Origin of the sequence: Pseudorhodoferax sp. Leaf274 (assembly GCF_001422445.1) — a bacterium.
In the GTDB taxonomy this organism is placed as follows: domain Bacteria; phylum Pseudomonadota; class Gammaproteobacteria; order Burkholderiales; family Burkholderiaceae_C; genus Pseudorhodoferax.
The window spans coordinates 1-51,721 of the sequence record NZ_LMNA01000009.1; the positions used below are offsets into that span (position 1 = coordinate 1).

The following is a 51,721-nucleotide window of genomic DNA, read 5'->3' on the forward strand; positions in this document are numbered from 1 at the left end:
GCCCGAGGAACACTGGCTGCAGGCGCGGTTCTCCAAGCCAGGCGGCCGGCCGCCGGCCGAAAGCGCCGGCCCGGCTTCCGATGTGCAGGCACAGGTGGTGGCACAGCCTGACGGACGCCTGCACGCAGATGGCTACTTCACCTGGAACAAGGGTAAGCGGCCGGCCTACATCGCCGACCAGGGTCTGCCCTGCGACTTCTATCTGGCGCGCTGGAGCCAACATGGCTGAAGCGATCACCCTGCAACAGCGCATCGCCGAGCTGGCGGAGGATCACGGATCGCTGCGGTCCGCTGCCAGCGCGCTGGGCTGCGATGTCGGCTACCTGTCGCGCCTGGCCAGTGGGCAGAAGACCGAGCCCAGCGACATGACGCTGCACGCCCTGGGCCTTCGCCGCGTCGTCAGCTACGAGCGCGCCGAGCCAAGCCCCACGGCCGGCATGACCCTGGCCCAGCGCATCCTGCACGTCGGTGGCCGCAACAACGCCGCCGGCTACGTGGAGTTCGGCAGCACCCAGGCCGTCGCGGCACTGATCCGCCAGGTGCTGCGCGACCGAGAATTTCTACCCCCAGAGCAGCCACAGCAGAAAGGCGGTGCGTGATGCCCATCAAGCCCGAGAACCGCGGCCGCTACCCGGCCAACTGGCCCGAGGTCCGCGCGCGCATCCTGGCCAGGGCCGAGAACTGCTGCGAGCGCTGCCGCGTGCCGAACCGCACGCGCATCGCGCGCGGGACCGGCAGCGATGCCGACACCTACATGCGGGACGACGCCACCGTGTACTGCGCCGACAGCGGCACCTACCTGGGCCAGACCCACATGTCCAACTACCAAGTGCTGCGCATGGTGGACATCGTGCTGACCATCGCGCACCTGGACCACACGCCCGAGAACTGCGCCGACGACAACCTGGAGGCGCTGTGCCAGCGCTGCCACCTGCGCCTGGATGCCGGCCACCACGCCGAGACCGCCAGGGCCACGCGACACGCCCGCAAGGCCGTAGGTGACCTGTTCGCAGCTGCAACCAATGGAGACGCCCATGCCTGACCAGACCCCCAGCATGAAGACCGCGCGCCACCTCGTCCCGCATGACGATGGCCCAGGCCCTTGGAAGGCAGGGAACGAGTTCCTACCCTATCACCCCAGCGCCAGCCATGTGCGACCGGACTACCGGGATGGCTGGAACCACTGCTACGCGGCGGCCCAGGCCGTGGCAGATGAGCGGGTGCGGGCAGAGCGCCTAGCTGCCAAAGCCGACGCGCGCCGCTACCGGCAGTTCTTCGATTCGGGCCTGCCCATCACCTTCGAGGGCGTCGAGTACCGCAGCAAGGCGGATCTTGATGCCGCGATTCGACCACTTCGGCCTGCGGCTCACCATCGACCAACTGGCCGAGGTGCTTCACCTGTCGTCGCGGACGATCTACAACCAGGTGTCGGCCGGCACCTTCGCCGTGCCGACCTACGTCGACGGCGCAAAGCGCTTCGCGGACTATCGCGATGTCGCTACGTACTTGGACGCGTGCCGCGAGCGTGCACGATCTCCGGCTTGAGCTGCGTGTACCGGCGCAGGTGGCGCCAGTCACGGTGACCAGTGACCAGCGCCACCTCCTGGATGGGGAAGCCGTCTTCGAATAGCCGGCTCGTGCCCTCGTGCCGCAGGTCGTGCATGTGCAGGTCCGGGATGCCCAGCGCCACGCACGCCTGCCGGAAGTACTTGCTGAAGGTTTGAGGGTCGCGCGGGAAAATCCGCGGCTCGCCCTCCTCCCGCGGCTGGAGCTGCAGCAACTCCCAGGCTGCCGGCAGCAGCGGCACCCACTGGTCGTTGCCGACCTTTTTGCGAGGGTCCTTGCGGTCGCGCACCAGCACCATGCGCTTCTGCGGGTCTACGTCCGACCAGACGATGCGCGCAATCTCGCCACGGCGCATCGCCGTGAACACAGCGAACATCATCACATCGGCGAAGACTTGGCCGCGCTGCTCGGCAAGCCACGCGACCAGCCGCGCCAGCTCATCTTCGGTGGGCCTGCGCTCGCGCTTGCCGCCACCGCCGATCAGGCCGAGGTAGCTCAGCTTAGGGCGGGCGGCCCCGATCACATCTGGCAGCCCGCGGCCAGCGTAGCGCAGCACGGTCCCGAGCTTCGACAGATCGCAGTTGACGGTGTAGGGGCCAGCCCCCTCGTCCTTGCGCTGCTGCGCCCAGCCCAACAGATCATCGACCGACATGGCGGCGGCCACCAACCCACCGAGGTCAGCGTCCAGTTGCCGCAACGTGTAGTGCTCGCTGGACGTGTCGAGGATCGGCCTTGCCAACGAACGCAGCCGCCGATACTCGCGGATCAGGTCCGCCACGGTGTCCCGACCAGCAACCGCCGGCACCTGGCCAGCATCTATCTGCGACTCGATGCCGCGAGCCCACTCCAAGGCCTTCGCCTTGGTGTCAAATCGCTTGCTGATAGGCTTGTGACCCTTGCGCCGGATCAGCGCACGCCACTTTCCCTCTACCTTGGAGACACTGGCCATTTCCTGCGACTCACTTCCGTATCACTGCCCGACTCACTGCCGGGGGAAATCGAATGATACAGAGGGCCGCCGATGTGAATGGCGCCCAGCGAAACAGGGCTAGAATCCGCCGCCGCTCCTCGTAGTTCAATGGATAGAACGAGTGCCTCCTAAGCGCTAGATACAGGTTCGATTCCTGTCGAGGGGACCAGTAAGTCCCTGATTACAAAGGCATCAAGCCGAAACCGGGACGAGGCCGGGACATGGCGCGCGGTCAGGCGCTCTGCGGGCTGATCCAGTGCACCCACAGGCCCCGCAACCATGCGAGGCCGTAGACCGCCGACAGCGTAAAGATGCCCCACTGCTCGGCCTTCCAGCTTGCCCAGAACCAGAACGGCGTGCCGACTAGGCCGAACACCGACGCCCAGCGGGTGATGGCGCTGCTGCGCTCCTGCGAGCACCACGCCGCCAGGGCGCCGAGGATGGGGATCGCGATCTGGTCGATTGGCATGTACGGATTCTCAGTGGTGAGGCCCGTTCGTCATCTGGGATGTGAACGGCGACACAACATGAGCTTGTAACGGTCGGTTACCATTTCTGCATGGAAATGATGATTCCCTGGCAGGTGCTGGCCTTCCTGGCGCTGCTCACGACGATAAGCGCCTGGGCTTGGGCGCCTTGCCGATGGCATGCGGTCACACGGTCCACGCGCGCCGGCCGCGCGCTGCCTGCCGTCTTCATCATGCTAACTGTGGCGGTCTATGCCAGCATGCTCGCATGACCACCCCACCCCGCCTTCAGTACACCAATGTTCGAACGCGCCTAGTCAACGGCAAGGTAGTGATCGGGCTCCAACACACCATCAAAGATCCTCTGGGCGACCAGCATGAGCTTCCATGGATCGAAATGCCGCCCGAAGACCTAGTGCGGCTGATCAAGACGCTGCAGCAGGTGCTGGATGGACTAAGCGGAGCCCCGATCCCTCGCCCAGGCGATCAGCCAGCCTAGTCTGCTCCCGCTTTGGGTGCGCTGCTACGCTTCTTGCCGGTCCCGAGCCGCTTTCCGCCTTTACTCCCTGGCGTCCGCTCTGCGAGCTTCTCAGCATCCGGGTCAAGAACTACTGGGAAGCGCGGGACTCGCGTTGTAGCGGGGTAGCCCATGCTCCAAGCCATCGCGTGGCAGCGCTCCATCGCTGTCGTGGCGAGAGGGATATAAAGCTGGATCATCGCGTCCGGAGTGAGCCGACTCTCGGCATCCGGCATCGTTACTTCGCAGCCTACGGTGCATTCGCACGTGAAGGCGACTTCTTTTCCTGTCGATGCGTGGCCAGTCAACGTCATCTTGACCGCGACCTCATAAACCGTGTCCGATCCAGCCTTGCGCCTGTGAACGGGCTCTGAATCCTGAGCCAGTCGCCCCGACCGAGCGGCCTCCACAGACAAAAAGCGCTCACACCGAGCCTGCCAAGTTGCGGGGGCGCTGGTCTTGAAACTCAGTGACATACCTTGCTCTGCTGGACAACCACGCTTTCCCAGCCTGCTGCAGCAGATTGGTATGTATCGTCAATTAGGACGCTCTCTCCACGAGCAAAGACCTTCATCACAACTTCCGAGGGGGATGGCTCCTTCGCTTCCACCTTCGCGGTGCTCTGAAGCCCTCTCTCGCAAGCCTGACGGATCCAGTCGTTAAGCGACGTACCCAGCCTCATTGCCTCCAAGGCCATCTGCTGGTGAAGCTCGGGACCAACCCGCACATTGAGCGAGCCTTTGCAGGGCTGCTCAGGAGCTTCGCCAAGCTCCTCGCAAGTCGCCAAGTAGTCGTCCACAGCCTCTTCGAAAGCAGCCTTCAACGTAGGCGCATCGGTCCCGTGATAAGCCACCACGTCTCGAATAAAAAGTATCCGGCCATGGAAGATGTTGTCGTCGAAGTCAGCCTCGACTGAGCCGTGATAGCCCTTGTAGCTGAGGTGCTGTTTCAATCGATCTCTCCAGAGTTTTTCAAGCCATCCAACAGAGCTTGGACCACGTATCCCTTCAGGATGTTCCCGGGATGCGGCTTATGCAAAATCACCTTCACGCGAGTGACTGTGTGAACAAATTTCTTGCCGGAGCCGCGCGTTGCGTTCAGCTCAGAAAAGTTGTGCATGCCCATGAGGCTCACCGCTTCCTCCCACGTGAAATCCTTGGGCGCAGCTCGCAGGCGGGCTAGTAGCTTGTCTTTCCGGCTCACAGCGAGTTTGCGTCATTATGCAACCGTTTTTGGTTGCAAGTTCTCGTTGGTGTCATCAGGTGTGATTACGTACGGTTACGTCCAACGATTGAACCACACGGCATGCGCGCATGCGCAGGACCCGGCTCCAAGCGTAGGCCATTCTGGGGAAGGCGCCAAGCCGCCTCCGGGCGGCTTCGTTCATTCTGGCTACCAGGGGCTGTAGCTGAACACCGTACGCAGTTGCGTGCGGGCCGGGAGGCCATCAGGGAACACCTCAGCCATGGCCGCAGCGCGCGCGGCCGTCCAACGGCGCGACCAGTAGGTTTCCGGTCCCGCCCTGCGAGACGCCTTGTGTGCCTCATCGACCGCCTCGGGCGTCACAAGCTCGCGCAGCAGCACGCGCCCGAAGGCAACCTCCAACAGCTTGCGCTCGGCGCTTTCCAGCGCGCCCTGCCCGTTCATCCGGATATGCAACACCGTCCCGCTGCCGTGCACCCCGTCGTGACACCAGCCGGTCCAGAGGAACGCGTCGCGGATGGCATCGCCCGGTGCAGCCGGATGCGCAGCGGCGATCTCGGCGCACAGCTTGGCCAGGAAGCCTGCGAAGCGCTGCTGCACAGGCGTGCCCCAGCCCTCACACCGGAGGCCCGGCCCGCTTGGCCGTTTTCGGAATCGGTGCAGCCACTGCCACCAGCAGCTCAGCCGGGTACTGCTGCATGAATTCCATCGACCGCTCGGGCGGTGCATCGAGCCAGGCGTTGTACTGGTGCTCATGCAAGATCACGACCATGCGTTTCTCGTCGTCCGGCTTGTGGAAGTGCTTCAGTAGTGCGTGATCGTCAGCGTTCACCGTCAGCATCGTGAAGCTGCGCAGCACGACACCATCCGGGCCGCGCCATCCAGTCCACAGGCCGGCAATGCCCATGGGCTTGCCGTCGGCGCGGCTGATGCGCGTGGGCACGGCCCGGCCGCTTCGCCAATCCGGCTCGTAGATCGCTTCGGCTGGAATGATGCAGTGCTGCCCGCGGCGCCAGGCATCGCGGAAGCTGGGTTTCTCCCGCACCGTCTCGGACCTGGCGTTGTACGTGCGCCTTGCGGCCACCAGCGCCGCCTTCGCGTCACCCGCCTTGGTCCAGTGCGGCACCATGCCGAAGGCCCCGCCAGCTGCCTCTCGCTCCGGCACTGCATCGTCGCCCGATCCCCATTCCTTGGGCCTGCGGATGAAGATTGACTCATAGCCAGGCCAGACATCGAACTTGACCCCGGCCGGCATGATGACGCCGAAGTGTTCAGCCAGCCGCTTCGGATCGGAGACGCCTTCATAGTGGGAACACATGGCCGGATCGTACGACTGCAGCCTATACTGGATGGGTGAACAGTGTTGATCTTCCCTGCTACCCCGTCCCGCTGGTCGGCGCCCCTGTGGTGCTGCCGTTGGCAGGCTGTGGTGTGCAGGCCGGGTTTCCGTCGCCAGCCGACGATTTCCTGGTGCAGCGGATCGACCTCACGCGCGAGCTGATCACCCACCCGCAAGCCACGTTCCTGCTGCGCGTCTCCGGCGAGAGCATGCGCGATGCTGGGATCTTCGACGGCGACATGCTGGTGGTGAACAAGGCTGTTAAGCCCAGGCATGGGCATGTCGTGGTCGCGGTCGTGGACGGCGAATTCACGGTGAAGTTTCTGTACCAGCGTGCCGGCCGCATCAAGCTCAGGCCGGCGAACCCCACCTTTCCCGACATCACGCCGCGGGAAGGCCAGACGCTGGAAGTCTGGGGCGTGGTGACCGCCAGCATCAAGCGTTTCGCGTGAGGCTGCCATGTATGCGCTGGTGGACGGGAACAACTTCTATGTGAGTTGCGAGCGGGTGTTCCGGCCCAGCCTGCAGGGGCGGCCCGTGGTCGTGCTGTCCAACAACGACGGTTGTGCCATCGCCAGGTCTAATGAGGCCAAGGCCCTCGGCATCAAGATGGGCGCGCCCTGGTTTCAGATCCGGCACATGGAGGATTCCGAGGGGCTGGTGGCGCTGTCGGCGAACTTCACCCTATACGGTGACATGAGCGACCGCGTGATGAGCCTGGCTGCCGGCCTGGGGCCAACGCAGGAGATCTACAGCATTGACGAGAGCTTCATCGGATTGGCCGGCGTGCGCGGCGATCTGGTAGACCGAGGGCGGCGCATCCGCGCCCGCATCCTTGCTTGGACCGGTGTCCCGTGTGGCGTCGGCATCGGAAGCACCAAGACGTTGGCCAAGCTGGCCAACCACATCGCGAAAATGGCCGAGCGCAAGCCCGGCGCCTATCCGCCCGAGTTGGCCCAGGTGTGCAACCTCTCGGCCCTGCCTGCGGCCGATCTGGATAGCGTGCTGTCCGCGACGGAGGTGGGCGAGGTCTGGGGCGTGGGCCGCAGGATTGGCGCAGCCTTGCAGGAGGCCGGCGTGCGCACTGTGCTGGATCTGGTGCACAGCGATCCGGCCACCATCAGGCGGCGTTGGGGGGTTGTGCTCGAGCGCACCGTGCGCGAGCTGCAGGGCATGCCTTGCGTCGGCCTGGATGACGCCCCAGCGCCGAAGAAAGAGATTGCCTGCACGCGGTCGTTCGGTCGGCCCATCACCGACCTGCCGCCGTTGATCGAGGCCGTGAGCGAGTTTGCTGGCCGGGCCGCCGAGAAGCTGCGCAAGCAGGACGGCCATGCCGGCCAGGTGCTGGTGTTTGCCCACACCTCGCCGCATCGCCCCGGGCCGCGATTCCACCGCAGCGTGATCGTGCCGCTGCGCCGGCCGACAGCGGACACGCCGGCCCTGGTACGCGCCGCAGTTGCCGGCCTGCACCAGATCTACCAGCCTGGCTACGACCTGATCAAAGCCGGCGTCATGTTGCTGGACCTTACTCCGGCCAGTCGCGTGCAGCAGGAGCTGGCACTGGAGGACGATTCAGCAGATCCAACGCGGGCGCGTCTCATGGTTGCCATGGATGCGCTGAACGGGCGCTATGGGAAAGGCACCGTGCACGCCGCCAGTACCGGCATGCACGACAACCGCCGAGAGTGGGGAATGCGACAAGAGCGAAGGACGCCCAACTACACGACGGCATGGGACGAAGTGCCGGTGGCGCGCGCATGATGGACAGCGCGATCCCGCCCCATGCCTTCATGGCCGCCATGCTGATCGTGACGCCGGAACTGCAGCGATGGGCCAGCGAAGCAGTCGCGTCACTGGGTGCCGCGGGACATCAAGTGCCGGCCGACTTGGTGCTGCTGCGCGATGGATGCGCCGTGTCGCAGTTCCGCTGGCTGTGGCTGGTGGACGAGGTGCGTGCGCCGCGGCGGGCCTGCCCGTTTTAACCCGTACGCCTCTGCGCGGATTTCAACAGCAGGGGCGTGCGATCAGGTCGGGTTGCCTTTGGACGCATACCGTTTGTGATCATCCGACCCTGGCCTCGTCGGCGCTGTGTTGCTCGGCACATAGGTCTGTCTCATCGCGCTGTTCACATAGGTTCTTGCCACGACCGCCGTGGCTGGCGAGGGCGCCACTTCGGGGATGCTTGCGATGCGCTCATTCATGCGGGAAGCCTTGTCGATGTCTGTGCCTCAGAGTACACCAGCGCGGCGACACGTTGACGTGGGATTGGGCCTGGCGGTCTAGCGAACAAGCTGCTTTGGCCTGCTGTCCTACGAACTGGCATGTGCTCCCGCGGCGCCCTCAACGCGGCGAGCGTGCCCGTTGTCAGAGAAAAAGGCCCTGAAGCGTTTCCTCCCCAGGGTCTAGAGCTTTCAGCCGAGATCGGTCAGGAGACAACCACGGTCGATGGGGAGGGGAGCCACTGGTTGGAAACGCGCCATAAATAGCAAATGCGGAACCTGTGGCTTCCTAGTCGCTTACCTGGCCTCGGCGCTCCCCGAGTGGTGTTCGTTGAGCGCCGTGCGCTTCGCTTTTCGAAGCGCTTCCAAACTTGCCCCAAGGTCGGCTTCAGCCTGGGCCAATCGTTTTACGAGGTCAGTAGGCAAATCAACTCCTTCGTCGACCATCGCACCAATCTGCTTGCGTAGTTCGTCTGCAAGCCTCGTCGCTTCGGCCCAGTCATCGGTCGGGGTGCCCACTTCTCTTCTCCAGAAAAAAGAGGCCCGGTGCCTCCGTCGCGAACGAGTCTCAAGCGCAGAAATTGGCAGCTTTGTAAGTGCGCATCGCGTTGCCGTGTGCGCCACGATGGTCACGTCGATCAAACCTTGAGCAGAAATGGCGACGGCCCGCGGTGCTGCACACACCGCGGGCCGTCTGACCGCAGCATGCCCGTTTCTTAGGAGATGCACGCCGCAGCTGAGCCGATTGTCTGGATGGGATAAGCGATGCATATCCCATGATCACGGCATGCGCGTGATTCACGGCTGATTGGTTCACATTGCGCGGTGGCAATCGTTGCTCGCGATCGGCACGTACCTGAAGCCTGAAGTCAGAGAACGCCAGGGAGCAGCTGGCGCAACAGCTGCGCGCCGGCCTCGGGCGGGATGAGCATGGCCTTGCGGCCGCACACGTAGGCCGTGACGCCCCAGGCGGCCGCGGTCAGCAGTACCAGCAGGATCATGGGCACGACGCGGCCCAGCGCCACGCGCAGGCGGCGGACGAAGCGGCGGCGCGTCACAGGCCACCGAACCCGGTTTCGGGCGGCCGCTCGACCAGGTCGGCCACCAGCATGACGAAGTGGCCGCCGCACTCGGAAGGCTTGGCGCGCGGCAGGCGCCGGCCCTCTGCCCGGCGGGCGCGGATCTCGCGCACGCCGCGCTCGGCCAGCGCCTCCACGAACTCTCGCCACAGCTTGCGGCTGCCGGCGCCGCGCAGCGCGTGCACCCAGACGATGGTCGGCGTCTCCCATTCCAGCGTGCAGCTGATGGCGAAGTCCGCCATCGGCTGCGGGTCGTCCTCGGCGTAGCCGCGCAGGGCCGATGCTGGCCCGGTCAGGTCCTGGATGCGGATCATGGCGTCAGGGCGTCGCTGATGCGCTCGCAGGTTTCGCCGGCAACCCGGAGTTGGTCAGCGTACGCTCCGACTCGGACAAGCTCGTCGCTATGCCGCTGGAGCACCCCGACGAGCAGATCGAGGGGATCGGCAGCAGCGACACCCGGGCTTGCGGAGGCAGCGGCGGACGCTGCGCGGGTTTGACGGGCTCGGCGGGCGGCATCAGCTGCGGCGATGCGCAGCCGGTCAGCAGCGCCGCGAGAAGCGGCCAGGTCACCCTGTAGGGCGTTGATCCGGGTCTGTGCATCGACTGCCTCCTTTGCGGCCACCGCGGCCCATTGCTGTTCTCTGGTCCGCTCGCGCTGCTCGGCGGCGAGTGCCCGGCCGGCCAGCGCCACTTCAGCGTTGGCCTGCTTCACGCGGATGTCTCCTACCTCGGCGGCATGCCGCGCGTCGAAGTAGCCGTAGACCAGCGCGCCGGCCACGACTGCGACGATGCCGTGCGTGATCAGGGTCATGGCACCAGCAGGCCGGCCGAGAAATGGCCGTCCTTGCCCCACTCCGCGCACAGCTCGCGCGTCGCGTCGCGCCGCGCTTCCAGGCCGGGCAGTCTCGTGCGCTGTCCCGACACAGTGCCGTAGACCCAGCGCGGCATCTGCGCGCAGGCGCCGGCCAAGTCGCCGGCGTTGGCCAGCCGCTGGATCGTGGTGCCGTCCAGGGCTCCAGGCCCGAGGTTGAACACCATGTCGATGAACGACGCGCGCACCCACGCGTTGTAGGTGTCCCAGTACCGCAGTCGGTTCTTGGCTTGCTTCTCGGCCTCACGGTAGCGCGGCAGCTCCATGCGGTGGCAGTCCTCGCGCGTGTAGTAGCGGCCGGCCTCCACGCCGGGCCCGGTGATGCCGTTGCAGACCGTCAGCGGCTGGCCCTTCCCGAGGTGGTCAACGTACGGCGTGCCGATGTGCCGGCCGCTGCTCTCGAAGTGGCTGCCGAGTTCCATCGCGAGCACCACCTCGGCGCTGGGCTGCTGGCTGGCAACGTAGGCCGTGCCGCTGGCCAGCACGGCACTGGCAGCAATGGCCAGCAGCCGATTGCGCAGCGCGGCGTTCAATCGTCCGCCCCCAGCGGCGCCAGGTCAGTGTCGGTGCGATGCCCACCCAGGATGCGCTGCATGCGAGCGGCATGCTCTCGCTTGGCCCGCTGCCTGGCGTCCCACTTGAACCACGCATTGAGCGCGAAGCCGGCCACTGCCACCGCAAAGCCGGCCCAGCCCAAAAAGTCGCTCGACAACGCCGTACCGCCCACAAGGGACACGCCGGCGCCGGTGTACATGCCCTTCGATGCGGCGGCTGCGGCGGCGACCTCTGCCTCCGCGCTGCGCGGGGCAAGGAACGCCAGGACCGCAGCAACGGCGGCAGACAACTTCTTCTTCATGGGAGCCTTTCGGGCAAAAGAAAAGCCGCCTCGGTGGGCGGCTTGAGAGGGAGCGGGGTTGCTCAGGCGCTGAAGACTTCGTCCCAGGCTCGGCGCATTTGCGCGGCGCACACGTCGCCCGGCATGCGACCCGTGGCGGTGGCCAGGCCAGGCATCAAGATGGACTTCAGCCCGATGCGGGTTGCCAGCTGGAGGATGGCTTTCATCGCAAGATAGGCATTCTGGGTCTGCGACACGTCCCCTGGTGGCCAGTCCATCGTCGGCGCCATGATCATCAATGGCAGCCGCGAATTGCAGGTGTCGATGGCTGCGGCATCGCCGATTTCCACGCGGCCACTAGACCCGTTCAACCGCCCTAAATCGTCACGTCCGCCGTGGCTCTCGACCAGATGGTGAGCCAAGCGCGCCTGCAGCTGCCAGCCGAAGGCACGCACATAGAGACCATCGATCCCACCGTCCATCCGACCGATGCAGTTGGCTGGGCTCACGATGGCATCTGCCGGCGCGCCGTCAAAGATGTTCCCCACTTCCGCATCCCACTTAGGAAAGGCGTTTTTGACGGCCTGCACCACTCCTGGGTGCAGGTCGCGGAATTTCACATGCGGCCTCATGGGGCTCCCTCCTCGGCCGATTCTTGCACCGGCGGGGGCGGCGTGAACACAGGCAGCATGGCGATGGCCTCCTCCAAGGATGGAATCTCGGCTCCACCCGCTTGCACAAGCGCCAGGTGTTCGTAGCAGGCCGCCCACACCAGCGAGCGCCAAGCGCGAAGGGCTTGGCCCTCGGCCTGGAAGCGCGGCACGGCCGGCTCGTCGGCGTAAGTCACGGCCGTCTTGATGTCGTCGTAGCCGAGCATCTGGGCCATGTCGTCCATGTATTCCTGGATGGCATCCACCAGCGCTTGCCGGACTTGCTCGGGCGTAGGCGGCACTGGTTCTGGCTCCGGAGCAGGCGCAGGTGGTGCGGGCGGCTGCGGGATGTCGCGCAGCGCCCATGCCACTTTCTCCACGTCGGGATCACCCTCAGAGGGCTGAATCTCCGCGACGACATACTGACCAGGGCCGGCTACGGGCGGGGCGTCCACCAAACAGTTTCCTGGGATGAGCCAGCGGCCCGGCTCCAGCGGGTCCATGTCGCCGCGCTCGAAGGCAAGTTCGAAAGGCCCCACGTAGCGGCGGGTGAAGGGGTGGAAAGCAAAAACGATCTTGGGATCGATGACGGGCATGTCTTCCATGAGGGACCTCAGTACTTGATGCAGACCAGGACGGCCCGGTTCCAGGGGCGCGACTCGCCCGCGCCCTCTGCCGCAATGACGTGCGCGTGGTCGGACACACCGTTGATGCTCAGCGCGTGCTGGTGGGCGGCCGCCGCGGCGATGGACAGTGCGTGGCCGTGGTCGCCGCCGACGCCCGTGGAGATGTCCACGCCTGCGGTGTCCTCGCTCTTGAGCGCGCTGGCGGGCCCGCCGCCGCCCGCGACGCGGTTCTGCGGCACGCCGTGCGTGTGCGCTCCGGCGTTGAGCGCGGTCCCAGTGTGCGCGTGGCTGCCGGCCAGGTCCGCAGTGCCGGAGTGCGTGTGGCCCCCTGCAACCCCGGTGCTGCCACCATGGCTGTGCGACATGTTGGCAGGAGCCTGCAGCGACCCGAAGGCTCGGGCCGGGTCGTAGGTGCCGAACTCATCCCAGCCACGCGCAAACAGGCCGTTGTCGTTCGGAAGGTTGAACGTGGTGGAACCGTCGCCCGCACCGTAGAACGTGCCGATCCGCGCGAACAGACGCGCGTGTGTCGTGCGGGACACCGGGGCGCCATTGGCCTTGAGCCAGCCCGGCGGCGGCGCATTCATGTAGAACTCGCCGCGCTTACCGGGCGGCGCCGCCTCCTGCACTTCCCAGTCGCCGGCCAGTCCGCCCCAGTGCCCGCCATCCACAGACACCAGCGGGCGCACGATTCCTTCGGCTCCGGCCCCCCATCCGATGGACAGCAACTGCGTTCCCTGACCAGGCCCTGCACCGAGCAGCACCACGCCGTCGTGCGAGCCGGTCACGGAGATGTTCCAGCCGGCGTTGGTGCCGCTGCCCCGGAAGCCCCCAGGCGGCACGACGACCCCGAGCAGGCCGGTGCTGCCGTTGTAGTCGTTCACGATGCCGTACAAGCGCTTTCCGACCGGATCGGTCTGGGACGCGACGACGACCGCCTCACCGCCGATCCAGCTCTTGCCGGGCTGGGTCGCGAACCACTTCTGGCCAGCGCTGATGGCCTCGTTCGTCGCAGATGTGGCCCGCGTGGCCGGCGCGTTGATGGCCGACTGTGCTGCAGCGGCAGCCTGATCACGCGCAGCGAGTGCTACGTCACGCGCTGTCACGGCTGCCGCTGCGCTGCCCTGGGCCCCGGTCGCCCGCTCCTCTGCAGCGACAGCGTTCTGTCGCGTCGCGGCGGCAGACTGATTGGTTTGCGTGATGAACGCCGGGAAAGCGCCGACCGTTGCGAAAGCTTTGCTGTTGAAGTCCGCCTGCGTGTCCGTCAGCTGCGGCGCCGGCGGCATCGCCGCAATGGTGGGTGGAGTCACGATGTCGGTCACGTCAAGCCTTCCAGTTCGAGGTCACAGGTGGAGATGTCGTCGTAGGCGATCAGCACGTCGAACGCCTTGTAAATGCCGTAGACCGTCATGGCCTCGTACCGGTCGGAGCCGATCCATAGGCACGGCTGCGCGCGGATCTCGGCCATGAAGTCCACGAAGGCATCCACTTCGCTTGCCTTGAGAACCGGCGACCAGTTCGCGCGCCGAGCGAACGGGCGCTCGACCAGCACGGTGTCGCCGAACTCCGTGCGCTCCTTGCGCGAGTAGTCCGTGATGCCGATGCGCGCGCCCTTCCGGATACCCTCGGAGAAGGCGCGCGTCTGACCCATCAGGATCACGCCGACCGCCAGGCCCTGCGTGCCTGCGATGTCCACGGTGATCGTGGCCGCTGGCGCGCTGGGGATGTCTCCATAGATGCACTGCTTGGGCTCTGTGCGTGGCCCAAGGAACCAGTCCCACCAGGTCGAGTTCAGCAGTTGCCCCGACAGATTGACCGTCTTGTCATAGATGAGGCCCAGGCCGGGGTCGGTCACCCGCACGCGCATGGCCGTCGCCTCGGTCAAGTTCAAGGCGGCGACGCTGTGGATGGCTTGCCCAGGACGGATGGTGTACGTCAGGAAGTTCTGCGCGCGGGTCTGCGTGCTGTTGCTCTGGTCGAACGCCTTCCAGCGATTCGTGGGCCCCACTTCGGCCCATGCCAGCGGCGACGTCAGCGGCGACTGCCCGACGTTGCCCGCGACACTGCTCTGGTAAACCTTGTGCGCCGAGGTCACGATTACGCGCTGGCCCAGCGGGTAGGAAGCGCCGCCGTTCCACTCGACGTACTCGTTCTCGGGCACGTTGGTGCTCACCAGCATGGCCGGCGTGATCACCTGCGGCCGGACGATGCGCAGCGTGTTCAGCTTCATGCTCCCACTCCTTGCCGCACCGCCGGCATGCCGTCGACATCCCACTGATCCACCACGCCCGCGGTCTTCTCCGCAGCGCGCGCGCCGCGCAGTTGAAAGCCGGCGATTGCCTCGTTCGCCTGGCGCAGCTCCTGACGCAGCTGACGCAGCTCTTCGCGGATCCCCTGCGCATCGCTCAGCGCTCCGGCTGCCTGGCCGGCCGAATAGATCTGCGCCGGCGGCAGCGCGACCAGGCCAGCGCCGCCGGACGACGCCCCGCCTGCCAAGGCGCTTGCAGCGAACGACTCGACGTTGATGCCCTGCGACGCCGCGATCCCCTGGGCGGTCTCCGCCAAGCTGGCGGCGATCTGCGCTTGGAAGATCCGCAGGTCTGTCGAGCTGCTGGCCTGCGTGCGGTACAAGTCCTCCAGCGAGCGGCTGAGTTCGGGCAGAGACGATGCGGCGTCTTGGTCACCCGCACGTGCCTGCGCCGTCGCGATGGCGAACTGGCTCTGCGCGCTGGCCAGGCCTGCGGCGCTGTCGCCGGTCACCACACCCAGCAAGCGCTTGATCTCCTCTGCCAGGGTGTCGCCGACCGACTGCCATGCCGCCTTCACCTGCTCCGCGGCGTTGGCGGCGGCCTGCGCTGCTGCCTCGGCCGTCTGCTTGTCCTGCAGGTCGTAGATGGCCTGCTGGATGGCGCGGCTCTCGTCGCTCAGCAGCGCATTCAGCGAGCGCTTGCGCAGCTCGGCCGTGTTGCCCTGCAGCTGCAGCAGCTGGCTCTCCAGCGTCAGCCGCTCCTGCAGCTCGGATGCGGCAGCCTGGGCCGCCTGGGCCGTCGTGTCGATGATCGGGGTCAGATTCGCGAACGCGCCTTGCAGGCCCAGAAGGCCAGCGTACTGTTGCGCTCCCTTCTCGGAATTGATGTCGATGCTCTCGACCAGCGCACGGAACTGCGCGCGCGCAGCATCGGCCGACTGGGTGACATCCGGCATGGCCAGGCCCAGCGCCTTGAACGCCGCCGAGGTCTGGTCGATGGCAACCTTGCGTTGCTCCTCTTCGCTGAAGTAGTTCGACAGGTAGCCAGCCATGCTGGTGTTCAGCGCTTCCAGACCACCGGCCGCAGCCAGCAGGCCGTCTGCCGCGTCGAACGACAGATCGCGCAGATTTGGGAACGGCAGCAGGTCGATGGCCTTGCGCAGTTCCTTCACGAACTCGATCTGCTGGCTGATGGTGGTCAGCAACTCGGTGGCGGCCTCATCGGTCAGCTTCTCGGCGTCCACGCCCTTCAGCTGGGCGGCGATGGACTTCGGCAGGTCGGTCGCCGCCTGCAGGGCCTGGATGGTCACCTGCAGCATGTCGGTGGCAAAGTTCTTGACCGCCTCTTCCGCGTTCGGGCTGCGGCTGCTCGTGGACTCCCACGGCCGACCGCCTCCTTGACCCGATTCACCGAAAGTGATGCCACCGGTCAGCGTGCCACCCGAGAAGACACCACCGCGGCCCTTGCCCGAAGTCTCCAGGCCCGCCTGAAAGCCGGTGAGCGAGAGGCCGGACCCCAGGTCGCTCAGCAGCGTGTTGATGCCCTTGGTCGTCCCGGTCATCAGCTCAGTGACGTACTCCTTGGCGAACTCACCGCCCGACGGGCCGACCACATAGGTCACCTCACCGGCCTTGCTGTCGATGTAGCCGCCTCGGCGGTAGTCCAACACCCCGTCGCCTTCGAAGTTGATCCCGTAGTGGCCGCCGTAGCGCTTCTCTCCCTTGCCGGCAAAGGCTGCGATCGCCAGGATGACGGCGGCTGCAATCCAGCCGTAGGGGCCCATACCAGCTGCTGCGCCCGCAGCGCTGCTGCCACCGGCCGCTCCGCCTGCGGCGGCCGCCGATCCAGCCGCCGCGCCGGCAGATGCACCAGCAGCAGCACCCGCAGCGGCTTCGGCGGCGACCGCGCCCACCGAGACACCGGCCCAGCTGCCGTTCGCTGCAATCAGCGCACCCAGCGCGTCGCCGCCGAGCATGCCGACAGCGTTGGCACCGACAAGCGAGGCGGTCGATGCGCCAACCGCGTACCCGCCGTAGGCTTGCACCGCCGCACCCAGCAGGCCGGAGTTGTTCGCAAGGGTGTTGAGGGTGCCTGCGCCATTGGCAGCCGTCCGCACGCCGGTCAGCGCGCCAATGGCTTCGGACACCGGGCTGAGCGTCGCCGAGATGACCGGGCGCAGCACCAGCGTGTTGAACATGTTCTTGAGCGTGTCGCGGAAGTTCTCCGCGATGCCTTTGCCGCTCTCGAAGCCGCGCAGCAGCGCATCGGTCAGCGACTTGTTGATGTCCTCGGTGTAGCGCCGCCACTCCTCCGAAGCCTTCTTCGCGGCATCGCCAGCGGCCTTCGCGGTCTCGGCCGCCTCCTGCTTGCCGGAAGTGACGCGCTTGGCGGCGGCCAGGTCGCGCAGCGCCTTGGCCTCGTCGCGGTAGGTCTTGGCCAGCGCGCCCGACAGGTCGAGTTCGTCGGCCAGCACGGCAAGCCGGTCTTTGGAGGTGGCGGACTCCTCCAGCTTGGCGACCTCCAGCAGCGTGACCTCGCTGCGCGCCAGGCCGACAGCCGCTGCGACATCCTGCTCGCGCTGGATCTGCGTCTGGATCGTGGCGACCGAGTTCTGCCGAGCGGTGATCAGATCGGCGTAGGCCTTGGTGGCCTCGCCAGCCTCCTTCGCCTCGGCCTGCGCGGTCTTGCGGCTCTTCTCCACCGTCGACAGTTGGTCCACCAACTGCAGAGCGTTGGCGCGGCGCGCACCGGAAAGGTCCTGCTCGATCTTGACCCGCAGGCGCTGGCTCTCCGTCAGCTTCTCGCCGCTTTCGAGCTCCAGCTTCTCAAGGGCGATCTTCTCCTTGATGGAGTCGATCAAGTTCTTGTAGGCGGTCTCGGCTTTCTTGTCCACGTCCGCGGCGGGCTTGCCGCCCACCAGCGCCGCAGCGGGCAGTGTCAGGCCGAAATCGGACGCACCCAGCTGCTTGCCGTTGTCGTTCTGGTTCGCGAAGCGCTTGAGCGCATCCGCGGCTCCTTCGGCCTGGCGTCGTGCCTCGGTTAGAAGGTCGCGCGTCTTCTCCAGACGCGCAGTGTTGAACTCGACGTTGCTGCCGCGGCCGATGGCCTCCTGAAACCGCTCGGCCTGCTCGGCCAGACGCTGCACGCGCGCGGAGGCTGTCTCCGCGTTCTTGGTCATCAGGCCGAACTCGTCAACGCCGGCCAGCATGGCCTCGCGGTTTGTGGCGGTCCGAAAGGCGGCAAAGTTGCCGGCCACCTTGGCGAAGACCGTGACTGCATCGGTCGCCAGGCTGATGAAGCTCTGGAACGCGGTCCGTGTCTCTTCCGACCCGAGGACGGTGATCAGGCCCTCGACGCTCTGGCGCATGCCCTTCATGCCGCTGCTTTCGCCAGTCAGAAGGTCATCGATCGTGTTCTGCAGCGCCGTCAGTGCACCACCGAACGTGTCGCGCGCAGCGGCAGCGGCCCCGGCATAGGAAGACTCGACGGACTGCAGGATGATGGCCTGCGCCTCACCGACCTTGCCGGTCTTCTCCAACTGCTCGACCAGCTTTTTCTGCTCCTCGGTGAACCGGAAGCCTTGGCGCTGCAAAGCGGTCAGGCCTTCGCTCGGCACGTCCAGTGCGCGGCCGATCGTCTCGGCCGACTGCGTGACGCTCATCCCCATGCGCGCGGACATGTCGATGACCGTCTGCATGGCGCGCGGGAACTGGTTGCCCACGATGTTGGTGTAGCTGAGCAGCCGGGTCTGGGCCTGCGTGATCTCACCAGCCGAGAAGGTGCTGCGGCTGGCGAGCCGGTCCGCCATCTTGTTCAACTGGTCAGCGGACCAGCCGGCTGCCTCGCCGGTCGATCGCAGCGCCGCCGCGAGCTGGGCCTGCTCTTGCTCGGCCTGGATCGTTTCGGTGATGACCTTGCGGAAGGAGAACGCGCCGGCAATGACGGCGGCGGCGGCGCCAGCCGCGCGGCCCACGCCCTCCCACACCGTCGCCATGCCCTGCGCCGACGACTTGGCGTCCTCGGTCTTGGCGCGCACCGCATCCAGTTGGTCCAGCAGCGGGCGCAGGGTCTGCGAGTTCACACCGCGCTGGTTCGCGATGGCCTCCCAGTACTCGCGGCTCTCGCGCGAGCCAGCCTGCATCGAGACGATCTGGCGCTGGATCTGCTGCTCCAGGCTCCGCGTCGCGCGCTCGACCGTGCGGGCGGCGTTGTCGCCGCCACGGCCGATGCCGGACAGGCCTTCTTCGGCGCGGCGGCCGGTGCGCTCGACGGTGCTGCCGACATCCTCGACAGCCCGCTTGGCGCGCGCCATCCCGGATTCGACGCCCGCGACATCGGCGCCCATGACGATGTTGGACTGCAGGTCGTTGTTGGCCATTCGACGCCCAATGAAAAGGCCCACGGGGAAAGACGTGGGCCTGAAAGTGCTGTGCGCGCCGCAGCGTTCTTCAGCGTTTGGCTTGTGAGATCTTGCGCAGCGCAGCGCGCTCCATCTCGCGGATGCGGCGGTACAGGTCGTCCGCCTCTGCCTTCGGCAGCTCCAACCGTGCCAGGTCGGCCAGCACGACGCCCCGGTCCAGGCCGGTGGGCCCCGAAGGCCCCATGCGCCACTGCGTGAAGCAGTAGTCCGTGAAGAACGCCACCGCGCGCTGGTTGCAGGGCCACACCGCGACAGCGTCGTCCTCGTAGTCCTCGCGGCTCAGGCCGTGGGCTTCGAGGTGCGCGTCGCTGGGGATCTCGTCGTACAGCGCCGCAGTGGCCTCTCTCAGTTTCCCAGTTCGGCGCCGGAGTTCACCAGGGCGTACTTGTCGATGATGGCCTTGGCCGAGCCGAGGTAGCGTTTGACCAGCTTCTCGACGTTCTCGCGCTCCCACGGCTGCTCCAAGTCCCAGCCGCACGCGATATCCATCACGGCGTCCGTGTCGTTCTTGTAGCTCTTGAGCTTCTTGCCGAATTCCTTGAAAGCGTCCTCGTCGCGGTGCTTGAAGGTGAACTCGATAGGGTGCGCGGACTTGCCGGGCACGGGAATCTTGACGGTGGCCGTGAAGGTCGGTTCGATGTCCAGGGAAAAAGGCTTGAGCATGATGTTGTAGTGGTTGCTTGGAAAAAGACCCCGGCCGCATACGGTCGGCGGGGCATGGAAAGACCCCGAAGGGCCAGGAGACACCAGGCGGTGTTAGGCGATGACCGTGCCCGTGAACCGGGTCGGCCGGGCGCGGCCGTTGAACGCGACGCGCAGGCGGTTGATCTGGCCTTCCTGCAGGACGGGCATGGGGTTCATCGCCACGTTGCAGGCCAGGTAAGTCGGGTTCTTTCCGCCCTTCATCAGGATGCGGACCGCGGTGTCGGTCTGCTCCTCGGTGGCCTTCATCAGCGCCGCGTAGCCGGGCGTGGTGATGTCGTCATCAATCTCGATCGTGTAGCCCACGGCGGTGAAACCGTTGTTGATCTGGTACTCGTTCTCGTCTTCCAGGAACTCGTACGTCACGTTCTTGGGCTCGCCGCCGCTGGTCTGCGGGTTCATCACGCGCGGGATCTGCGTCCAGGCCGTGACCTTGCGGAACGAGCCTGCGCCCTGGCCGGTGCCGTTCGGGTACAGCGCCACGTTCTGCGTGTCGATGGTGTCCAGCGAGAAGGTGCTGGCCGACAGCTGCGTAACGCGGAAGAACCGGCGGTTCAGGCGCGTGAAGCTGGTGGACAGCTCGATGATGTCGCCTGTCGTCAGGCCGTGCGCGGGCGCGGTGACAACGGCTTCGGCCGCGTTGGTGATGGAGTTGACGACCACCGCAGCTGCGAAGGTCGTGGCGATTGCGAAGGTCGAGCCTTTGGGGAGTTGTGCCATGGTGGGCCTCGGTGAAATGAGCCCCTGGCGGGGCGGATTTCTGCGAGGCGCATGGCGTCGAGGCCCGAAGGCGAGGACTGCCGGCGAGGCAGGGTTGGGAAAGGGTCAGCGTCAGCGTTGGGTTTGGTGCTCCAGCCACTTTTCCCAGGCGCTGATGCAGCCTTTGATCAGGCGGATCAGCGTCTGGTGCAGCTCACGGGTAGCGGGATTCATCGGTCGCTCCAGATGGAAAAGTCTTGGTACGAGCCATACAGGCCCGTGTCTTCTTCGAAATGGCTGATCGACGCCCCTGCGGGCTCGACCTGCAGCGCACCGGCCTGGATCAGCGCAGCTTCGGCCTGCTTGATCAACGTCTTGGCCTCCGCGCGTGTGCGGGCCCAGGCGGCGATCTGCATGCGCGCGTTCTCCAGGTCCGGCAGCTCGTTGCCGACGAACGACAACGCCCGGCCGCCAACCTGCTGGTAGACCAGGCGCGGCAGCGGCGAGGCCTCGGGCGCCACGTCCGGAAACACGCGGCCTTCCACGAGGGGCTTCAGCACGGTGACCATCAGGACTTCGAGCGTCATTTCATCTCCCGGGCAATGCCTTGTTGCAGCGTGCGCAGCGCCGTGGCTTCAGCCACGTCTTTGACCGCGTCATAGGTCGGGCGGATGGTGGGCTTCGCCGCCATCTTGCTGGTGCCACGCTCCAGGAACCCGCCGTAGAAGGCCTTCTTCTTGTTCCAGCCAACACGGTATTTGTCCACGCCCTCGCCCGACTCCTCCTTCATGTGCGCCTGGTAGATCGCGTTGCGGAAGTTGCCCGGCTGGAACGTCTGCTTCTTGCCCTTGGTGCTGTGCGGCTTCGCCGACACCGGCGCGCGGGTCTGCGCTTCGTCCTGATAGACCTGGGCGCCGGCCTGGGCGGCCGGCCGGGTGTGCTTCTTCGCGGCGGCCGTGATGCGGTCCATCTTGCCCAGCAGCTTCAGAAAGTCGGTGGACATCTTGATCACGGCAACACCTCGCAGACCAGGTCGACATGCTCCCGCTTGACCTCGTCGGGCACTGCGGCCTTGATGTCGTAGACCTTGCCCTTGAACACCACTCGCATGTCAGCGTCGATGTCGGTGCGGTAGCGAATGCGAATCGAGGCGCGCAGCACGCTGGTCGGGGCATCTGCCTTGATCGTCTGAACGCCGTTCAGGTGCTGGATGTTGGCCCACAGCTTGATGTGCGGCACCCAGGATTCAGGCGCGGGCTGGCCCCAGTCGTCCACGGCCGGGCCGCGCTTCTCGATCTGGATGCGCTTGTTCAGGCTACCGGAGTCCATCACGCCGCCGTCGGTGTGCGCAGGTCGTACAGGATGGCCGTGACGCCGGCCGGCAGGTAGTTGGCGTCGCCGTTCTTGTTGCTGCCGTCACGCTCGTTGTAGAGGTACGCCACCATGAGCAGCGTGCCCATCTGCAGCTCGGTCCGTACGATCTTCTTGCCGTCGTCGCCGGTGGCCGGCGTCTCATGGCCGTCGGCGTCCAGCACCGGCACGCCGTCCTCATCGCGCACGGGCTCCCACCGGGACACGGTGACGTAGCGCAGCACCGCCGCGCTAGCGGCCGAGATCTTGAGCTCGAGGTCGGCGTTGTCGTCGGTGTCGTCGCTGCGCAGATGCTCGCGGGCCTGCTCAACGGTGACCAGCTTCACAGCGCCACCCCGGCTGTCCTGTCGATGCCGTTACGGCCGTCCTTGCCGTCGCGGCCCTTCTTTACCGCCAGGCGCCAGCCGCTGTCGGGGCTGTCGGGCTTGGCGCTGGTGTCCTTTTGCGCGACCCAGAACGACCCGCCCCAGGTCACGGCATCGCCGGGCGTGTAGCCCTTGCCCTCGACGTAGATGCCGCGGTCCACGACCACCGGCAGCACCAGCGAGAACTCCTTGGAGACCTCGCCGCGCTCCAGCTTGAAGGTGACCGTCTTCTCGCCGTCGAACTCGACGGCCAGGTCATCGAAGCCCACGCCGTCCCGGCCATCCTTGCCATCGGCACCGTCTCGGCCATCCTTGGGTCTGGGCATGCGCTCAATCGCCTTCTGGAGCGTGTCCTGCGCGCGGCGCTCGAACTCCAAGGCCCATTTCGCAACGAAGCCGTCGAGCATCGGGGCCAGGTCCTCGAGCGTCACGCTCTTGCCGTCAAGGCCATCGCGCCCGTCACGGCCGGGCGATCCGTCAGCTCCGCGCTCGCCCTTCTCGCCACGCATTCCAGCTTCCCCCTTCTCCCCTGGAACGCCGGGAATGCCTGGATCGCCCTGCCGGCCTGGCTCGCCGTCCGCACCCGGCAGGCCCCGCTCGCCATCGCGGCCGGGCGCACCGTCCTGACCACGCGCACCGGGAGCACCGTCTGAACCCGGCTTGCCATCTACACCGTCGCGCGGTGCGGGCGCGCTCTTCAGCTGCGCCTCGAGGGCTTCGAGCCGGTCGGCCAGCGTGCGGAAGGCGCGCGAGACGTGCTCCTTGACCACTTCGCTCAGCGCCTTGGCGATGGGCTCCAGGCCCTTAATACTCAGCATCGTGGAGTTCCTTGGTCATGAACGCGGCGAGGACTTTCGCGGCGTCCTCGATGTCGTCGGCGTCGTCGCTGGGCTCAGGGGGCGCCGCGGGCGGGGGCGCGGGCGGCGGCGCGTCTGTCGGGATCTTGTTGTGCCGGACCTGGTCCAGCGGGTAGTCCTGCTGCTGCATGTAGACCGTGTCGCCACCCTTGAGCGGCGGCAGGTTCAGCTGGCGGCGGCCCTCGTTAATGGCCAGCAGACCCTTGTCGGTGCCGACGCCCAGCGCCTCGTACTGGGTCTTCGTGTCCATGCGCATCAAGCCGTTCAGGTCCAGCTCGACGCCGATGCTCACGCCGTCATGTCCCAGGCCATCGTCCCAGCACGCTTCCATTTCCTCGATGAGGGACTGCAGGCAGCCGCTGTAGTAGCCCCGGTCGAGCGCTTCGATGTTGTTGAAGCTGGGCGCGGCGCCCACGCCGACCTTGTACGCCGGCATGTGGAAGACCGAGCACACGCGTTCGTCGGTCCAGCGCAGGGTCTCGACCAGCTGCGAGTCCGAAGCCGTCTGGTGCATGGGCTCGAACTTGAGGCCGTCGCCGAGCACGGCCACCTTGCCGGCATTGGCGCCCGTGTAGCCGGTGTCCCAGGCCTCCTTGAGAGCCTGCGCGTTGTCCTTGCTGATCGGGCCCGGCGCCACCAGGATGCCGCCAGGCGTAGAGCGGTTGCCGAAGAACTGCGCGGTGTTGCCCTGGATCTTCACGCCCACGCCGGCCGCCAACGCAGCTGCGTACAGCGGCGAGATGCCCACCAGCGGGTGGTACAGGCAGTTCATGCGGTCGTGGATGATCTCGCTGGCCGGCACGGTCACCGAGGTGGCCTGCAGGCCCGCCAGGTTGTCCTGCGCCAGCTGGTAGAACACCGAACCGTCATCGGCCACCAGCGGCGTGACGCGGCTCGGGTCCAGCACGTAGATCCTGATGACGATTCCTCGCGAGTCACGCTCTTTCAGCCCGTAGGTGTTGCCCGAGCGCAGCTTGGACATCACCCACCACTGCTTGAACTGCACATGGTTCTGGTAGCGGTTGGGCTTGCGCAGGACCTGCCAATGCGGCGACTTGCGTTCGACCTCGTTCCAGATTCCCAGGGCATCGATCTCGACCAGGCGCGCGCGCAGCTTGCCGATGTCGTTGGAGATGCGCGTCATGCATGCGTAGACCATCGGCGAGCCGACGAGCTCGTCCTGCGACAGTTCCTGGTTGCGCTGCCATGCGCCAGCGTACGGCTCACGGACCAGCGGAAACCAGCCGCCGCGGCCGCTGGCGACAGGCGCAAGCACGCCCGCCGCCTTGCGCACAGCGGACGCGACGCGGGCGAAGACGTTCATTGCTGCTCGGTCTTCTTTGGGCGGCCGGGCTTCTTCTTGGCTTCCGCGGCGCCGGCGACCGGCAGCGGCGCGGCAGCGGGCGCGTGCACGGGCGCGAGGGGCGCCGCTGGCGGCTGCAGGCTCGCGCCGTCGGCGGCCGCCTGCATGTCGCGCGTCAGGTAGCGCCCGCGCGGCAGGAGCCGGGTGAAGACAGCGGCTTCCCGACGGGACACGCTGCGCTCCTTGCTCGTCTTGGTGTCGGTGAGAAGTACTTTGGTCATTTGAGCCTTTCGGACAGATGACGGGCCGCTCTGTGGGCGGCCCGTCGGTGTCGCGGTGTCACGCCGCCTGTTGCGTCAGGTTGTAGGTGGACGGGTTGTTCACCTGCCTCTGGTTCGGCGTCACGCCGGTCGAGTACGTGCTGTGGAACCGGATGTAGTACTGACCCGGCAGCGCCGCGCCAATGGCTGCGATGTCGGTCCATCCCGTCTCGCCGTCCGCCGAGCGCTGCACGTACCAGATGTTGTCCGACTTGCGCCACAGGCGAGCCCAGTGCCCGGCCGTCATCGTGTAGCCCGTCGACACGTCGCCGCCCGCGTCCGTCACGGTCGAGATCCCACCGGTGGCGGTGATCTTGAACGCGCGCGCGGACGCATAGAACGCCGGATCCGTCTTCGAGGCGCCGGCCGACACCGCTGCCGATTCCGTTCCGTCGCCGAGGTACTGGACCCGCCCGCCGCCGACTTGCCCGTTGTCGAGCGTCTGGAGCGTCTGGATCGCGCCGGCCCACGACCCTGCAGAGGACGTGGACTGGAACTTGCCGGCGCTCAGCTTCGTCATGTTGACGAGCGCGATTTCCGACGCAGCGACCCAGGTGGTTCCGGTCGCTGCCGCCGGCGTGACCGCGTTCGACGCAGCGGACTCCGCGCCCCAACCGACGCTGTTGAAGGCCTGCAGCTTGAAGGTGTAGGCCGTGCCATTGGTCAGGCCCGTCACAGCCACGGGCAGCGTCGCGCTTTCCACCGGCGTGCCGGCCGTGCTGCCCACGTAGGGGATCGCACGGTACTTGGTGATGGCGGCGCCGCCGTTGCTGGCTGGCGCGGTGCCGGCGACGCTCGCAGACCCGTCGCCCGCTGTGGCCGTACCGATGGTCGGAGCACCGGGCGCCGTCACGGCAGCTGTCGGCGTCACGCTGTTCGACGGGTCGGAGTACGGACCCCAGCCGCTGATGTTGCGTGCCCGCACGCGGCTCGTGACCGCCGAACCGTTGGCGCTGGCCACGGCGATGGGGCTTGCCGTGGGCGTGCCCGTGTTCGCGTTGTTGTTGCTGAGCTGGACGCCGTACTCCAGGATCGGTGCGCCGCCGGTGCTCGGTGCGGTGAAGGCCGTGCTGACCGTGCCGTCTCCCGCCGTCGCCGTCGGCGCATCGGGCTTGCCCGGCACAGTGCTGGCCGCGACGCTCGGCTCCTTGGTCCACTGGAGCGCCGGGTAAGGGACGCTGCTGATGAAGCCCTGGAAGTTGTCGAAGTACGGGTAGGAGGTGAACTCGGTCCAGTAGATGCGGCCCTCGTGGCAGTTGATCCGCATGATGATGTTGGCCGTCGTGCGAATCGTCTCGATGACCTGGTAGCTGGCGCCGTTGTCGTCGGTCCGCAGGATGCGCAACGCCCAGCTGCCGACGCCCACGTTGGGCCCCAGGTTGACACTGATGGCTGCGTGGGTCGCATCCAGCTTGAGACAGCTGCCGTAGTAGCCCGTCACGCTGGACAGCGAAGGCAGGCCGGTGGCGCCCAGGTCGACGGACACGTATTCGCCGGTCGTGCCGATCCGCTTGCCCAGCCGGTAGGTGCCCGAGCTTTGGATGTCCGGCATGACCTGGTAGGACACGGTCTCGCCGTCGAACTCATACATGCGGCTCGTGCCCGAAACGACAGAGATCGCTTTGCGCATGTTCGCGCTCGGGATCGTGGCGCCTGCGCTGTAGGCATTGCCCAGCGACGCGCCGCCGGCCGTGATGTCGCCTGTGTCCAGGTTGATCACGAATTCGAAGATGTTGTGTTGCGAGCCGTTCAGCGGATGCAGGTACGCGAGCGAGCGCAGCTCGTTGCCGACCTTCGCGGAGGTCTGGTAGGTGAGGCCGTGCAGTTGGCGCTCGGCGCTCCAGGTGCGGCCACCGTTGTCGGAGTAGCGCAGGACGTTCCAGCCGCCCGACGAGGTGCCAATGCGGTACGTGACGATGAGCCGCTGGCCGTGCATGAACACCTGGTTGTAGGTGCTCTGGTAGTCGGCCGTCGTGCCGCCGCCCGCGACGTACTGGACCGCGCCGAAGTCCATGCCATGCGGTGTCGCAGTGACCGCGTAGCGGAATCCGTACTGACCGGTGATGCCGTGCCTGTTCCAGATCGCCATCCAGGCGCCATTCCAGAGCTGGACAAAGGACGGTTCGTTGTGGTCATCGATCTCGTTGGTGTCGAGCACGACCGTCGATTGCGGGACGCCGTTGACGAGCTTCGTGACGTAGAACTGCCCGCCTTGGCCCGCCGAACCCATCATCGTGTAGTCGCCCGCCGTGCTGCGGTCGATGGTGTTGGTGCGGTACAGGGGCTTGGCCCATTGGCCCTGCGCGGCGCCGGCGCGCGCGACCAGTGGCGTGGGCTCGACGTAGGACGCCGAAGGCGTGACGCTGTTCGATGCGGCCGACGCGACGCTCTCGCCGGCAGAGTTGATGGCGTAGGCGACGGCGGTGCCGGCCTGGCCGTTCGTCACGCCCGTGATGCGGCCCGAAAGAACGTTGCCGACGGTGGCCTGCTGACCCCCGGACCAGACGAGGCGGTAGCCGGTGATCGCAGACCCGCCATTGCTGGAAGGCGCCAGCCAGGCGAGATCGACATACCCGTCGCCCGCCGTGGCGGTCACGCCAGTCGGGGCGCCAGGCGCGACAACGCCAGCCGACACCGCCAAGTTGAAGCTGGCCAGCGTGGCCGTGGCACCCACGTTGTCCGTGACGCGGATCGATAGACCAGAGGCCGTGCCGGCGCTCGTGGGCGTGCCCGTGATGGCGCCGGTGCCCGTGTTGAACGACAGACCGGCGGGCAGCGTGCCGGCCACCAGCGAGAAGGTGCGCGGCGTGACGCCGCCGGATGCCACCGGCGTGAAGCTGTAGGCGGTGCCCACGGTCGCGCTCGTGGCTGGCGTGCCGCTGATGGTCAGGGTGGCCGGCGCGGCCGCGACGACGATGGTGAAAGGCGCCAGGCTGACGGTCTCGTTCGCCGCGTCGGTCACGCGCAGGACGATGTTCGCGGACGTGCCCGTGGAGGTCGGCGAGCCGCTGACGAGGCCCGTGTTGGCGTTGATCGACACGCCGGCCGGCAGGCTGCCAGACGCCACTGCGAAGGTGTACGGTTGCACGCCGCCGGATGCGCCCAGCTGCAGCGAGTACGGCACGCCGACGGCTGCGTTCAGCACAGGGTCCCCGTAGATCGCCAGCACCGAGCCGGTGGCGGCCACGCGCACGGTGAAGGGGCCGATGGTGGCTGCCTCGCCATTGGCGTCCACCGCGCGGACCGAGAACGTGCTCGACCCCGCGGTGGTCAGGATGCCGCTGATCACACCGGTGCTGGCGTTGATCGCCAGGCCGGCCGGCAGCGAGCCGGACACAACGGAGAACGTCTTGGCACCGGTGCCGCTCACGACGACCGGGTAGAACACGTACGGCTCGCCGACGTTGGCAGCCGGCTTGGGCCACCCCTCCAGCACCATCGGCGGTGGGACGATGGTGCCGCTGCCGCCGACGAGCCGCGCGTTGCCGTCCTTGTCCACCACGTACGGGCCCGAGCGGTCGCCCAGACGCCAGTAGTACCCGGCCTTGAGCCGGAAGCCTTGTGGGAATGCCATGCTTTCTCCTTCGCCGTCACCGGCCTAGCTGAAAGGGCCTCCCGCAGGAGGCCCCTTGGACTAAGCGGCGAGGCTTAGACGGAACCCCACTTCACAGCGGACAGGTGGGCGGCGGCCGACGCGCGGCGCTTGGCCCAGTTGATGGCGCGCTCGGCGCGGAAGCCGACCAGGTTGCGCTGCCACAGGCTGACCAGCACCGTGGTGGCGGTGGTCGGGTTGTCCGGAGCGCTGTCCATCTGCAGGGAGGCCTCGCGGCTCAGATCGACGGCGAAGCCGCCCTCGTCGCCCAGGTAGATGTCCGAGGCGTTCACCAGCGCAACGGTCGAACCGGCGCTCACCGTGGGCACGTACTGCGAGACGATGACGGGCAGGCCCGCGAAGGTGCCGCCGCGCATCGTGATGCCGGGGTGCACGGTCTGGCCCAGCGCGTTCTTCATCAGCGACAGCGCCAGGGCGACGGTGGCAGGCATGATCCAAACGCCGGCGGTCGGGGCGTTGTTGGCTGCGATGAAGGCGCCGAAGATGGCCTTCACGTCCGCATTGACCGCGTCCTCGTCCACGCCGCTGGACACGATCGGCGTCACGCCGTTGAGTACCGATGCGGGCGAGACGCCGGCGGCGGCTGCCTTGGCCGGGTCGATGAAGTCGAGGTCCAGGCGTTCGCGCAGTGCGTCCACCAACGCGTCGCGGATGACCGCATCGGCCGACGGGGAGCTGTCGCGCAGGATCTCCTCGGTGACCACCGCGATGTTGGCGACCTTCAGCGGCTCCAGCGTCTTGCGCTCGAAGTCGAACTTGGTCAGCGGCTTGGCCTGGCCTTCGCCGACCCAGTAGCCCGCGCCGCCCGACGTCTGGCCGACCATGGGCACGCGGAACGGCGTGGAGCGCAGCGCCGGCACTCCGTTCTGGCCGAACTTGCCGATGATGGTTTCGGGGCGCAGGTACTCCACGAAGTCGGCGTACACGGTCGTTTCGTCCCCGACCAGCGCGCCGGCCCAGGCGTCGCTCGACGTGGAACCGGCGGCGACGGCCGCCTTCAGCACGTTCTGCACGCGCGGGTCGAGCCGCTGGTCGGCCTGGGCCAGGTTCAGCGCGCCCAGGTGGTTGCCCTGGGCCTTCGCGATGAGGCGCGCCATCTGCGCCAGCGCCAGGCCCTTGCCCACGATGCGGTTGTCACGCACCTGGATCGAGGGCTGACGCGACTCGCTGCCTTCCTTGCCGTTCTGGCCGGCGGCAGGCTTGGCCGTCTTGACCAGGTCGCTTTCCATCACGCGCAGGTCCTCGAGCTCTTGGTCGATGCCCTTGATCTCGGCGGTGATCTCGGCGAAGCGTTCCTGCTCCGCAGCGTCCTTCGTGCGGCCGGCGTCAACGGCCTTGGTCTGGATGGAGGTGCGCTCGTCGGTCAGCGCCTTGCGCTTCGCTTCGAGGGCTTGGATTTGTTCTTGGACGTTCATGGTGGCCCCTTTCCGGGCATAAAAAAACCCGCCAGAGGCGGGCTGTTGCTGGGTTCCCGAAGCGCCGGGAGGGGGTGCGGCCGGCTGGCCGCGCTGTTCGCCGCCCTGCGCGGCGCCAGACGAGGCACGCAGGGCGGTGTCGAGGGACTTAATGGCGGTGATGGACGCCTCGGCGTTGGCGGGCACCGTCACTGCGCTCAACTCATGCCAGTTCCAGCGCAGGAAGCGGATGCCGTCGTCCATGAACGCGTACTCCAGCGGCGAGAAGCCGATGGACAGCCCGCGCACCAGGCCGGTCTTGATGGACTGCCATGCTTCCTCCAGACGTGCAATCAGCTGGCTCGGCATGTCAGGCGTCGGCTTGACCAACGCAGCGCGGATCTCGATGCCTTTCGCCGTGACGCGCGCAGCGGTCACGTTGCCGATGGGTTGCGAGTGGTCGTGCTGCCACAGCAGCGGCACGGGCAACAGGAACTCCGCGCCGCCGGGCTCCACGATGTCGCCCATGCGATCGGTGCCTGGGGTGCTGGCGATGCCGTTGATTTCGCGCTTGTCTTCATCGACGGCCTTGAGGACCATCGTGGAATAGACGCGGTTGATGCTCTTGGGGTCCATGAGCCCTCCTAAACGGAAACGGTGTGGAAAGGGCCGCGGACGCCCGCAGAGTGCGACTCCGCAGCCGCCAGCGCCATGTCGATGCGGTCCGCTGGTGTGTGCTTTGCCGTGGCAAACAGTGCCCCCTTTGCATAGCCCTCGCCGCATCCGACCGCGTCGTAGCCGCAGGTCGCCTCTGCCACCTGGTAGTCGCCGTGGATGGCAAACAAGCGTCCTGCATGGCCCACCAGGAAGCTGCCGCCTTGCTCGACTTCGCTGTCCTTTCGAGCGAAGCCACCTGCCTTCAGGCAGCTGCGCAGCGCATCCACGAAGTCGGTGACCATGTAGGCCATCAGGTCCTTCTCGGGATGGCGCTTCGGCGGCTCGAACGCGTACTGGATGAGCTGTCCCATCCGGAACGAGGTGGTGAAGCCGAAGGCGAAGCCGCTCTTCACGCTGACCTTTTGATCTCGCCGCACGTTGAGGTCGAGCCCCGACACGCCGGCGCTGTCACCGCCGATATAGACGCGACCTTCATGGACCAGCCCGACAATGCAAGTCATTCATGCTCCAGAAATGCGAAAGCCCGCGCGCGGCGGGCTCGGGGGATGTCCGACGGGGGTCAGACAAAGGTGATGCTGTACTCGGGCTGCTTTTCGGGCGGGACCAGCAACTGGCCGACGCCCATGATCAGCGTCACGGCACCGTCGATCTTGTTGTCCTTGCCCTGCTTGATCGGGCGCACCACGTCGTCATTCCCAGCTACGTGCTTGCCGATGACGTTCGCGATGCACCAGGTCATGATCGGGTGACCGTCGTGATGGAACCGGCCTGACGCGATCGCGGCCTCCAGCTCCTTCATGGGGTCGGACATGTTGGTGTAGTTCTGCGTGATGGTGATGGGGCTGAGCCCTTCATCATCGAGTTGGTGCGACAGGTTCGTGGCCCCGAACGGGTCCATCGGGCTTGCCTGCACCGGGTTCAGTTTGTTGGCGTCCTTGGCCTCGCCCAAGATCTCGCGGTAGTCCACCTCGGCGCCATCGGTCTGCAGCAGCAGACCAGCATTTACCCACTTCTGATACCGCTCGGCCATTCGCCGGTTGTCCATGTTGTTCACGGTGTCCTCGGGCACCCAGAACCGCGGCGCCACGCTGTAGTAGTGCCGCTTACCGTCAATGTCCCGCCAGAACAGGCGGCCCATGCTGTTCATGTCCAGCTTGCGCGCCAGGTCGAATGCGAGCACGCAGGGCTGGCCCTCGAACTGCTCGAGCGTCAGCGTCGTGTCCTTCAGAGCCTCCCACTGCGCGACGTTGAAGTAGCCTTCCTTGGCCGTGACCCACAGGCCCAGGTGCTTGGTCTTGAAGACATTAGTGAACCGCGCGCGCTGTATTGCGCGGCGCTGCTGGCTCTCCAGGTACTGCTGGTTGACCGAGACACCGATGTTCGGGTTGGCCTTGGCCAGGACCTTCGGGTCCTTCCAGTCGTCGCCCTCGTCAATGGTCCAGATCCAGCCGAACAGCTCGTCGTTCGGCACGATGCCTTCCAGCATCTCGATGACCTCGCGCCGCTTGTCGTAGCAAGGCCCCTCAATGTTCGCGCCGGCCGTGGTGATGATGAACATCAGCGGCTGCTTGCGCGCGCCCATGCCGGTCAACATGGTGGTGTAGAGCGCGTCGCTGTCGTGCTCGTGGTACTCGTCCACTATGGAGCACGACGGGCTGGAACCGTCACCAGGGTTGCCGATCAGCGGTTCGAACCGGCTGCCGTCTGCGGGTTTGCTCAGGTTGCTGGCGTTGACCTCGATGCCGGCCGCGTCCTTGAGCAGCGGCGTGCGGGCGACCATCAGCCGGGCCGGCCGGAACACCTCCCAGGCCTGCTTCTCCGTCGTAGCGCCCGAGTACACCTCGGCGCCGAACTCGTTGTCCTGCGTGAACATCGACAGGCCCACGCCTGCCGCGATCACGCTCTTGCCGTTCTTGCGGTTGACTTCCCAATAGGACTCGCGGAACCGGCGCGTGTCATCGCTCTTGCGCCTCCAGCCGAAGGTGCAGACGATCCCGAACTTCTGCCAGCGCTCCAGCGTGACCAACTGCCGCTTGAAGGCCCACTCGCCTTTGGTGTGCGGCAGCATTTCGATGAAGTCCACCCGACGCTGGGCTTCCTTCTCATCGAAGTAGTACGGGTAGGCCGGGTCCTTCGCCGCCTCCAGGTCATCGAGGTGGCGCTGGCAAGCCAGCTTGACGTAGCGGCACGCCGGGATCTTGCCGGCGATGATGGCCTTGGCGAACTCGACCGCCTCGCGGCCTGCACCGGCCTTAGCCATTCAGTAGCGCCCCGAACGGGTTGGCCTGGCCCGGGTCTTTGGTCTTGCCGGTGAGGCGCTGGCGGCTGGATGGGTCCAGCCCGAGCATGCCGCCATAGGTCGCCATGACCGCGACCGACTCCTTGACCACCGTCGCGGCCGGGTTCTTGACCACGCCACCCTGAGCGCCCAGTACCGTCACGCCCTTGGTGCGCACCTCCTCGCGCGCCAAGCGGAATCGGTCGTACGCATCGCAGTACACCTCAATGTTCTGCACGTCCGCTGCCGACAGGACTTTCTGGCCACAGAGCATCGGCACAACGTGCTCCCACAAAGCCCGTCCGAACTCGCCCATCCAATCCGGGCAATCGATGTTGGTGACCTGGCCGAAGTCCGGGGCTGAAGTATTCAGCGCGCGCTTGCCCGGGTTGCCGGCCAGCTGCTTCTGCGCCACCGGCTTCGGACGGCGCCCGGATCGTCCTGCGGCACCCGCCATGGCGTTCTCCTGCCCTAGGGGCTAAATTCCATATTTCGCGGTCGTGGAAATGGACCGGACAGGGCGGTTTCCAGCTCGAAAGTCCGGTTGGCCGGACCCCTCCCCCCTGGCCTACCCTGGTGCGTTACGCCTGCTCGACGTCAGCCGCGGCGCTGCTCCCTAGACGTTTTCTCCGCATGGCATCCGACCTTCACGCCGGCCTCGTCGCGCGACACGCACAGCACCTGGCAGTTCTGGTCTGTGTCTTCGCCACCATCAGCGAGCCGCACCTTGTGATCGAGCTCGAAACGCAAGCGGGCGCTCGGAGCGATGTCGGTTAGCCGGCCGCACCCAGCGCAAAGCGGGCTCTTGGACCAGATGCGCATGCGGCGTGCCTGCAGTGCCCGGCCTGTCAGCCGAGTGGCCGCGCTGTCCGGGGTGCGCGCCCAGGCCTTGGCATCGTCCTGGTGGGCGTCACAGAAGCCGTTCGCGTTGCGGTGTAGCTCTCGGCAGCCCTTGTGCCTGCACGGGCGCTGTGGGCGCTGTGGCATTCAGCCCTGGACCTGCAAAGGGCGGATCACCTCCCACACACCGTCCTGCAGGATCCTGACCTCTGTCCCGACGGGCAGGCGCACGCCCTTCACGCCGTCGGGCTTGGTGCGGTCCTGGATGTGCTCCTGGTAGATCGGCTCGCCACCGGGCTTAGCGTCCCAGATCTGCAGGGCGCCTTGACCGCTCACAGCCAGCTGCACGCCGTGCTCCACGCACAGGGCCTTCAGCGCCTGCTCGAACGCCTCGGCCCTCTTGCTCATGCCTTCACCGTCATGCCGCCCAGCTCGACGGTCACCGCTCCCACACGGGTCTCGGAACAGTCGGCCTCCACGCGGGTAAAGGTCACCCACTCGATGGATACGCCGGCCTGCATTCCGGTCTGGGCAGTGAACGCGCGAGCGGCTTCACGCACCGCATCGGCCAGCTTGCGGGCCTCGCCTTCCAGGTCGTGCTTGATCGTCACGCGGCAACCTGCCGTTCGGCGTGCTCCTTGGCCCACACGGCATGGGTGGCCATCCCGAGTACCGCGGTGACGAAGAAGGTCGCAGCCAGCCAGCCATGGCCGAACCACACCATAGCGCCGACGAAAGCCAGGCTCAACGACCGCGTGATCTGCTTCGGCAGGCCCTTGGGCTTGGTGTACGGCTTCGACGTGTCCAACGTGAAGATGGTCACGAGCGTGAGGACGAACAACACGACGATCCAGGCCGTGAGCAGGTTGCCGGCGCCCTCAATGCCCAGGAACTCCCAGGCGTACAGCGCGGCGATCTGGAGGGCCCACAGTGCGAGGCCGACAAGTGCGTGGTTCATAGAGTTCCTTTTCTGGTTGAGGGATGCAGCCATCGGACCTACCGGGCTTGGTCGGCCCCGGCTGGATTCTTCCGTTATCCGATCGCACGGGTCCGCCAAGCTTGCGAGGCAAACTCTCGCCGCCCGCAGTTGGCGGCTTACAGTAAAGACCGATCACCCCAGCCGCGTTGAAGTCAACTGACGGCATCCGCAGTTTTGACTAGGCGGAGTTTTTTACACGCAAGAGCCCGTGGCATATGCAACCCGTTGACATGAAGCAAAAGTTCTTCAGTGGCACACGAGTTGCTGTCGGTCGATGCTCCGCGCTAGAACAAGCGATGGCCCATCATTTCTGGCGCGGTTGCAATCGCCTTCTTTGAACGGATCTGTCTTCACCATAAGGAACCGAAGTCCATGACTTTCATCCGGCCTACCTTGGGCGCCCTTGCCTTAATCGCCGCAACTCTTGCCTCTGGAGTCGCCAATGCCGCTCCTACCACGTTTTATTCGACAGCGAATGTTCTCGCTGGAAATAGCGATGGATCGGGAGACTGGGTGGTTGGTGCGGCGAACACAAGCATCAAGGACAGCTTGTCGAACACCTCCGGCTCTGTCACCTACTCTGGAACGAATGTTGGCGGCTCTGCCGCCGCAATGACCTTCTCCTATGCGGCTCGCTCTATCTCGGGTTCTGGCGGACTGAAAGCGCAAGCATCGGCCAACGTTTCGACCCCTTTCGACGACCGGTCCCCAGTTGTTGGGCTTGATCTAACCCCAAACTACTTCTTCACGGTCGCCACTGCTGAGATGAATGACACTTTGACCGTCCAGTCCGACATTCCTCTCAGCTATGTGACTGTTTCGATCCGCTTTCACGGAGATGCCCTTAAATCCACCAGTGATGAACGAGTCCTGTCTTATGGAACGCTTAGCGGCTGGAATGGTGCGCTCGCGAATTCAACAGAAGGAGCAAACGACTTTACTGTTAACTCGGGTCGTTTGGCGGTAACAAATGGAACCTTTGATCTGTACCTTCATTTGCGAGCAGCGCTGTACATCGATATCACGCAGAAGGAGGGCGATGTCCTCAACGATTTCTACATAGGTAACGCCGACTTCTTCAACACCGCGACAATTGAAAGAATTTCTGGCTTTGATGCCGCAGGAAAACCGCTTGACGTTGCGACCGTAACTGGAACCGACGGATTCAGCTACCAAACTGTGCGCGTGGTCGATCCAACTAATCCGGGAAACGAGGTTCCCGAGCCTGGTTCGCTGGCACTGATCGGGATTGGTGTCGCGAGCATCGCCGCAATTCGGCGCCGGACACGCCGCTGATCTCAGATCTAGTAACTCCCAACCGAGCCCACCAGCCGCCAGGTTGCATGATCCATCCCTTAAGCTTTGACATGCAATGAGTGCGCAACGGTCAACTCGGGCGGTCCGTCCTGTCGCATCGGGGAAGTTTGGACTTGAAGCCTGATGCCGAGGCAGAGCTGGGACGGGCAGGCCAATCGGCTCCGGCGCACGAAAGTCGCGAAGCCGACGCCATCGGTCCCAGGTCCGCAGCCTTGCATGGACAGCCTCCAGAAAAGGAGACGCCCGTCCTGCTTTGAAGGGGCGAGCCTGAATTGGGGTGGCGACCGGAATCGAACCAGCGGCCTCAACGCGCTGTGATGCAGCTGCGGAGCGCTCTACCTGCTGAGCTACACCACCGAATGGAATGACGCCTTTGGATCAAGCCAAGCGGAATTCTTCGACCAATTCTAAGACCTAAACTTGAAGCCTCAACGCGAGGCGTTGCGGGCACTTGACATTAGTGACTTGCGCTACTTCAATAAAGCGATGTAACGCATACCCTCACCCGCTTGAATTGACTGCCTTGCAAGAACTTCTTCGAAATAGCCCTCGTGAAGGTTGTAGGTCAGTCGGGCACCCTCCGCAAAAAAGGTCTTTGCGGTTCCTTTATCGCAAACCCCCTCTTTGACGCAAACTGCGAGATCGTCGTAGAACTCTGAGACAAGCAACAGCGCCGATCGACTTTGGGCCTCCTGCAATACGTCAGCGACGTAAGTAGCGAAAACCGCCCTCGTGGTGTTCTTGTCACGCAGTTTGGAAGCCAATGCCAGTTGACGGGTGGTCCAAGTTTCGGCAACTTTGGCCGATGCCTCAGCAACGTTCCCTGTGCGGAACTCATCCCGAAACTTCATGGTTCGCTCTACACGATCGCCATGCAGCTTCCCGGCGTACTGCCAAAGACCGAATACACCACCCACAATCAGGGCGACGACCCCCACCCACGGCACTAGCACCTCCGTCAACACCTTACGCCGAGCCCACATCACATCTGAAGCCATCCGAATGGCTCCTCTATTTCTTGATCTTGCAGAAGTCCGTCCGATCCTGGCAAATGTCGGGGACTTTCAACTGGCTGCGATGCCCTTCCGGAGGAGGGGCCGACGCAAGAGCTGTGACTACAACGCCAGAGAACAAAACAACAGCAGATAACCAACGCATCTAAATTCTCCAAAAGGAGTAGTTGGTCAATCTTGCTCTCTTGTAGTCCTAAGGTCAACACGGCCTAGCAAAAATGCAAGGGAAGGACGAAACCGACGCCGGGCCAGCGTTGGGGCGCCGCGTACTCCTGGTCATGCTGCCGCTGACATGGGATGCCGTTAGCCCACGTCTTCGAGCAGCGAGTTGATGCTGACTAGTCCAGATCGTGATTCCGGCGCAGGTGCTCACCCAGCTGAGACGCCATCTTCGAACGGCGCCCTTCGCTGTCACCTGCACCTTCGTCCACGTAACGGTTGTGCTCAACGATCTGCAGATCGAGATACCGATCGCCGATTACCTCGAACGATTCGCCGCCAGGAAAGCGCAGAAAGAGCATTCCGCTCTCATCGTCGTCACCACCAACGACTGCGGTGACGCTGACCCCCGTAATGACGTTGATCGCCATTTCTTCGCTTGAACTGCGGGCAGCGGTGAACTGCTCCAACTCGTTCAACGCGTTGATCACTCTTCGGCCTCGGCCCAATTTGCTCATGTCGTCCCCTTGAAAGGCTCCAACATACTCGCCGGCAAGGTCCCAGAACGCAAAAGCCCTCCACATGGGAGGGCTCGTTCACCGAGCTTACCGACACCGCCGCCTCCAACATGGATGGGCGACCCTGGTTATGCGTTTTCGCTCAGTCGTTGGGGCGCACGATATCAGAAGTTGGGATTTGAAACAAGGGTCTTTCATCCAGACCACAGGATCGGCCAATGACGCCGATAAATCTTTTGATGTGGTGCAAGCGGGTCATCCAAAACATACTTTCGCTGCGATTCAAGTTCAAGAGATTTCCGCTAGTCCTGCAGCGGGACGATAAGGAGGTCGACTTGGCCAGTGTTGAAGATTTGGGGGACCAGTGGGAGGATGCGGCACGCCGGGCTGACCAGCTGGCCGGCCAGGTGCAGGCACTTGTCAAAGCAGGCGAGACTCCTCCAGGGGAACTACTTGCCTTGGTGGCCGCCGCGGAAGAAGACGTACAGAGAAAGCTCCTCGACATCGAAGCGGCTCGCCGCGCGCAGAGAACCTGAACTGCAGCGGCGGGCAGCCGTTGAAGACCCATCACTCCGCTTCCCGGTTGATCAACATCTGCCGGCCGTCGCGCACCAGCTTGGCAAGGCCCTCCATGGTGGTGCCGAGCGCCTGGCACGCGCGTTTCGGGCTGACGGGCTTGACGTAGTGCCAGTTGATCGCCGTCCGGTTTGACTGCGGCAGCGCGGCCACGGCTTTGGCCATCTTCGTGGCGTCTGCCGTGTCCAGCACATCCGAGATCTGGTAGGCCATGTCGGCCCGCACACGAGGGGGCGGCGGCGTCATGCGGAACATGGGCGAGGTCATCGGCGCCGATGTGCCGTTGCACCAGCGCGCCCAGTTGGCCAAGCGGCGATCCATGAGACGCTGATGCGGCTCCACCGCGTGGAAATCGATGGGCGCCCGGCCGCGGCGCTCGGTGTTCTGGGTTCGTTCTGCGATTGCGTTCATGGCTTCCTTCTGGTCTAACAAGGTGGTCAAGGACGGGGAAGAACAAGGGTCAGTTCTCTAAGGCAAGGCTGAAGACCCGGTGGGCTGCGCATACCACCCCTTACCCAGGGGAGACCTGGGAGGCGTGGCATGCGCATGAGGCAGTGGCAGTGAGCCCAGCGTTCAGCGCCCTGGTGGTGGCCGATGCGCCCCAACAGGTAGCCCAGACTTACAGCCCCGCATCGGGACCCTGCGCACGCTCTAGGCGATCCACCCACGTTTCGGCTTTGCACAGACCGGGTAGCCGAGGTCTTGGCCCTTGCCCCCGCGTATCGAGCCGCTGGCAAGGGTTGCGAGGCTGCCCTAGGGCATGGCCACCTCCTGCGTACGAACGCGCATCAGGAGCCCGCAGACGGCCAGCAAGCCAGCGCGCACGTGCATATCGTTGGCATCCTCACCGAGTACGGGGCTCATGCAGTACGGCAGGCCTGTGGCCTGCGCTGCGCGCTCCCCTGCCCCGCTCTTGTCGTTGTCGGCGAACACGTAGCGCTTGCCCTGCTTCGTCTGCCCAGCGACCAGCGCCATGTTCAAGTCGCTGAAGCACACCAGCACCGCAGCGTTGAGCCGCATCTGGCGCGCGGCCGCCTCGACCGACAGGCCCGTGGCGTACCCCTCGCAGTAAATCGTCTCCATGGCGCGCGGCGAGCCCAGGCGCAGCACTGCGCCCTGAGCCCGCATGCCATAGGTCATCTTCTTGACCCAGCGCATCACGCCGGGCTCCTCCTCGGTGTCCGCCCACCGGATGACCTGGGCGCCGCGCAGTTCGTTGGTCTTCCAATCGCGCATGGGCACCAGCAGGCCGCCGTCTGGCAGCACCAGGCCCTCAGCGTTCGGGAAGCCCTTGCGGTACAGGTAGTCGTGATGGTGCGGCTGCGTCTCGCGCAGCAGCTCGGCGGCGCGGTGCGCAGCCCGTTGCTGCAGGCGCAGCTGGTCCTCGCGCGCCGCCTGGCGCTTGGCCTGCCATGCGCGCTTCTCTTCCTCGGTCCAAGGCTTGGCGTTCGGATCGTTGAACCAGTGCGTGCGCTTCTCGCCATCCCAGGCGAAGACCCAGCCGCGCTGCCCGTCCCAGAAGTACGCGCCGTTCGTGCTCTTCGGGTGCTCGACCGTGGGGCACCGCTTGACCTTTTCGCTCGGGTTGAACTTGGAGAGGTTGATCTCCAGCCCGTGCACCCGCGCGAAGTTGATGAAGTCCATCATGCGGCGGCGGCCTCCGCACGCCGGCGATGCGCGTTCGCAATCTGTCTGGCCTTCTGCTTGCCGTTAAGACCTGCCGTCAGCGCGGCCGGCACGTCCACCGGTCGCGCGTCATCGAAGCGCGGGAAGCGCGGCGGCTCGCGGCCCGTCAGCTCCTTGAACTGCATGTAGGCATAGCCGGCCTTCTTTTGCACCCAGCTGGTCTGACGCGCAAAGCTGCACAGCTGCAGCCACAGGTCGGAATCGCTGCTCTTCAGCTTGTGCTTGCCGATGCTGATTTCCTGCATCACGCCGGCCTCGTGCGAGATCAGCGAGCGGTCTTGGATCTCGTGCCCGCAGGACATGCACCGTTGACGGAACGGCTTGTAGCCGCACTTCGGGCAACCCTTGCGCTCGCGTTCGTCCTGGTCGTCGTAGCGGACCTTTTTGTCCAGGGCCTCGCCCATGTCCAAGGTCTTCAGACCGTTGAAAAAGATCTCGGTGTAGTCCTCGGCGAAGCGCGTGATGTTGCCGCTGTGGTCCAGCAGGATGCAGTCGGCTTTCCCGGTGTCGAGCGAAGAGCGCAGGCCGCGCCCCCACATCTGAATGGCGGTCGACAGCGACCTGCGCAGCGGACGGCAGTCCACCACGCAGCCCACGTCCTGCACGTCGAAGCCCTTGGCCAGGGCCTCCACGCTGATCAGGATGCGGATCATCGAGTCGGGCTTGGCGAACTCCCTCACCAGCTCATCGCGCACCGGCTTCGGCGTGTCCTGCGTGAATGTCGCCGCGTAGACGCCCACCTCGCTGAAGCGACGGCACAGCTCTTCGCAGTGCGCGATGGTGGCGCCGAACACGATGGTCTTGCGGCCTTCTGCATGGCGCAGCCATTCGGCCACCACGTCGCCGATGATCTCCATGCCCCGTTCCTCGGCCGCTGCATGAGTCCATTCCCCGTCGCTGCCGATCTTGGCGCCGGCCATGTCCGGGCGGCGCGCGGACAGCACGCGCATGGGCACCAGGATGCCCTCCTGCGTCAGCTGGTGCATCGTGGTGTTGCTGATCAGGTTCGTGAAGATCTTCCCGAGCCCGCGCGAGAACGGCGTCGCGGACAGGCCGAACACGCGCGCCTCGCTCTCCATGGCGAACTTCACCCAGGCCTCGCGCTGGGTGTGCGCCTCATCCACGATGACGACATCGAGGTTCTTCGGCCAGCCGCGGCTCTCGATGCTCTGGATGCTCGCGATCTGGAAAGGCCGGCTCCAGTCCTGGCGCGGGTGGTCGCCCTGGATCACGCCGTGGTCACGCAGGCCGTATTCGTCGGCCCGCGCGCTGGTCTGGTCGATCAGCGTGATGCGGTCGCAGATGAACGCGACGCGCTTGCCGGCCTTCAGGGCCTTGTGGCACAGGCGCAGACCCAGGTAGGTTTTGCCGGCACCGGTGGGAGCCATCACCATCTGATTCTTGTGCCCGTCCACCAGGCCCTGCGCCACCAGCTTCATAGCCTCGGACTGGAATGGGCGTGGCGGCTTGAAGCCGGCGGGCGCGGTGTCGAACAGCTCCATCACGCGCCGCCCTTCTCCGCCTTGTTCTTCCAGAACTTCAACGACTTGGTCAGCTCAGAGATCTCGGTGAGCATGCTGTCGAGACGAGCCTGCAGGCCCTGCGCCAGCTTGCGGTACTTCGAAGCCTCAGCCACCGCGGCGGCGAGCCTGTCCTCGGCGCCCACCACGGCGGCCAGGGTGTTTGCGTCCTCCTGGGCACTGGTCAGCTGCTCGCGCAGCGCCGCGTTCTCCTGCTCGAGCATGTGCTGGCGGTCTTCCGCTTCGGTCTTCGCCTGCGTGGCTTGAGCAGCCTTGATCTCGGCGTTGACCAGCTTCACGGCGGGCACCTTCTTGGGCTTGCCGCGATGCTTGGCCGCATTGCCAATGTTGGACGTCTGCATGACGGCGGTGGTGCCATGCTTGGTCGTGTAGATGCGCGGCACACCTCCCGACTGCTGAATTTCCTCAAACCGCTCTCTGACGTGCGCGGGCGTCTCCGGCGGCGGAACGAGGGTCACATGTTTTTCCGCATGTGAGCGCTCTTCTTTCACGGCGCGCACGAGATCGCGTGACACAGAACATTGGCGGGCCAACTCGGCGTCTGGCCAAGCGGCCCATTCGGCGTCGTCCAAGAGCGTGTTGAGCGCTTTGCGCTTGTCAGCGCTTGTGCGCTTCAGGCCGTGGGTGGCGTTGGCCTTGACCGAATGCAGGATGGCATCACGGCGTGTGCCGGGGACGACGTTCTCGTAGATCTGCGTCAGCCCGGCCTTCTTCGCGCCGAAGAACCGGTGGAAGCCATCAGCCAGCCAGCGGTCAGTGCCGTCGAAGTACACGATCACGGGCGGAAACTGCGCGCCGGCCAGAAAACCATCTGCGTACTCGTCCACGACGGACTGGTTGAGCTCGACGCGCGCCTGCGTGCCGCCGTCGATGCGGATCAGGTCGAGGTCAAGCATGCATCGCCTTCCGAACCGCCAGTTGCGCAACCTCCGCCCGATACTGCGGGGACTGCGTGCTCCGCCTGCGGACGTACTGGTTGCTGCCACGCGCAAGCCAGTGGCACCAGGTCGCGGCATATGCAACCCGCTGCGACGTCTTCATAGCCTTGAACCACTCGGTCTCGACGAGAACATCGAAGATTCGTGCCGGCATCGGGATCACGGCATCGCGATAGGCCTCGAACTCTTCGACCGTCATTGCAGGAAATGCCGCGCTCAACGGGTGTTGCTGGTACGTCATGCAGCCTCCCGGACCGCAAGATCAACGACCGCACGGCGGCGCTGGCCCTCGGGCTTGCCGGCGTCGTGCGCTGCCTGCAGGTGCGCGAACAGCGCAGCCTGGGCAGCCATCGATTCGGCGAACTCCTTGGTGATGCGCACCATGTCGGCGTCCTTGATGCCTTTGGCGCCAGCGTTGGCCGCTGCCTGCGAAAGGAACTCGCCGAACTCCTTGGCCGACTCAGCGATGCGGCATGCATCGGCGGCGCTCATGGTGCTGGTCGACTCGATGGGCACCAGCACATAGCCAAGCTGGAAAGCCATGGCCTGCAAGGGCGAGTGGTCGCCCGTCAACCGGCAGATGTCCACCACCTCCTCGGGGCTGCAATGGGCACTGGGGTGATTGGGTGCGACCTTGTGGCTCAGGCTGGTCGGCGAGACGCTCATGTACGCGGCCAAGCCGGTCGCGCCGTTCGAATCGTCGGGGCCTGCGCCGCGGAAGCCGCGCACAGCAGCGTGAAGAAGACCTCGGACGTTCATGCGCGAGCTCCTGGCAGATTGGGCGACTTGTTGGCAGTGACTTCGCTGGGTTCGCTCGGCACACTGGCGCCAATGAACTCACCAGAAAGACCAGACAGGTTCGACCCCGTTGCAGCCATGCCGCATGCAGACGGCACGCTCGTGATCAACGGGTCGGTGACGCTGCGTGTGCGTGCGCAGCCAGGCATCCCTGAGCAAAGGCTGCTGTCCGTGATGACGGGCCGCGTCGTCGGCGGGAAGTTGCTGATGAAGTTCAGGTCGGTGCCGCTGCCCGATATTCGCCAGCAGTTCGAGGCGCGGATGCGGCGCCAGCGTACGCAGCGATGAGCGATGTCACGCATGGGCCGGCACCTTCGCGGTCGTCAGCTCGATGTACAGCGCCTGCAGCGCGCAGTAGGTGCGTGCCCGCACGTTGACGACTTCGCCGCGCTCAATCTTGCTGATCGTGGATTGCGGGATCTTGGTGCGGATGGCGATCTGCACCTGAGTCAACTTCATCGCCCGCAGCGCGGCCAGGTAGTCTTTGGCGTCCATGAATAGTCCTTTGCGCTCATTGTTTCATGGCGCCAAAGAATATGCAAGTCAGATTAAATGATGGGATGCCAGACTCACCCCGCCTTGACACCCTCGGCCAGCGGATACGTCACGCGCGCGGAGTTGCGGGCTTGACCCAGATGCAGCTCGCTGAAGCGTCTGGGGTGAAGCAGTCGGATATCTCCAAGCTGGAGCGCGGCGACAGTCGTTCGACTACGGGCTTGGTCGCACTGGCTCGCGCGCTTAAGGTCGATCCCAACTGGCTGGACGATGGCGACACCGGTCCCGTGCTTTCTCTTGAGCTCAAGCGCCGCATCGCGGAGATCGACATCAAAGAACGTCAAGCCCGGCTCGGCCTGTCTCCTGTGGAGGCCATTAAGGCGCTGCCGGATGCAGCCTTAAGAGGTATTGATGTGGTGATCCCCCAGTTCGAGACTGGAGGCTCAATGGGAAGGGGCGTTGTTTTGGCAGATCAGCCAGGCGTGATCAAGGAGTGGCGCGTTTCCGAGCAGTGGGCGCAACAGAACATCCACCGGATCACGTCCATCAAGAACCTGGCCATCGTCACCGGCTTCGGGCCGTCGATGCAGCCACTGTTCAATCCGGGCGATCCGCTGCTCGTAGACCGCGGCGTGACGCGCGCGGACGTGGACGGTATCTACTTCTTCCGCGTGGGCGACGAGGGCTTCGTGAAGCAGCTGCAGCGCATCCCCACAGTAGCCGGTCTGGTGCTGCGGGCCAAGAGCTACAACACGCTGTACGACCCGTTCGACATCACGACGGGCATGGATTTCGAGGTCTTCGCGAGAGTCGTGAAGGTCTGGAAGGGCGAAGAGTTCTAACCCCAGGAGCACCCATGAGCAACAACAGCGAGACTTCCCCACCGCCGCCTCCACCGCCGCCGCCCAGTCCCCCTCCTGGGCCTCAGCCGCTAAAGAACGAGTACTTCAAAAAGAGCTTCGGGCAATGAAGACGAGGTGCTTCACGGTCGCATACGTCACAGGAGCGAGCGATATGGCAGCCGACGCCATCAACGCCCACCAAGGCGCCTTGACGGCAACTAACTTGTACGCTTCGTCGATCACCACGGACCGTTGGCTGCACGCGTCGGCATAGACCTGCACGCGCTCTTCTTCGAGCCTGATCTCCTCGCGTCTCGTCCGCTCTAGAGCATCGTCTGCGGTCGTGCCGGCTTTCAGCCATCCGTCGTAGTAACTAAGCAGCTTGGCGGGCCCAACCCCATAGGGAACGTCCTTCGATGTCGCACCGCCCCGCACTAGGGACGCCGCGCCGTAGAACCAGACTACAGCAAGGACGGCAATGCCTGCCCATTGTGCCAAGGGGTCCTTCGCACCGGCCTTTCCGAGTGCAAAGGCTGCCATCGCACCGCCACCAGCAATCAAAAGCGTAGCAAGCTTCACGGCACGATCGTGCAGATCGTCATAGCTCTTCCGAACAACCTCAAAGGTGCGCCCGCCGCGCTCTTCGACGAACTTCAAAGCGTCCATGTGACCTCCTTCGCCAATTGTCGCCCATCCTCAGACGCGACGACACAAGCAATTAATTATTCTATTACGCTTGACTTAATCATAATCTCAGATGAATAATGGCTCCAGGCCGGCACGGTGCCGGCAGGAGCAGAGATGGTTTCCAACCCCACCGAATACGCAGAGATCGCGGCCGCAGCTGAAAGCTGTGCCACGCTGACCATCGACCGCGGCCCGGTCAGCCTGCGGTGCCTGTACCTGCCGAACGTGGCCGAGGCCCAGGATGCCTACGACTTCGCATCAGCCGTGGCTCGCAGGAGCCGCGGCCGCAACTTCGGCGCCGCGGTGCACCTCTGCACGTTGGCGCGCATGGACGTCAACGAATGCGTCGAGCGGGTCGTGATCCGCGGGGGCCTGCTGCACATCGGTGTCCGGGGGCTGAGGGCATGAACACGCTCGCTGACGTCGCAACCGCCACCCTCTTGGGCATCGGCCTGGCATGTGCACTCGTGGCTTGGTGGGCCCAATGAGCCTGTTCCTGCACGCCCAGTTCGTCCGCCTGGACGACGCCGTTCGCATCCGCCATCTGGAAGAGGTGCGGGAAGCCTACGAACGCCGTCGGTACGCCGAACTCGAGGCAGCTGGCGTGTCGCTCAAGGAAGCCATCTTCACCGTTGACGACGAGATCCGCGCCGGCGCTGCGCTGCAGGCCAAGCCGGTGCGCGTCGTGCGGACAGCGGGAGGCGATGATGAAGTTTGAGCTCGCGGCATCGAAACGGCCGACCAATCGATCAAGCAGCTGGTGGGCCTGCAACCCCAACGTGTTCAAAATGAACCGTCATCATGATGCGACGCCTGTCGCCCTGATTCACGACAGAGAAGTGCCGCATTCGAATGGGGACCGTCTGCAGCTGCGCGTCGATGGGGCCATGCATCATCGCCGTGCCAGCAGCGTGGAGGAATCGCTCTTCACCGATCAACTGCACACTGAGAAGGCCCGGTTCGAGCAGGATGGCCACGATCTCCCCGAAGCCATCAAGCTCTTCGAACCTCGGGACGGTCAATTTCACAGACAAAGCGTTGCACTTCCACCACGAGCAAGCGGTGGAGCGATCTTGGCCTGGGGATCGCCTGCGGTCTGTCAGCCAGAGGGCCGAAAGCTCTCTCCATCAGGTGAACATGAAAACTCGCAGCCGGGCAGCATCGCGGAACAAGCACTGGCGCGGCCTGCGGGCCGACATGGGGCCGATTTGCCAGCAGGTAAGTCATTTCTGACTTATTCGTTTGCGCACAGTTTTAGGCGTCGCTACCTTTGCACGATCATCATCCCGCAAGTATTCGTGCAGGAGAGTTCGCTTAGCTTCGGAGTGAAGACGAACCCTGGCGACCTTGTCCAAGGCTGCTGGCTGTTTTGGCTCAAGCATCCTCTTAGCAGCAGCCAAATTCTTCTCTGCTTCTTCTGTCTTCACGACCAAGCCCATGTAGACATCTGGGCTGATGGCAGTGATAGCCGCAATAGCCTGAGAAGCAATTTCGTCGAACTCCTCGCGCTCTCCCCGCGTCATCAGTTCCTGGCCAAGAAGTTCGTTGGCATCCAATGCCTCCTGCAGATGCTGGGAGACAAGGGCCAAGTCCAACTGATGGGCATGGCTGCTCAAGGCGAACTGCGCCGCCCGGTGTTCCGCCTCGGCAAGCCTGTACGCGAGATGCTTGACAACGTCACCCGACTGCCCCGCCGGCTCGAAGGAGGAAGTCAGTCGAGCCACGATCTCCGCGTTCATGCTGCGGCCCGCCTCGTCCGAGGCAGCCTCTATCCGGTCCTTCAGTTCTGCAGGCAGTCGGATTTTGAGTTGCGGATCTTCACGGGACATACCCCCTAATTTAAACCACCGTGGTGCTTGCGCAATGGACCACGGTGGTCTATCATCAGATCAATGGACCACGGTGGTTTATTAAGGTAAAAAATGGATGCTGAGAAATCTGATGCCCAAGTGAAGATCCGGCTACCCGCCTCGATTCGAGACCGCCTGAAGGCAAGCGCCGCACTCAATCGTCGCTCGCTCATGCGCGAGATCGAGTTCCGAGTCATCCAAAGCATGAGCCGGGACGAAGTGCACCGGTGCACCCCAGGAGACACACAAGGAGTGGCGGCATGAGCAACATCGTTCCTTTCAACTTCGACGGCCATCGCGTGACCGTCATCTCTGATGAAAGCGGCGAGCCGCTCTTCGTGGCCAAGGAGGTTGCCTCCATCCTCGGCTACAGCGACGCAGAAGCGATGACCCGTCGCCTGGATGAAGACGAAAAGCAAAACCGACAGATCGTAGGTTTTGGCCCGCGAGGCGTCACCGTCATCAACGAGTCTGGCCTGTACTCCGCAATCCTTGCCAGCCAAAAGACCGAAGCAGGCCCGTTCAAGAAGTGGGTGACGAAGGAGGTGCTGCCCTCGATCCGCAAGACCGGCAGCTACACCGCGAAGAACGCCGTCGGCCCGCTCAAGGCCACGGCCGAAGCTGCGAAGGCCTTCCCCGCCCTGGCCCGCGTTGCTCGCATGTTGGGCTGCGACAAGAACGCGGCCGCCATCGCGGCAAACCAGGCGATCTTTGGGCTGACCAACATCAACCTGATGAAGCAGCTGGGCACGACGCACCTGGAGGCCGAGAAGCAGGACACGCTGTGGTTCACGCCGACCGAGTTGGGCCAGCGCTTCCACAACACCAGCGCCCGCGGCATGAACCTGCTGCTGGCCGAGGCCGGCCTGCAGGCCAAGATCAACGACAAGTGGGAACCGACCCAGGTCGGCCGCGAGTTCTGCCGCCTGTTCGACACCAGCAAGAAGCACGGCAGCGGCGTTCCGGTCATGCAGGTGAAGTGGTCGATCAACGTGCTGCCGATGCTCGGCGAGAGCAAGGAAGCAGCATGAATGCCGCTGAGCACATCAACGGCCCGCCGCGAAGACGACGGGCCAACGTAGGTGAGGCCATGTTCGCGCCAACGAACACGGCCTCGATGAAGCACCCACCCGATTCAAGAGAGGACGTTCACATGCCGGACGATAGCACCGTTACGCCTACGCGCGCCACAACTGAGGAAATGACCAGCAGCCGCCAAGTGGTTGCTGATCTGGACATCGACCACGTAGCGCGCAATGCTCTGCTCAAGATCGCAGGCCACGCCTGCGACATCCAGAACCTGATCGACATCACTTCGTCCCGCAAAGCCGAAGACTACCAGCGCGACGCCGCAACAAGCGCAGTGCGCGGCTTAGCCACCCTGATCGGTGCTACCTGCGTCGCGGCCACCAGCGATTCGGCCTCGTCCAGCATTAGCCTGTGGCTTCTGGGAGGTCAAGCATGATCGCCGACGTTATCAAGCACTCGACGCCGGTGGCCACGCACGAGACCGTCATCACCTGGGACACGCCGCAAGACGACGCCAGGGAAAAGGCGTCGCGGTTGGCGCTGGTCTGCACCGACGACATCGATGAAGCCTGCAGCTTGATGCTGCACCACGCAGCGCGCCTTCGTTTTGGCAGCTGCGACGAAGCGGAGTGTGCCAGCGCCCTGCGCCTGTATGCCGTGCGCATCAAGCAGCTGAACCGGGTGGTCGCCGACCACTTGGGCGTCGGCGAGATGCTGCTGCGCGACGCCTACATTGAGGTGCACGGCACGTTCCCCGCCGAAGGAGAGCTGCCATGACCACCTCCACCATCACCCTGGAGCGTCCCGTGTCGCCGTCTGCTGAAATCGAAGCTCCGGCGGCGCCGAATGCCTATGTGACGACACAAGAAGAGGTGCTGTTGGATCACCTCCAGCGCGCGGAAACTGTCGCCTGCTTGCTGTTCATGAACTACGGCGGCGAAGGCGCCTTCGAGAAAGCTGACGACGCACCCGGCGCTAAGGGCATGTGCGCACTGGTGGACTCCGAGCTGCAGGCCGCTGTGAAGATCGCGGCCCAGCTGAAGATCATGCACGGCGCCATCACCCAAGCTGCCGCAGTTGCGCAACACATGGCGGCCCTGTCGGTGGAACAGCTCTGCAGCGGCGCGCGCGGCTTCCGCCTCGGCGACCAGTTGATCGGCATGGCGTACTGGACGGTCGAAACCCTGGCCAAGCAGGCCTTCAACGACTTGACTTCGGGGGAATCGGCATGACCGCAGCCACCATCAAAAAGCCGGCCAAGGCTCCGGCAACCGTCGTGGCCGCCGAGCCGATGACGCTGGCCCAGGCCACGGGCGTAGCAATGACCGAGCTGTCCCAGGCGCTGGCCTTGATCGCGTCGGCACGGTCCACCGCTCAGCCTGGCCACTATTTGGAACGCACGCTGCGCATGGCAGAAGAGATCGGGCTCGATGTGATGGGCTGGATGGACCACGACCAGGAAGACCGCAACACGTGGACGGACCGCCTATATGACAGCCAATCCCTACTCATGTGCGCCGTGGCGTACAACGAGGGGCCGGCTAGCACCCTCTTGGCCCAACAGGCGGCCAAGCTGCTGGACAAGATCACCGACGACCTGGGGCAACCGTGCCAGGACCACCCGTCGGCCGTCATGGCAGCAAAGCCCGTCCGGGTGGAACTGGCGGAGGAGCAGGATCCCGAGCACATGGCCAACATGGCGCTGAGCATCGTGGAGGCGCTTTCGACCGCAACCGCCGACCACCTGATGTATGGCCTGGAGCGGATGACAACGCAGCTGACGGAGGAGGTCCACGACGCAGTGCGGGACCGCACCGAGAAAAGCGGCACCAGCGCCGCAGTACAGCTGGACGAGGTCATGGCGCTGGTGTCCTTCATGCATACCAAGCAAAGCGACCGCAACTGGAATGCACTCGGCGCAGTGACGCACTGCCTCAAGCAGACGCAGCGCCTGTTGGACGAGATGCGGGGAGATTGGAAATGAGCGCCGTCATCACGAAGAAGCGTGCGAGGGTCAAGACCTCCACCGCGGCCGAGGCGGCCGATCTGGCCCGTTACCTTGCGGGCCACCTGGGCGCGACCATCTCCATTTCTGAGAGCGCGTTCCACAACTGGCCTTTGCGGGAGCAGCTCGACCGTGCAGTGTGCATCCTGGGTCGCGTGTCGGATCCCCTCACGTTCGAGGCCATGCACGGGACACCCGACGGGGACTTGTCCGCGATGCTGCAGGAAGCCAAGGAGACGCTGGACCTGGAGATCGTGGCCATCGAACGCGATGCCGGCAGGAGCCTGAGCGGCGCGCTGCACGATGGCAGTTTGGCCCGCCACGTTCGGGACTGCTTGGTCGAACTGATCGACGCCTACGAAAGCGGTGCCGAGGGAATCGATAGTCTGCGCCGGCTGGCGACGTACGACGGCGCCATGGCGTCGATGTTCTCGCCCCGCAGCGCCGAGCCGCGCATCAGGGCGGAGGAGCCCGTCCATATTGCACCGCTTGCGCGTGCAGAGGTGGACGAGAACCCGCACTTCCTCATGGGCCAGGCCTTGGCTGTGCTCCAGTCGGCAGCCGAAAGCGATGGCACGTCGGACTCGCTCTGGGGACTGCGCAATCTGGCGATCTTCTGCGGCCAATGCGTTGACCAAGCGTTGGAGGATCGGCAGCCGCGCTCTTACAGCGAAGCCAGCGCAGCCATCGCGTCTCTGATCGACCTCATGGGTCTTCTGGGCGCCGTCGCGCCAGCCGACACGCTCGTCCACGCTGCTCAGTCTCTGCTGCAGCTGGCGAAGACCGAGTTCGATGGGCAGTGGCACGCGCTGGAGCAAGCCGAGAAGGACGCCGCACATGCATAGCACCGACGGACTGCGATCCACCGTGGCGCCGCGCCACGGCCTCGAAACTCAAGGCGCCGCAAGTAGCAGTGTTCAGCTCGTTATCCGCGGCGTGGGTGCTTTGCGCGCATGCTCGGACCAGGCGGCGTTGGCGAGCTCCACCTGCGACCGGGCAAACCGCCAAACGGTCCAGTCGTCGGCGCCGGGCCAATCGTCCGTGGCCATCTTCTCCTCGACGCGCTGCGTCGCGACCGCGGCCTCCTGCACGGCTTCATCGAAACGAGTCTGCAGCTCAAGAAACCGGCTGCGCCAAGATTGGCTGTCCATCGGCAATCCCCCTGGTGTACGTTGTTCGTCCCACGTCCTCTTTGATCGACGCGACTCTACCCTGACAGAACTACCAGGGCGTACGCATCGCTTTTCGACGGACGTCAGAGCGGTACTTGGCTCCGCGCAGGAGAACGGCCATGCATGACCGCATCGAAGTTGCGCCCGGCGTGTTCCGCCGCGTCCAGCAGAGCCGCGCCGTCTATTGCGGTGACGCAGACGATCTCCAGGCGGCGGGCCTGATCACTCAGGACATGCTGCCCGGCCAGCACGGCAATCCGCGCGGCATGTGCAGCTACCTGCGCAATGGGACGCGGGTCAAGCGCGGGGCCATCAGCCAGACCGCGCCCGGCCACACCAGGATCGTGCAGATTAAGGGCAAGGGCGGCACGTTCTTCGAGGTCTGGGTGCTGCTCAGTGCCCAGCGTCTCGAGGCCATCGACGCAGAGCGTGCGGCCACGCGCAACCTGCCTGCCATCGAGATCGGTGCCATGGTGTTCGCTGGCCTGCAATCGTCGCTTGAAGGAGTCGCAGCATGACCTACCGCCCCAACCCCGAGAGCCTGGCCGCCAAGGTCTGCTGCTGGTTCGCCCTGCATCCGGAATCGACCCTGACGCTTGCCGACATCGTTGACCGGTTCGTCATGCCTGGCGACAGTCGCAACGTGCACGCCCAGCTGGTCATGGCCATGGACCACGACCTGATC

72 protein-coding genes and 2 tRNA genes are annotated in these 51,721 nt (G+C 65.1%); 24 read left to right on the top strand and 50 right to left on the bottom strand.

Features of this window, described 5'->3' with window-relative positions; translation table 11 throughout:
* The 4 genes from ASF44_RS32330 to ASF44_RS12695 form a co-directional block, all read left to right on the top strand.
* Positions 1-229: hypothetical protein (locus tag ASF44_RS32330; RefSeq protein WP_056899599.1), on the top strand; the 229-nt coding region annotated here is incomplete at its 5' end.
* The gene (locus ASF44_RS12685) at positions 222-599 is read left to right on the top strand and encodes a hypothetical protein (RefSeq protein WP_056899600.1); all 378 of its coding nucleotides are present in this window, start codon (positions 222-224) and stop codon (positions 597-599) included. The genes ASF44_RS32330 and ASF44_RS12685, both read left to right, overlap by 8 nt.
* A complete protein-coding gene (locus tag ASF44_RS12690; RefSeq protein ID WP_056899601.1) occupies positions 599-1,042 on the top strand; it encodes a hypothetical protein in 444 nt (147 codons plus the stop codon). Before ASF44_RS12685 ends, ASF44_RS12690 begins: the two co-directional genes overlap by 1 nt.
* A 293-nt stretch (positions 1,043-1,335) precedes the next feature.
* Entirely contained in the window at positions 1,336-1,545 is a 210-nt protein-coding gene (locus ASF44_RS12695; protein ID WP_056899602.1) for an AlpA family transcriptional regulator, read from the top strand.
* Here the strand turns inward: ASF44_RS12695 and ASF44_RS12700 are convergent.
* Positions 1,499-2,515, bottom strand: coding sequence for a site-specific integrase (locus ASF44_RS12700; protein ID WP_056899603.1), 1,017 nt, complete (start codon positions 2,513-2,515; stop codon positions 1,499-1,501). The genes ASF44_RS12695 and ASF44_RS12700 overlap by 47 nt on opposite strands.
* Before the next feature lie 115 nt (positions 2,516-2,630).
* Here ASF44_RS12700 and ASF44_RS12705 point away from each other — a divergent pair.
* Positions 2,631-2,705, top strand: a tRNA-Arg gene (locus tag ASF44_RS12705).
* Positions 2,706-2,768: 63 nt separating this feature from the next.
* Here ASF44_RS12705 and ASF44_RS12710 read toward each other — a convergent pair.
* Positions 2,769-3,005: a hypothetical protein gene (locus ASF44_RS12710; protein ID WP_056899604.1), complete on the bottom strand. Its 237-nt coding sequence runs from the start codon at positions 3,003-3,005 to the stop codon at positions 2,769-2,771.
* A gap of 90 nt (positions 3,006-3,095) precedes the next feature.
* Between ASF44_RS12710 and ASF44_RS31740 the strand changes: the two genes are divergently transcribed.
* Both ASF44_RS31740 and ASF44_RS30985 read left to right on the top strand, forming a co-directional pair.
* On the top strand, positions 3,096-3,275 hold the full coding sequence (locus ASF44_RS31740; protein ID WP_156374475.1) for a hypothetical protein: 180 nt from the start codon (positions 3,096-3,098) through the stop codon (positions 3,273-3,275).
* Positions 3,272-3,502, top strand: a complete 231-nt coding sequence (locus tag ASF44_RS30985) for a hypothetical protein (protein WP_082524733.1) — start codon at positions 3,272-3,274, stop codon at positions 3,500-3,502. The genes ASF44_RS31740 and ASF44_RS30985 overlap by 4 nt, the downstream gene beginning before the upstream one ends.
* Positions 3,503-3,986: 484 nt before the next feature.
* On the opposite strand, the gene ASF44_RS30990 is transcribed toward ASF44_RS30985, so the two are convergent.
* From ASF44_RS30990 to ASF44_RS12725, 4 genes are all read right to left on the bottom strand, one after another.
* Positions 3,987-4,472, bottom strand: coding sequence for a type II toxin-antitoxin system HicB family antitoxin (locus tag ASF44_RS30990; RefSeq protein WP_082524734.1), 486 nt, complete (start codon positions 4,470-4,472; stop codon positions 3,987-3,989).
* Complete coding sequence (locus ASF44_RS30995; RefSeq protein WP_082524735.1) at positions 4,469-4,723, bottom strand: type II toxin-antitoxin system HicA family toxin; 255 nt, start codon at positions 4,721-4,723, stop codon at positions 4,469-4,471. Before ASF44_RS30995 ends, ASF44_RS30990 begins: the two co-directional genes overlap by 4 nt.
* Before the next feature lie 189 nt (positions 4,724-4,912).
* Positions 4,913-5,323: a hypothetical protein gene (locus ASF44_RS12720; protein ID WP_056899605.1), complete on the bottom strand. Its 411-nt coding sequence runs from the start codon at positions 5,321-5,323 to the stop codon at positions 4,913-4,915.
* Positions 5,324-5,339: 16 nt separating this feature from the next.
* Complete coding sequence (locus tag ASF44_RS12725) at positions 5,340-6,041, bottom strand: SOS response-associated peptidase (RefSeq protein ID WP_056899606.1); 702 nt, start codon at positions 6,039-6,041, stop codon at positions 5,340-5,342.
* Between the two features lie 86 nt (positions 6,042-6,127).
* Here ASF44_RS12725 and ASF44_RS12730 point away from each other — a divergent pair, with 86 nt between their 5' ends.
* From ASF44_RS12730 to ASF44_RS12740, 3 genes are read left to right on the top strand one after another with little or no spacing between them, the layout of a single operon-like run.
* A complete protein-coding gene (locus tag ASF44_RS12730; protein ID WP_235579208.1) occupies positions 6,128-6,514 on the top strand; it encodes a LexA family transcriptional regulator in 387 nt (128 codons plus the stop codon).
* A 7-nt stretch (positions 6,515-6,521) separates the two neighbouring features.
* Positions 6,522-7,823, top strand: coding sequence for a Y-family DNA polymerase (locus tag ASF44_RS12735; RefSeq protein WP_056899608.1), 1,302 nt, complete (start codon positions 6,522-6,524; stop codon positions 7,821-7,823).
* A complete protein-coding gene (locus ASF44_RS12740) occupies positions 7,793-8,044 on the top strand; it encodes a hypothetical protein (RefSeq protein ID WP_156374476.1) in 252 nt (83 codons plus the stop codon). The genes ASF44_RS12735 and ASF44_RS12740 overlap by 31 nt, the downstream gene beginning before the upstream one ends.
* A gap of 534 nt (positions 8,045-8,578) precedes the next feature.
* Here the strand turns inward: ASF44_RS12740 and ASF44_RS31745 are convergent.
* The 30 genes from ASF44_RS31745 to ASF44_RS12890 form a co-directional block, all read right to left on the bottom strand.
* A complete protein-coding gene (locus tag ASF44_RS31745; RefSeq protein ID WP_156374477.1) occupies positions 8,579-8,800 on the bottom strand; it encodes a hypothetical protein in 222 nt (73 codons plus the stop codon).
* Between the two features lie 350 nt (positions 8,801-9,150).
* Positions 9,151-9,339 (bottom strand): hypothetical protein, encoded by a 189-nt coding sequence (locus ASF44_RS12745; RefSeq protein ID WP_056899610.1) that lies wholly within the window; start codon positions 9,337-9,339, stop codon positions 9,151-9,153.
* Positions 9,336-9,674, bottom strand: a complete 339-nt coding sequence (locus tag ASF44_RS12750) for a hypothetical protein (RefSeq protein ID WP_056899611.1) — start codon at positions 9,672-9,674, stop codon at positions 9,336-9,338. The genes ASF44_RS12745 and ASF44_RS12750 overlap by 4 nt, the downstream gene beginning before the upstream one ends.
* The gene (locus ASF44_RS12755) at positions 9,671-10,171 is read right to left on the bottom strand and encodes a DUF2514 family protein (RefSeq protein WP_056899612.1); all 501 of its coding nucleotides are present in this window, start codon (positions 10,169-10,171) and stop codon (positions 9,671-9,673) included. Before ASF44_RS12755 ends, ASF44_RS12750 begins: the two co-directional genes overlap by 4 nt.
* The gene (locus tag ASF44_RS12760) at positions 10,168-10,764 is read right to left on the bottom strand and encodes a lysozyme (RefSeq protein ID WP_056899613.1); all 597 of its coding nucleotides are present in this window, start codon (positions 10,762-10,764) and stop codon (positions 10,168-10,170) included. Before ASF44_RS12760 ends, ASF44_RS12755 begins: the two co-directional genes overlap by 4 nt.
* Positions 10,761-11,087 carry a holin gene (locus tag ASF44_RS12765; RefSeq protein ID WP_082524736.1) on the bottom strand — a complete coding sequence of 109 codons (327 nt, stop codon included), beginning with the start codon at positions 11,085-11,087 and terminating at the stop codon, positions 10,761-10,763. The genes ASF44_RS12760 and ASF44_RS12765 overlap by 4 nt, the downstream gene beginning before the upstream one ends.
* 62 nt (positions 11,088-11,149) lie before the next feature.
* Positions 11,150-11,698, bottom strand: coding sequence for a macro domain-containing protein (locus ASF44_RS32335; protein ID WP_162243806.1), 549 nt, complete (start codon positions 11,696-11,698; stop codon positions 11,150-11,152).
* Positions 11,695-12,321 (bottom strand): hypothetical protein, encoded by a 627-nt coding sequence (locus ASF44_RS32340; protein WP_056899616.1) that lies wholly within the window; start codon positions 12,319-12,321, stop codon positions 11,695-11,697. Before ASF44_RS32340 ends, ASF44_RS32335 begins: the two co-directional genes overlap by 4 nt.
* An 8-nt stretch (positions 12,322-12,329) precedes the next feature.
* Positions 12,330-13,664: a tail fiber protein gene (locus tag ASF44_RS32880; protein WP_056899617.1), complete on the bottom strand. Its 1,335-nt coding sequence runs from the start codon at positions 13,662-13,664 to the stop codon at positions 12,330-12,332.
* Positions 13,661-14,572 carry a hypothetical protein gene (locus ASF44_RS12785; protein WP_056899618.1) on the bottom strand — a complete coding sequence of 304 codons (912 nt, stop codon included), beginning with the start codon at positions 14,570-14,572 and terminating at the stop codon, positions 13,661-13,663. Before ASF44_RS12785 ends, ASF44_RS32880 begins: the two co-directional genes overlap by 4 nt.
* Entirely contained in the window at positions 14,569-18,969 is a 4,401-nt protein-coding gene (locus tag ASF44_RS32540; RefSeq protein WP_056899619.1) for a phage tail length tape measure family protein, read from the bottom strand. The genes ASF44_RS12785 and ASF44_RS32540 overlap by 4 nt, the downstream gene beginning before the upstream one ends.
* A 70-nt stretch (positions 18,970-19,039) precedes the next feature.
* Positions 19,040-19,465, bottom strand: a complete 426-nt coding sequence (locus ASF44_RS32545) for a DUF1799 domain-containing protein (RefSeq protein WP_082524738.1) — start codon at positions 19,463-19,465, stop codon at positions 19,040-19,042.
* Positions 19,357-19,674, bottom strand: a complete 318-nt coding sequence (locus ASF44_RS12800) for a phage tail assembly chaperone (protein ID WP_056899621.1) — start codon at positions 19,672-19,674, stop codon at positions 19,357-19,359. The genes ASF44_RS32545 and ASF44_RS12800 overlap by 109 nt, the downstream gene beginning before the upstream one ends.
* 93 nt (positions 19,675-19,767) lie before the next feature.
* On the bottom strand, positions 19,768-20,433 hold the full coding sequence (locus ASF44_RS12805) for a phage tail tube protein (protein ID WP_056899622.1): 666 nt from the start codon (positions 20,431-20,433) through the stop codon (positions 19,768-19,770).
* A gap of 209 nt (positions 20,434-20,642) precedes the next feature.
* Entirely contained in the window at positions 20,643-20,999 is a 357-nt protein-coding gene (locus ASF44_RS12810; protein WP_056899623.1) for a DUF3168 domain-containing protein, read from the bottom strand.
* Positions 20,996-21,415, bottom strand: coding sequence for an HK97-gp10 family putative phage morphogenesis protein (locus ASF44_RS12815; RefSeq protein ID WP_235579212.1), 420 nt, complete (start codon positions 21,413-21,415; stop codon positions 20,996-20,998). The genes ASF44_RS12810 and ASF44_RS12815 overlap by 4 nt, the downstream gene beginning before the upstream one ends.
* A 5-nt stretch (positions 21,416-21,420) precedes the next feature.
* On the bottom strand, positions 21,421-21,741 hold the full coding sequence (locus ASF44_RS12820) for a phage head closure protein (protein WP_082524739.1): 321 nt from the start codon (positions 21,739-21,741) through the stop codon (positions 21,421-21,423).
* Entirely contained in the window at positions 21,741-22,109 is a 369-nt protein-coding gene (locus ASF44_RS12825) for a head-tail connector protein (RefSeq protein ID WP_056899626.1), read from the bottom strand. The genes ASF44_RS12820 and ASF44_RS12825 overlap by 1 nt, the downstream gene beginning before the upstream one ends.
* The gene (locus ASF44_RS31010; protein ID WP_082524740.1) at positions 22,106-22,966 is read right to left on the bottom strand and encodes a collagen-like protein; all 861 of its coding nucleotides are present in this window, start codon (positions 22,964-22,966) and stop codon (positions 22,106-22,108) included. The genes ASF44_RS12825 and ASF44_RS31010 overlap by 4 nt, the downstream gene beginning before the upstream one ends.
* Complete coding sequence (locus tag ASF44_RS12840) at positions 22,953-24,329, bottom strand: phage portal protein (RefSeq protein WP_056899629.1); 1,377 nt, start codon at positions 24,327-24,329, stop codon at positions 22,953-22,955. The genes ASF44_RS31010 and ASF44_RS12840 overlap by 14 nt, the downstream gene beginning before the upstream one ends.
* Positions 24,326-24,589, bottom strand: a complete 264-nt coding sequence (locus ASF44_RS12845) for a hypothetical protein (RefSeq protein ID WP_056899630.1) — start codon at positions 24,587-24,589, stop codon at positions 24,326-24,328. Before ASF44_RS12845 ends, ASF44_RS12840 begins: the two co-directional genes overlap by 4 nt.
* 58 nt (positions 24,590-24,647) lie before the next feature.
* A complete protein-coding gene (locus ASF44_RS12850) occupies positions 24,648-28,202 on the bottom strand; it encodes an S-layer family protein (protein ID WP_056899631.1) in 3,555 nt (1,184 codons plus the stop codon).
* A gap of 74 nt (positions 28,203-28,276) precedes the next feature.
* Positions 28,277-30,271, bottom strand: a complete 1,995-nt coding sequence (locus tag ASF44_RS12855; RefSeq protein WP_056899632.1) for a phage major capsid protein — start codon at positions 30,269-30,271, stop codon at positions 28,277-28,279.
* Between the two features lie 8 nt (positions 30,272-30,279).
* Positions 30,280-30,813, bottom strand: a complete 534-nt coding sequence (locus ASF44_RS12860; protein ID WP_056899633.1) for a hypothetical protein — start codon at positions 30,811-30,813, stop codon at positions 30,280-30,282.
* 59 nt (positions 30,814-30,872) lie between these two features.
* Entirely contained in the window at positions 30,873-32,573 is a 1,701-nt protein-coding gene (locus ASF44_RS12865) for a terminase large subunit (protein WP_056899634.1), read from the bottom strand.
* Positions 32,566-33,048 carry a phage terminase small subunit P27 family gene (locus ASF44_RS12870; RefSeq protein ID WP_056899635.1) on the bottom strand — a complete coding sequence of 161 codons (483 nt, stop codon included), beginning with the start codon at positions 33,046-33,048 and terminating at the stop codon, positions 32,566-32,568. Before ASF44_RS12870 ends, ASF44_RS12865 begins: the two co-directional genes overlap by 8 nt.
* A gap of 140 nt (positions 33,049-33,188) precedes the next feature.
* On the bottom strand, positions 33,189-33,413 hold the full coding sequence (locus ASF44_RS32885) for an HNH endonuclease signature motif containing protein (RefSeq protein ID WP_056899636.1): 225 nt from the start codon (positions 33,411-33,413) through the stop codon (positions 33,189-33,191).
* A gap of 165 nt (positions 33,414-33,578) precedes the next feature.
* Positions 33,579-33,839, bottom strand: coding sequence for a hypothetical protein (locus tag ASF44_RS12880; protein ID WP_056899637.1), 261 nt, complete (start codon positions 33,837-33,839; stop codon positions 33,579-33,581).
* On the bottom strand, positions 33,836-34,042 hold the full coding sequence (locus ASF44_RS12885; RefSeq protein WP_056899638.1) for a hypothetical protein: 207 nt from the start codon (positions 34,040-34,042) through the stop codon (positions 33,836-33,838). Before ASF44_RS12885 ends, ASF44_RS12880 begins: the two co-directional genes overlap by 4 nt.
* Positions 34,039-34,389, bottom strand: coding sequence for a hypothetical protein (locus ASF44_RS12890; protein ID WP_056899639.1), 351 nt, complete (start codon positions 34,387-34,389; stop codon positions 34,039-34,041). Before ASF44_RS12890 ends, ASF44_RS12885 begins: the two co-directional genes overlap by 4 nt.
* 393 nt (positions 34,390-34,782) lie before the next feature.
* Between ASF44_RS12890 and ASF44_RS31020 the strand changes: the two genes are divergently transcribed.
* A complete protein-coding gene (locus ASF44_RS31020) occupies positions 34,783-35,706 on the top strand; it encodes a PEP-CTERM sorting domain-containing protein (protein WP_082524742.1) in 924 nt (307 codons plus the stop codon).
* A 296-nt stretch (positions 35,707-36,002) separates the two neighbouring features.
* Here ASF44_RS31020 and ASF44_RS31755 read toward each other — a convergent pair.
* From ASF44_RS31755 to ASF44_RS12895, 3 genes are all read right to left on the bottom strand, one after another.
* A tRNA-OTHER gene (locus tag ASF44_RS31755) sits at positions 36,003-36,084 on the bottom strand.
* Positions 36,085-36,197: 113 nt separating this feature from the next.
* A complete protein-coding gene (locus ASF44_RS31760) occupies positions 36,198-36,725 on the bottom strand; it encodes a hypothetical protein (protein ID WP_156374478.1) in 528 nt (175 codons plus the stop codon).
* A 353-nt stretch (positions 36,726-37,078) separates the two neighbouring features.
* A complete protein-coding gene (locus ASF44_RS12895) occupies positions 37,079-37,417 on the bottom strand; it encodes a hypothetical protein (RefSeq protein WP_156374479.1) in 339 nt (112 codons plus the stop codon).
* Positions 37,418-37,635: 218 nt separating this feature from the next.
* Between ASF44_RS12895 and ASF44_RS12900 the strand changes: the two genes are divergently transcribed.
* Complete coding sequence (locus ASF44_RS12900) at positions 37,636-37,953, top strand: hypothetical protein (RefSeq protein WP_156374480.1); 318 nt, start codon at positions 37,636-37,638, stop codon at positions 37,951-37,953.
* 31 nt (positions 37,954-37,984) lie between these two features.
* On the opposite strand, the gene ASF44_RS12905 is transcribed toward ASF44_RS12900, so the two are convergent.
* From ASF44_RS12905 to ASF44_RS12930, 6 genes are all read right to left on the bottom strand, one after another.
* The gene (locus ASF44_RS12905) at positions 37,985-38,404 is read right to left on the bottom strand and encodes a hypothetical protein (RefSeq protein WP_056899642.1); all 420 of its coding nucleotides are present in this window, start codon (positions 38,402-38,404) and stop codon (positions 37,985-37,987) included.
* A 342-nt stretch (positions 38,405-38,746) separates the two neighbouring features.
* Complete coding sequence (locus ASF44_RS12910) at positions 38,747-39,637, bottom strand: toprim domain-containing protein (protein ID WP_235579209.1); 891 nt, start codon at positions 39,635-39,637, stop codon at positions 38,747-38,749.
* Positions 39,637-41,181, bottom strand: coding sequence for a DEAD/DEAH box helicase (locus tag ASF44_RS12915; protein WP_056899644.1), 1,545 nt, complete (start codon positions 41,179-41,181; stop codon positions 39,637-39,639). Before ASF44_RS12915 ends, ASF44_RS12910 begins: the two co-directional genes overlap by 1 nt.
* Positions 41,181-42,116, bottom strand: coding sequence for a hypothetical protein (locus tag ASF44_RS12920; protein WP_056899645.1), 936 nt, complete (start codon positions 42,114-42,116; stop codon positions 41,181-41,183). Before ASF44_RS12920 ends, ASF44_RS12915 begins: the two co-directional genes overlap by 1 nt.
* On the bottom strand, positions 42,109-42,399 hold the full coding sequence (locus ASF44_RS12925; protein WP_056899646.1) for a hypothetical protein: 291 nt from the start codon (positions 42,397-42,399) through the stop codon (positions 42,109-42,111). Before ASF44_RS12925 ends, ASF44_RS12920 begins: the two co-directional genes overlap by 8 nt.
* Positions 42,396-42,887: a phage regulatory CII family protein gene (locus ASF44_RS12930; protein ID WP_056899647.1), complete on the bottom strand. Its 492-nt coding sequence runs from the start codon at positions 42,885-42,887 to the stop codon at positions 42,396-42,398. The genes ASF44_RS12925 and ASF44_RS12930 overlap by 4 nt, the downstream gene beginning before the upstream one ends.
* Before the next feature lie 6 nt (positions 42,888-42,893).
* On the opposite strand from ASF44_RS12930, the gene ASF44_RS31765 reads away from it, so the two are divergent.
* Entirely contained in the window at positions 42,894-43,244 is a 351-nt protein-coding gene (locus ASF44_RS31765; RefSeq protein ID WP_156374481.1) for a hypothetical protein, read from the top strand.
* Between the two features lie 6 nt (positions 43,245-43,250).
* On the opposite strand, the gene ASF44_RS12940 is transcribed toward ASF44_RS31765, so the two are convergent.
* A complete protein-coding gene (locus ASF44_RS12940; protein ID WP_056899649.1) occupies positions 43,251-43,451 on the bottom strand; it encodes a helix-turn-helix transcriptional regulator in 201 nt (66 codons plus the stop codon).
* Positions 43,452-43,516: 65 nt separating this feature from the next.
* Here ASF44_RS12940 and ASF44_RS31025 point away from each other — a divergent pair, with 65 nt between their 5' ends.
* Positions 43,517-44,293, top strand: a complete 777-nt coding sequence (locus ASF44_RS31025; RefSeq protein WP_082524743.1) for a S24 family peptidase — start codon at positions 43,517-43,519, stop codon at positions 44,291-44,293.
* Between the two features lie 105 nt (positions 44,294-44,398).
* Here ASF44_RS31025 and ASF44_RS12950 read toward each other — a convergent pair whose 3' ends face one another.
* Positions 44,399-44,959: a hypothetical protein gene (locus tag ASF44_RS12950; RefSeq protein WP_056899650.1), complete on the bottom strand. Its 561-nt coding sequence runs from the start codon at positions 44,957-44,959 to the stop codon at positions 44,399-44,401.
* Between the two features lie 135 nt (positions 44,960-45,094).
* On the opposite strand from ASF44_RS12950, the gene ASF44_RS12955 reads away from it, so the two are divergent.
* Entirely contained in the window at positions 45,095-45,388 is a 294-nt protein-coding gene (locus ASF44_RS12955; protein WP_056899651.1) for a hypothetical protein, read from the top strand.
* A 76-nt stretch (positions 45,389-45,464) separates the two neighbouring features.
* Positions 45,465-45,698 carry a hypothetical protein gene (locus tag ASF44_RS12960; protein ID WP_056899652.1) on the top strand — a complete coding sequence of 78 codons (234 nt, stop codon included), beginning with the start codon at positions 45,465-45,467 and terminating at the stop codon, positions 45,696-45,698.
* A 31-nt stretch (positions 45,699-45,729) separates the two neighbouring features.
* Here the strand turns inward: ASF44_RS12960 and ASF44_RS12965 are convergent, their stop codons facing one another.
* On the bottom strand, positions 45,730-46,008 hold the full coding sequence (locus tag ASF44_RS12965; protein WP_156374482.1) for a hypothetical protein: 279 nt from the start codon (positions 46,006-46,008) through the stop codon (positions 45,730-45,732).
* A gap of 195 nt (positions 46,009-46,203) precedes the next feature.
* Positions 46,204-46,809, bottom strand: a complete 606-nt coding sequence (locus ASF44_RS31030) for an Arc family DNA-binding protein (protein ID WP_082524744.1) — start codon at positions 46,807-46,809, stop codon at positions 46,204-46,206.
* A 93-nt stretch (positions 46,810-46,902) separates the two neighbouring features.
* Here ASF44_RS31030 and ASF44_RS33275 point away from each other — a divergent pair, with 93 nt between their 5' ends.
* Genes ASF44_RS33275 through ASF44_RS13000 form a run of 7 tightly spaced genes read left to right on the top strand, consistent with a single transcriptional unit; the run spans position 46,903 to position 50,709 of the window.
* Positions 46,903-47,094, top strand: coding sequence for an Arc family DNA-binding protein (locus ASF44_RS33275; RefSeq protein ID WP_082524745.1), 192 nt, complete (start codon positions 46,903-46,905; stop codon positions 47,092-47,094).
* The gene (locus tag ASF44_RS12975; RefSeq protein ID WP_056899655.1) at positions 47,091-47,861 is read left to right on the top strand and encodes a BRO family protein; all 771 of its coding nucleotides are present in this window, start codon (positions 47,091-47,093) and stop codon (positions 47,859-47,861) included. Before ASF44_RS33275 ends, ASF44_RS12975 begins: the two co-directional genes overlap by 4 nt.
* Positions 47,858-48,295: a hypothetical protein gene (locus ASF44_RS12980; RefSeq protein ID WP_156374483.1), complete on the top strand. Its 438-nt coding sequence runs from the start codon at positions 47,858-47,860 to the stop codon at positions 48,293-48,295. Before ASF44_RS12975 ends, ASF44_RS12980 begins: the two co-directional genes overlap by 4 nt.
* A complete protein-coding gene (locus ASF44_RS12985) occupies positions 48,292-48,636 on the top strand; it encodes a hypothetical protein (RefSeq protein ID WP_056899657.1) in 345 nt (114 codons plus the stop codon). The genes ASF44_RS12980 and ASF44_RS12985 overlap by 4 nt, the downstream gene beginning before the upstream one ends.
* Positions 48,633-49,091 (top strand): hypothetical protein, encoded by a 459-nt coding sequence (locus ASF44_RS12990; RefSeq protein ID WP_056899658.1) that lies wholly within the window; start codon positions 48,633-48,635, stop codon positions 49,089-49,091. The genes ASF44_RS12985 and ASF44_RS12990 overlap by 4 nt, the downstream gene beginning before the upstream one ends.
* The gene (locus tag ASF44_RS12995; RefSeq protein ID WP_056899659.1) at positions 49,088-49,843 is read left to right on the top strand and encodes a hypothetical protein; all 756 of its coding nucleotides are present in this window, start codon (positions 49,088-49,090) and stop codon (positions 49,841-49,843) included. Before ASF44_RS12990 ends, ASF44_RS12995 begins: the two co-directional genes overlap by 4 nt.
* Positions 49,840-50,709 carry a hypothetical protein gene (locus tag ASF44_RS13000; protein WP_056899660.1) on the top strand — a complete coding sequence of 290 codons (870 nt, stop codon included), beginning with the start codon at positions 49,840-49,842 and terminating at the stop codon, positions 50,707-50,709. The genes ASF44_RS12995 and ASF44_RS13000 overlap by 4 nt, the downstream gene beginning before the upstream one ends.
* Positions 50,710-50,781: 72 nt before the next feature.
* On the opposite strand, the gene ASF44_RS13005 is transcribed toward ASF44_RS13000, so the two are convergent.
* Entirely contained in the window at positions 50,782-51,015 is a 234-nt protein-coding gene (locus tag ASF44_RS13005) for a hypothetical protein (RefSeq protein WP_056899661.1), read from the bottom strand.
* Positions 51,016-51,155: 140 nt separating this feature from the next.
* On the opposite strand from ASF44_RS13005, the gene ASF44_RS13010 reads away from it, so the two are divergent.
* The gene (locus ASF44_RS13010; protein WP_056899662.1) at positions 51,156-51,554 is read left to right on the top strand and encodes a hypothetical protein; all 399 of its coding nucleotides are present in this window, start codon (positions 51,156-51,158) and stop codon (positions 51,552-51,554) included.
* Positions 51,555-51,721 lie beyond the last annotated feature (167 nt).

Coding starts and splice junctions, on each gene's coding strand:
- ASF44_RS12685 (WP_056899600.1), top strand. CDS start 222: ATGGCTGAAGCGATCACCCTGCAACAGCGCATCGCCGAGCTGGCGGAG.
- ASF44_RS12690 (WP_056899601.1), top strand. CDS start 599: ATGCCCATCAAGCCCGAGAACCGCGGCCGCTACCCGGCCAACTGGCCC.
- ASF44_RS12695 (WP_056899602.1), top strand. CDS start 1,336: ATGCCGCGATTCGACCACTTCGGCCTGCGGCTCACCATCGACCAACTG.
- ASF44_RS12700 (WP_056899603.1), bottom strand. CDS start 2,515: ATGGCCAGTGTCTCCAAGGTAGAGGGAAAGTGGCGTGCGCTGATCCGG.
- ASF44_RS12710 (WP_056899604.1), bottom strand. CDS start 3,005: ATGCCAATCGACCAGATCGCGATCCCCATCCTCGGCGCCCTGGCGGCG.
- ASF44_RS31740 (WP_156374475.1), top strand. CDS start 3,096: ATGGAAATGATGATTCCCTGGCAGGTGCTGGCCTTCCTGGCGCTGCTC.
- ASF44_RS30985 (WP_082524733.1), top strand. CDS start 3,272: ATGACCACCCCACCCCGCCTTCAGTACACCAATGTTCGAACGCGCCTA.
- ASF44_RS12725 (WP_056899606.1), bottom strand. CDS start 6,041: ATGTGTTCCCACTATGAAGGCGTCTCCGATCCGAAGCGGCTGGCTGAA.
- ASF44_RS12735 (WP_056899608.1), top strand. CDS start 6,522: ATGTATGCGCTGGTGGACGGGAACAACTTCTATGTGAGTTGCGAGCGG.
- ASF44_RS12740 (WP_156374476.1), top strand. CDS start 7,793: ATGGGACGAAGTGCCGGTGGCGCGCGCATGATGGACAGCGCGATCCCG.
- ASF44_RS12750 (WP_056899611.1), bottom strand. CDS start 9,674: ATGATCCGCATCCAGGACCTGACCGGGCCAGCATCGGCCCTGCGCGGC.
- ASF44_RS12755 (WP_056899612.1), bottom strand. CDS start 10,171: ATGACCCTGATCACGCACGGCATCGTCGCAGTCGTGGCCGGCGCGCTG.
- ASF44_RS12765 (WP_082524736.1), bottom strand. CDS start 11,087: ATGAAGAAGAAGTTGTCTGCCGCCGTTGCTGCGGTCCTGGCGTTCCTT.
- ASF44_RS32335 (WP_162243806.1), bottom strand. CDS start 11,698: ATGAGGCCGCATGTGAAATTCCGCGACCTGCACCCAGGAGTGGTGCAG.
- ASF44_RS32340 (WP_056899616.1), bottom strand. CDS start 12,321: ATGGAAGACATGCCCGTCATCGATCCCAAGATCGTTTTTGCTTTCCAC.
- ASF44_RS12785 (WP_056899618.1), bottom strand. CDS start 14,572: ATGAAGCTGAACACGCTGCGCATCGTCCGGCCGCAGGTGATCACGCCG.
- ASF44_RS32540 (WP_056899619.1), bottom strand. CDS start 18,969: ATGGCCAACAACGACCTGCAGTCCAACATCGTCATGGGCGCCGATGTC.
- ASF44_RS12800 (WP_056899621.1), bottom strand. CDS start 19,674: ATGCTCAAGCCTTTTTCCCTGGACATCGAACCGACCTTCACGGCCACC.
- ASF44_RS12805 (WP_056899622.1), bottom strand. CDS start 20,433: ATGGCACAACTCCCCAAAGGCTCGACCTTCGCAATCGCCACGACCTTC.
- ASF44_RS12810 (WP_056899623.1), bottom strand. CDS start 20,999: ATGACGCTCGAAGTCCTGATGGTCACCGTGCTGAAGCCCCTCGTGGAA.
- ASF44_RS12815 (WP_235579212.1), bottom strand. CDS start 21,415: ATGTCCACCGACTTTCTGAAGCTGCTGGGCAAGATGGACCGCATCACG.
- ASF44_RS12820 (WP_082524739.1), bottom strand. CDS start 21,741: ATGGACTCCGGTAGCCTGAACAAGCGCATCCAGATCGAGAAGCGCGGC.
- ASF44_RS31010 (WP_082524740.1), bottom strand. CDS start 22,966: ATGCTGAGTATTAAGGGCCTGGAGCCCATCGCCAAGGCGCTGAGCGAA.
- ASF44_RS12840 (WP_056899629.1), bottom strand. CDS start 24,329: ATGAACGTCTTCGCCCGCGTCGCGTCCGCTGTGCGCAAGGCGGCGGGC.
- ASF44_RS12845 (WP_056899630.1), bottom strand. CDS start 24,589: ATGACCAAAGTACTTCTCACCGACACCAAGACGAGCAAGGAGCGCAGC.
- ASF44_RS12850 (WP_056899631.1), bottom strand. CDS start 28,202: ATGGCATTCCCACAAGGCTTCCGGCTCAAGGCCGGGTACTACTGGCGT.
- ASF44_RS12855 (WP_056899632.1), bottom strand. CDS start 30,271: ATGGACCCCAAGAGCATCAACCGCGTCTATTCCACGATGGTCCTCAAG.
- ASF44_RS12860 (WP_056899633.1), bottom strand. CDS start 30,813: ATGACTTGCATTGTCGGGCTGGTCCATGAAGGTCGCGTCTATATCGGC.
- ASF44_RS12865 (WP_056899634.1), bottom strand. CDS start 32,573: ATGGCTAAGGCCGGTGCAGGCCGCGAGGCGGTCGAGTTCGCCAAGGCC.
- ASF44_RS12870 (WP_056899635.1), bottom strand. CDS start 33,048: ATGGCGGGTGCCGCAGGACGATCCGGGCGCCGTCCGAAGCCGGTGGCG.
- ASF44_RS32885 (WP_056899636.1), bottom strand. CDS start 33,413: ATGCGCATCTGGTCCAAGAGCCCGCTTTGCGCTGGGTGCGGCCGGCTA.
- ASF44_RS12880 (WP_056899637.1), bottom strand. CDS start 33,839: ATGAGCAAGAGGGCCGAGGCGTTCGAGCAGGCGCTGAAGGCCCTGTGC.
- ASF44_RS12890 (WP_056899639.1), bottom strand. CDS start 34,389: ATGAACCACGCACTTGTCGGCCTCGCACTGTGGGCCCTCCAGATCGCC.
- ASF44_RS31020 (WP_082524742.1), top strand. CDS start 34,783: ATGACTTTCATCCGGCCTACCTTGGGCGCCCTTGCCTTAATCGCCGCA.
- ASF44_RS31760 (WP_156374478.1), bottom strand. CDS start 36,725: ATGGCTTCAGATGTGATGTGGGCTCGGCGTAAGGTGTTGACGGAGGTG.
- ASF44_RS12895 (WP_156374479.1), bottom strand. CDS start 37,417: ATGAGCAAATTGGGCCGAGGCCGAAGAGTGATCAACGCGTTGAACGAG.
- ASF44_RS12900 (WP_156374480.1), top strand. CDS start 37,636: ATGACGCCGATAAATCTTTTGATGTGGTGCAAGCGGGTCATCCAAAAC.
- ASF44_RS12905 (WP_056899642.1), bottom strand. CDS start 38,404: ATGAACGCAATCGCAGAACGAACCCAGAACACCGAGCGCCGCGGCCGG.
- ASF44_RS12910 (WP_235579209.1), bottom strand. CDS start 39,637: ATGGACTTCATCAACTTCGCGCGGGTGCACGGGCTGGAGATCAACCTC.
- ASF44_RS12915 (WP_056899644.1), bottom strand. CDS start 41,181: ATGGAGCTGTTCGACACCGCGCCCGCCGGCTTCAAGCCGCCACGCCCA.
- ASF44_RS12920 (WP_056899645.1), bottom strand. CDS start 42,116: ATGCTTGACCTCGACCTGATCCGCATCGACGGCGGCACGCAGGCGCGC.
- ASF44_RS12925 (WP_056899646.1), bottom strand. CDS start 42,399: ATGACGTACCAGCAACACCCGTTGAGCGCGGCATTTCCTGCAATGACG.
- ASF44_RS12940 (WP_056899649.1), bottom strand. CDS start 43,451: ATGGACGCCAAAGACTACCTGGCCGCGCTGCGGGCGATGAAGTTGACT.
- ASF44_RS31025 (WP_082524743.1), top strand. CDS start 43,517: ATGCCAGACTCACCCCGCCTTGACACCCTCGGCCAGCGGATACGTCAC.
- ASF44_RS12950 (WP_056899650.1), bottom strand. CDS start 44,959: ATGGACGCTTTGAAGTTCGTCGAAGAGCGCGGCGGGCGCACCTTTGAG.
- ASF44_RS12955 (WP_056899651.1), top strand. CDS start 45,095: ATGGTTTCCAACCCCACCGAATACGCAGAGATCGCGGCCGCAGCTGAA.
- ASF44_RS12960 (WP_056899652.1), top strand. CDS start 45,465: ATGAGCCTGTTCCTGCACGCCCAGTTCGTCCGCCTGGACGACGCCGTT.
- ASF44_RS31030 (WP_082524744.1), bottom strand. CDS start 46,809: ATGTCCCGTGAAGATCCGCAACTCAAAATCCGACTGCCTGCAGAACTG.
- ASF44_RS33275 (WP_082524745.1), top strand. CDS start 46,903: ATGGATGCTGAGAAATCTGATGCCCAAGTGAAGATCCGGCTACCCGCC.
- ASF44_RS12975 (WP_056899655.1), top strand. CDS start 47,091: ATGAGCAACATCGTTCCTTTCAACTTCGACGGCCATCGCGTGACCGTC.
- ASF44_RS12980 (WP_156374483.1), top strand. CDS start 47,858: ATGAATGCCGCTGAGCACATCAACGGCCCGCCGCGAAGACGACGGGCC.
- ASF44_RS12985 (WP_056899657.1), top strand. CDS start 48,292: ATGATCGCCGACGTTATCAAGCACTCGACGCCGGTGGCCACGCACGAG.
- ASF44_RS12990 (WP_056899658.1), top strand. CDS start 48,633: ATGACCACCTCCACCATCACCCTGGAGCGTCCCGTGTCGCCGTCTGCT.
- ASF44_RS12995 (WP_056899659.1), top strand. CDS start 49,088: ATGACCGCAGCCACCATCAAAAAGCCGGCCAAGGCTCCGGCAACCGTC.
- ASF44_RS13000 (WP_056899660.1), top strand. CDS start 49,840: ATGAGCGCCGTCATCACGAAGAAGCGTGCGAGGGTCAAGACCTCCACC.
- ASF44_RS13005 (WP_056899661.1), bottom strand. CDS start 51,015: ATGGACAGCCAATCTTGGCGCAGCCGGTTTCTTGAGCTGCAGACTCGT.
- ASF44_RS13010 (WP_056899662.1), top strand. CDS start 51,156: ATGCATGACCGCATCGAAGTTGCGCCCGGCGTGTTCCGCCGCGTCCAG.